Genomic DNA, 56045 nt, shown 5'->3' with positions numbered 1-56045 from the left:
AGACATGCTGGGCACCTTGGATCATTCCGTGCAGAAAATGAAGACCTTGCTGCAGAAACTGGCGCGCGGCGAAGCGCCGGAAGCGCCCGCGCCGCTGCTGCTCGACGGCTTGCTGCGCCAGGCCGTGGCCGCCAAGGCCAGCCTGGCGCCGGCGCCCCGGCTGGAAATCGTCGATGGCGGGCTGACGGTGCTGGCCAACCGCGCGCGCCTGGAACGGGTGCTGGGCCATTTGATCCAGAACGCGATCGAAGCGACAGCCAGCGATGGCAAGGTGGCCGTGCGGCTGCGGCGCGAGCAGCACATGGCCGTCGTCGAGCTCAACGATACGGGGCAGGGCATGAGCGAGCAATTCATCCGCGAGCGCCTGTTCAAACCGTTCGATACGACCAAGACGGCGGGCATGGGCATCGGCGTGTTCGAAAGCCGCGAATACCTGCGCGAAGTGGGCGGCAGCCTGGAAGTGCGCAGCGAGCCGCAGGTGGGCACGACGTTTCGCGTGGTCCTGCCGTTGCACGCGGCCATGGGGTCTGACCCGCCGGGTCATACCCCAGATTTCCGCTGCGCTACCCGCTGACTGGAGTGCATACGTATGGCAAAACAAAAACTGCTGGTCATCGAAGACGATCCCGGCCTGCAAAAGCAGCTGCACTGGAGTTTTGACGGCTATGAAGTCTTGCTGGCGGGCGAGCGCGAGGCGGCGCTGGCGCTCGTGCGGCGCCACCAGCCGGCCGTCGTGACGATGGACCTGGGCTTGCCGCCGGACCCGGACGGCGCCACGGAAGGCCTGGCCACCCTGCGGCAAATCCTCGCGCTGGCGCCGGACACGAAAGTCATCATCCTCTCCGGCAACCAGGAACGTGCGCATGCCTTGAAAGCCATCGCCCTGGGCGCCTACGATTTTCACCAGAAACCGTTCGAGGCCGACATGCTGGGCCTGGTCATCGCCCGCGCGTTTTATCTGCACGCGATGCAGCAGGAAAACCGCCGCATGTTGCAGACCCAGGCGGATTCGCCCCTGGCCGGCATCGTCAGCCGCGACCCGGGCATGTTGAAGCTGTGCCGCAGCGTGGAAAAAGTGGCGCCCTCGTCGGCCAGCGTGATGCTGCTGGGCGACTCGGGCAGCGGCAAGGAACTGATCGCGCGGGGCTTGCACGCGCTGTCGAGTCGCCATGCGCAACGCTTCGTTGCCATCAATTGCGCGGCCATCCCCGAAAACCTGCTCGAGAGCGAGCTGTTCGGCTATGAGCGGGGAGCGTTTACGGGCGCGGCCCGGCAAACCCTGGGCAAGATCGAACTGGCCCACGGCGGCACTTTCTTTCTCGATGAAATCGGCGACATGCCGATGGGGCTGCAGGCGAAACTGCTGCGCTTCCTGCAGGAGCGGGTCATCGAGCGCGTCGGCGGCCGCGCCGAGATCGCCGTCGACGTGCGCATCGTCTGCGCCACGCACCAGGACCTGAAAGTGCTGGCGGAGCAGGGGCGTTTCCGCGAAGACCTGTTCTACCGCCTCAGCGAAATCGTGCTGCGCATTCCGCCGCTGCGCGAGCGGGCCGGCGACGCGGCCTTGCTGGCCCACCATTTCAAGAACAAGTTCTGCGCCAGCGAAGGCCGCAGCAACCTGCATTTCAGCACCGGCGCGCTGCAGCTGATCGAAAGCTACGGCTGGCCCGGCAATGTGCGCGAAGTGGAAAACTGCATCAAGCGGGCCGTCATCATGAGCGACGGGCCGCAGATCGCCGCCGACGACCTGGGCTTGCCCGCCAGCGCCCAAGCTGCGCCCCAGGATGAACCGCTGAACCTGCGCCAGGCCCGCGACGGGGCCGAATACAAGGTCATGGTGCGCGCGCTGGCGCGGGCCGACGGCAATATCGCCAAGGCGGCCGAACTGCTGGGCGTGAGCCGGCCCACCTTGTACGACCTGATGGGTAATCACGGCATCAAGTCGCAGGTGAATAGCTGAGTGTATTAAAAATCAAGATTGTGTAAGGCGTCGCACATACGATGGCGCCGCCATGGCGCATCCTTGCCTCATCTACAACAAGGAGGCGCCATGAACGCGATCAATCTATTGATGCAGGACCATAAGGCCGTGAAGGCCCTGTTTGCCCAATATGAAGGCTTGAGCGACCGCTCATTTGCCACCAAGAAAAAGCTGGCCGACCAGATCTGCCAGGAACTTACCGTGCACACGCAGCTGGAAGAAGAAATCTTCTACCCGGCCGTGCGCCGCCCCATCCACGACGGCGACCTGATGGATGAAGCCCTCGTCGAGCACGCGAGCGCCAAGGAGCTCATCGCGCAAATCGCCGCCATGGACCCGGCCGACGACCTGTACGACGCCAAGGTCAAGGTGCTGTCCGAGCAGATCGAGCACCACGTCAAGGAAGAGGAGGGCGACATGTTTCCCAAGGTGCGCGAGACGGCCGTCGACCTCGACGCGCTGGGCCAGGAAATGGCCGCGCGCAAGGAACAGCTGACGGGCGTGGCCGCCTGAACGGCTTAAAAAAATCAACAACCAAGGGAGTATTCCATGCAAGCTACACAATTGTCCGTGTCGGACCTGAACAATCCGGGCGTCTCCTGGGGCGCCGTGCTGGCGGGCGCGGCCGCTGCGGCCGCCTTGTCCTTCATCCTGCTGATCCTCGGCGTGGGCCTGGGCCTGTCATCCGTGTCGCCATGGTCGTTCAATGCGACGGCCATCGGCGTGTCGACCATCGCCTGGCTGGCCTTCATGCAACTGGCCGCGTCCGGCATCGGCGGCTACATGGCGGGCCGGTTGCGCGTGAAATGGAGTGCCATCCACACGGATGAAGTGCATTTCCGCGATACGGCGCACGGCTTGCTGGCCTGGGCCGTGGCCACCCTGATCACCGTGGCCGTGATGGCCGGCGGCACGCGCGCCGTACTGAGCGGCGCCATCGATGCGGGCAGCGGCGTGGCGGCGGCCGTTGCACCCGCAGCGGCAGCGGGCGCAGGTGCCGCAGGTGCTGCAGGCGCCCAGCAAGGCGAGGGCGGCGGCACCAATCCGCTCGACTATTTCTCGGACATGCTGCTGCGCGCACCTGCCGTGCCTGCTACCACCACCACCGGCACCCTGGCGGTACCTACGGCCAATGCCAGCACGGCCGACCAGCGCATGGAAACCGGCAGGATCTTCGCGACAAGCCTGTCCGCAGGCAGCCTGGCCGCCGATGACCGCGCCTACCTGGGCCAGGTTGTGGCCAGCCGCACGGGCTTGACGCAGGCCGAAGCGGAAGCGCGGGTCGATGCCGTCTACGGCCGCGCAGCCAAGGCCGCCGCCGATGCCAAGGCGCGTGCCCAGCAGGCGGCCGACACGGCCCGCAAGGCCGGTGCCCACACGGCACTGTGGATGTTCGTCGCCTTGCTGCTCGGCGCTTTCGTGGCCAGCCTGGCGGCAACGTTTGGCGGCCGCCAGCGCGACCATGAGCGCGTGCTGCGCCACGTCACCATCTGAACCCCTGTCTCTATAAACTATATAAAATCAAGGAGTCCTCCATGCGTTCCATCCTCTTGCTGCTGCTGGGCATTCCATTGCCCATCGTCATACTGATCGCCCTGTTCGTCCGCTGACAAGGCCAACACAAGAACCGGCGCCCGCTGCAAGGTGGGCGCCGGTTTTTGCGTGAAAGCGGGCGCATGTGTAAGATGGCGCCATCTTTCCACCGAGACCATCCATGAACGTGACCTCCATACGTCCCTTGCTGAAAACCGCCGCCATCACCGCCTTTGCCTGTACTGTGCTGGCCGCGTGTTCCACCCTGATCGGCCCGCGCGACGTGAATGTGTCGCTGAGCAAGATGCAGCAAGGCCTGGAGCGCCGCTTTCCCATCGACAAGCGCGTGCTGTCCGTGCTCGACGTCAAGCTGACCCACCCGCAACTGTCCTTGCAGCCCGAGCGCGAACGGGTGGCTCTCAGCGTGGACGCCAGCGTCCTGCCGCCGTTCATCCGCCAAACCTGGCGCGGCAGCCTGGCCATGTCGGGCCGCCTCGTGCTGGACGCCCAGCGCAACGCCGTCTACCTGAGCGAAGCGAGCGTGGACAAGGTGACCATCGACGGCATGGATGAAGCCCAGCAGCGCCAGTTCGCCAAGGTGGCCAGCCTGGTAGCCGACCAGCTCATGCATGAAACGCCGATCTACACGTTCAAGCCCGACGAACTGCGCTATGCGGGCGTGCAATTCGTGCCGACGCAGCTCAGGACCACCAGCAATGGATTGACGGTGACGTTCGAGCCGGTGAAGTAGGCTAGGCCTCGAATGCAGGCGAGCTGATTTGCGTTGCCGTGTTATTGCGCGGCGTCGCCTCTTCATGGAACAGGTCAGCCAGGTACTCGCACAGCGCATCGGCTTGAATATCGTCGGGAATAATGAAATCGGCGGGCCGGCGCTTGCCTTCCGCACCGAGATAGAATGCGCGCCATGCTCCTGGCATCCCCCGGATGCCAATCAGCGTGCCGAAAACATTGAATCTGAATTCCTGCATCAGTCTGCTCCAACAAAACAAATGGTTTGAATGTGCCGCGACAGGAAGCATTGCGTAAAGCGCCGTGACATAACCCCGATATTTATTGTGCTATAGTAACATTTACTTAACTTGGGGCGGGCGATGATGAATATCAGCACGGTGGGAATCCAGCCTGGGGCATTATCAGTCGCGCAAGGCAACAAGACATCATCGGACAAGACATCGTCGGACCAGGCGCAGGCCACCCGGGCGCCGGCTGGCGCTGGCGCCGTGGCCGACGACGTCGTGATTTCCACCCTGGCCGGGCGCCTGTCGAAGGCCGCGATGGCCACCAGCGCCACCGTCCAGGGCTACGATCATGCGGCGCTGGGTGTGTGGGTGAAGGACAATACGACGGAGATTCTCTATCCGCTGGACGCGGAACACAAGGCGGCCGCCGCCAGGCAGGTGCCGGAACCGAATGACGCGGCCTCGGCAAAGTCGGCCGCTGCCGCCACCGCGTTTGTCGACAGGAAGGGGCCCAATCCCTTTGCCGGCTTGTCGCGCGAGCAATTGTCCACCATTTCGAACGATGACAGCGGGACCTTTACCATCGACGAGCGGCGTGCGGCCTTTACGCAGGCATACGATGAGGAACAGGCCTGGCGCACCCAAGTCGTGGCGCAAGCCATGCAGGAATACAATAGCACCGGCAAGATGACCAATTTCTTCAAGTCGGTGCTGGGGCATTTCAATACATTGCCCCAGCTGGAGCAATCGCAATACCCAGCCAGTTATGCGAGCGACCTGGACGACAAGATCAAGCTCGATTTTAATTATTTCAATCATGCGGCCGGCGATGGCGGGCCAACGCCGGGCTCGCTTGCGGACCTGCTGAAAAATCAGGCTAAAAAGACCGTGGATCTGTTCGATCTCCTGATCCGCTGATAACTGGAATTGTTCAACTGTCATTGTTGCGGGGCAGGCTGGCGGACTATAATCCGGCCTCCCATGCCTGGACAAGCATGTTCCCCAACATGAAGTGAAAACAATTAAAGGAATCTTCGTGAAACGCTCACTTATCAGCGCCGCCTGCTGCGCCTTGCTCGCCTTATCTTCGCCCTCGCTGTACGCCCAAGCCAACAATCCCGCCGCACCCGTCTCCGGCATCGACCTGAAAACCCTGGACCCGGCAGTCAGTCCCAAGGATGATTTCTACGGCTATGTCAACGGCGTGTGGACCCGCAATACGGAAATCCCGGCCGACAAATCCGTCTGGGGCACGTACATCGAATTGCGCGAAATCGCCCAGGGCCAGCTGCGCGGACTGATCGACGCCACCGTGAAAAATCCCGGCAAGCCCGGCAGTGAAGCGCACAAGATCGCCGACCTGTACACGAGCTTCATGAACGAGAAGGCGCGCAATGCGGCCGGCTTCAAGCCCCTGCATGCCGAACTGGCCCGCGTTGCCGCCATCAAGGACAAGAAAGACTTGCCGGCGCTGCTGGCCTATCTGCAGGGTAATGGCGTTGCGACGCCGTTTTCCGCTTATGTGGCGCCCGATGCGCAAGACCCCGAGCAGTACACGGTCAACATCAGCCAGTCCGGCCTGGGCTTGCCCGACCGCGACTACTACCTGAAGGACGACGACGCCAAGCTGCAAGCCGTGCGCGCCAAATACCTCAAGCATATCGAGACCATGCTGGCCATGAGCGGCGACAAGGCCGCTGCTGAACATGCGGCGCAGATCCTCGACATCGAGACGCGCCTGGCGGCAGTGCAGTGGACGCGCGTGCAGATGCGCGACCCCGTCAAATCGTACAACCGCGTCGATTTCGACAAATTCGCGTCGCTGGCGCCAGCCTTCGACTGGAACGCCTACTTTACGGCCGCCGGCCTGGCGCCGAAAGCTTCCTCGGCCGTCGTGCGCCAGCCCAGCTTCATGACAGGCTTTTCCGAGACCGTGGCCGCCGTGCCGCTGGCATCGTGGAAGAGCTATCTGAACTGGCGCATCATCGAAAGCTATGCGTCCTACCTGGACAGCGCGACCGTCAAGGAGCGCTTCGCCTTCGACGGCACGGTGCTGCGCGGCGTGCCGCAAAGCGAACCGCAGTGGCAGCTGGCGCTGCGCTTCACGGATAACGCCATCAGCGACGCCGTCGGCAAGCGCTACGTGGAAATGTATCTGCCGCCGGAAACCCGGCCCCGCGTGATGGCCATGTTCGACAATTTCGTCGCCTCGTTCAAGGATGGCATCGAGCAGCTCGACTGGATGGGCCCGGAAACCAAGAAGGAAGCCCAGCTCAAGCTGGCGGCCCTGAAGCCGAAGATCGCCTACCCGAATACCTGGCGTGACTACAGCAGCATGCAGACGCAGCCGAATGACCTGATCGCCAATGTGCGCGCCGCGCGCGCGTGGAGCCGCCAGCAAAACCTGGCCAAGCTGGGCAAACCGGTCGACCGCGACGAATGGTCGATGACGCCGCAAACCGTCAACGCCAGCTACAGCCCGGCCCTCAACGCCATCACGATCCCGGCCGCCATTTTGCAGCCGCCATTCTTCAACGTGAAGGCGGAAGATGCCGTCAATTACGGCTTGCTGGGCATCACCTTCGGCCATGAAATCAGCCATGCCTTCGACGATTCGGGCAGCCAATATGATGCCAAGGGCCGTCTGCGCAACTGGTGGACGGCGCAAGACCGGGCCGCCTTCAAGGCGCTGGCCGCCGGCCTCGTCAAGCAATACGGTGCCTACAGCCCCGTGCCGGGCTACCACATCAATGGCGAGCTGACCCTGGGCGAAAACATCGGCGACAATTCCGGCCTGTCGATCACCTACAAGGCGTACCAGCGTTCGCTCGGTGGCAAGCCATCGCCCGTCATCGATGGCTTGACGGGCGAACAGCGCCTGTACATCGGTTTTGCGCAGAAATGGCGCGCGAAACTGCGTCCCGAAGCGGCCATCGCCCAGATCAAGAGCGACCCGCATTCGCCGGGCGAATTCCGCGCCAAGGGCACGGTCAAAAACCAGCCCGGCTTCTACGAAGCGTTTGGCATCAAGCCGGGCGATCCGATGTATCTGCCGCCCGAGCAGCGCGTGATCATGTGGTAAATCACGTGGTAAACCCGTAGGGCAGTCGCGCAAGCGCGCCGGGGACTATTCCTTGGCGTGGTTCAGCGTGTACCGGGGCAGCTCGACCGTCAGGTCTTCCTGCGCCAGGCGCGCCTGGCACGACAGGCGCGAGTGGGGCTGCAAGCCCCAGGCCTGGTCCAGCATGTCTTCTTCATTGTCGCCCAGCTCGTTGAGCGAGTCGAAACCCTGCACCACGACCACGTGGCAGGTGGAACAGGCGCCCACCTGGCCGCAGGCGTGTTCAATGTCAATCTGATTGCGCTGCAATGCGTCGCAAATGCTCATGTTTTCCGGCGCGTCGAAGACGGCGCCTTCCGGGGCCAGCTCGGGATGGGGCAGGACGGTGATTTTTGGCATGCGGGATTCTCCTCGTTTATCCTTCAATGCCGCCACTGTGGACCTTCCCGCCTTGGCAAGGTCAAGCCCCTGCGGCATCCTGCGCAACGATGCACTCGTCCAGATGCTCGATCAATTGCAGGAACACGCGTTTATCCGCGTAGTGATTCATCGTGTTACTCAGCAATACATCGCTGGCGGCCGCTGCCACGGCGCTGTGGGCTTGCGCGCAGGCGGCATGCAGTTGTGCCCGATCGAGTTCCAGCAAGGCCGTATTGACGGCTTCGCGTGTGAAATCGTAGGCATCCATGCCGCAGCAGCCGGCGACACAATGGGTTTCCAGCAGGCAGATTAGCGGCCACAGTTCCCCCAGCAAGGGATCGATGTCGATGGCCTGCTCATAGCGGCCATCAAGACTGATGAATTCGATCCATGCATCGTCGCCGATCTGGATATCGTATTGATGGTCGCGTTGCGTCATGTTTCAGCATTCTCCTGGGCAGTGGTATCGCATTATAAAAAAAACCGCCCGAAGGCGGTTTTCTAACGCGGTAATGCAGCGCTTAAATAAAATAGATCAGCGCGATGATGCCCACGACCAGCGCCACGCGGGTGATCTGGTAGGCCGTCTTGTTCCACGCCTTGAAGCGGCGGCGGTACTGGCCCATGGTCCAGGAGATCTGGAACAGCTTGCTCACGCCGCCCACCTGGTCGCCCAGTTCGTTTGGCGAGGCGGCGGCCGTCATCAGGGTGCGGCCCAGCCAGCGGTTCAAGCCCTGCGCCCAGCGGTAGCGCATCGGGCGCTCGATGTCGCAGAACAGGATGATGCGGTCGCTGTCGGCATCGTTGCGGGCCCAGTGGATATACGTTTCATCGAACATCACGGCCTGGCCGTCGCGCCAGCTGTGGCGCTCGCCATCAACGTCGATGAAGCAGCGGTCGTCGTTCGGCGTCTGCAAGCCCAGGTGGTAGCGCAAGGAGCCCGCGAACGGGTCGCGGTGCGGATTGAGCTTGCCGCCTTGCGGCAGTTCCGCGAACATGGCGGCCTTGATCGACGGAATCGATTGCAGCAAGGCATAAGTTTGCGGGCACATCTGCTGCGCCGACGGGTGGTTCGCGTCATACCATTTCAGGTAGAAACGCTTCCAGCCATATTTGAAGAAGGAATTGAAACCGACGTCATTGTTCTTTTCGGCTGCCTTGATCTTTTTCATTTCCTGCATGCGCAGCGCTTCATCGCGGATGATTTGCCAGTTCTGCTGCAGCGGCGCCAGTTCCGGAAATTGATCGACGGCCAAATACGGCGTGGCCGGCACCTTGGAAAAGGTGTGCATGAACAGGTTCAGCGGCGCCATGAACGAGGAGTGATCGAAGATCTGGCGGCGGAACGGCAGGCGCACCTTGCCCCGAAAATGAATATGTAAAACAGAAAACACAAAAATGCCCAGCAAGGCCCACTTCATACACAACCTCGTTTTTTAAGAATGGGGCAATTATAACCAGTTAATGCCATGGCCACCCCGGGCCACGGTGAAGGAAAGATGAAGCGGCACGCGCGGACGCTCTGTCCTACAATGGCCTTTTCTACACACTATCCGAGGTAACAATGGAAATCTGGCACGCACCGCTCGACCTGGCCATCCTCAACGCCGCCAGCGAGGGCACGGCCATGCGCCACCTGGGCATCGAATTTACGGCCTTCGGCCCGGACTGGATCGAAGCGACCATGCCCGTCGACCACCGCACCATGCAGCCGTTCAAGCTGCTGCATGGCGGCGCCTCCGTCCTGCTGGCCGAAACCCTGGGCAGCATGGCCGCGAATGCCTGCCTCGATTCCAGCCGGCACGTGAGCGTGGGCCAGGAAATCAATGCCAACCACCTGCGCGGCGTGCGCGGCGGCCATGTGACGGGGCGTGCCACGCCGATCCACCGGGGCCGCACCAGCCAGGTCTGGGAAATCCGCATCACGGGCGACGACGGCAAGCTGTGCTGCATCTCGCGCATCACCATGGCCGTTATCGACGCTCCGGGCGCGGGCTGATGCGGCAGCTCTTGACTTGCATCAAGGCATGAAAAGCGAGCGCGTGAAATCATAAAAAACGCTGTTCGCTTATAATTCAGTGTGCTGTTGTATGGCGTAGCGGAAAGTCCCGCGCGCCTGCATTGCCCGACATTAGAAGCTGACTGCCCAAAAAACGCCAGTTAGAGACCCATCCTGCAGCATGCGGGAAAGGCACACGACGGCGAGCAGATCGCTGGTTCTAGCGGAACCGGCAACAATCAACTTTATACAGGGCAATAACAACAATGATGTCATTCAATCGTTTGACGATAGGCGCGCGCCTGAGCGCAGGCTTCGGGCTGCTGGTCTTACTCATGCTGGTGCTGGCGGCCTTCGCGCTGCTGCGCATCGGCGCCATCTCCGGCGCCATGGACGCGCAAGAAAAAGTCCAACTGGAAAAACTCGAACCGCTGTATGTGGCGCGCGAAGCGCTCGACCAGACGGGCCTGGCCGCCCGCAACGCGTATATCTTCCACGACCAGGCCGCGGCCGAGAAAGAGCTGGCCATCCTCGACAGCCAGAAGGCCCTGTACCTGGACGCGCTGGCCCGGCTGGCGCCGCAATTTGTTGGTGACGCTCAATTCGAGAAAGTCAGCTCGGGCTTGAAAGCCATGGCGCAGGAATTGCAGCGTCCGCGCCAGTTCCGCGCCGCTGGCCAAATGGAACAGTACGGCACCTTCCTCGTCGAGGAGTGCAGCCCCCTGCGGCGCCAGATCGTCGCCGACATCGATACGGTGCTGAAAAACGTGCAGCGCGAATCGGAGCAGGCCAGCGTGGCCGCGCGCGCCATCTACGGCCAGTCGCTGCGCTGGATCGGCGTGCTGGCCGCGCTCAGCGTGCTCATTTGCATTGCGGTGGCCACCGTCATCACGCGCGGCCTGCTGCGCCAGCTGGGCGGCGAACCGGCGTATGCGGCCGCGATTGCCGGGCGCATCGCGCTGGGGGAGTTGGCCATCGACGTGCACACACGCCATGGCGACGACAGCAGCCTGCTGTTTGCCATCAAGACCATGCGCGACAACCTGGCCGCCATCGTCGGCAAGGTACGCCATGGAACGGAAAGCATCGCCACGGCCTCGACCGAGATTGCCACGGGCAACCGCGATTTGTCGCAGCGCACGGAGCAGCAGGCCGGCTCGCTCGAAGAAGTGGCTTCATCGATGGAAGAACTGATTTCCACCGTGCGCCAGAATGCGGACAACGCGCAGCAGGCGAACCGCCTGGCGCGCGAAGCGTCGAAGGTGTCGGAGCAGGGCGGCAAGGCGGTGGCCGAAGTGGTGCACACCATGGGCCTGATCAATGCGTCGTCGAACAAGATCGTCGACATCATCGGCGTGATCGACAGTATCGCCTTCCAGACCAATATCCTCGCCTTGAACGCGGCCGTGGAAGCGGCGCGCGCCGGTGAGCAGGGACGCGGCTTCGCCGTCGTCGCCACCGAGGTGCGCAGCCTGGCGCAGCGCTCCAGCGCCGCCGCGCGCGAAATCAAGGCCCTGATCGACGATTCCGTCAGCAAGGTCGGCACGGGCACGGTGCTCGTCGAGCAGGCGGGCGCCACCATGCATGACGTGGTGGCCGGCATCGGCAGGGTGACGGGCATCATGGCCGAGATCAGTCACGCCACGCAGGAGCAGGGCGCCGGCATCGAGCAAGTCAACCGCGCCATCGTCGACATGGACAGGGTGACCCAGCAAAACGCGGCCCTGGTCGAGCAGGCGGCCGCCGCCGCGCACGAATTGCAGCAGCAGGCGGCGCAGCTGGAACAGGAAGTGGGCATCTTCAAGCTGGCCCCGCCGGCCAACGGACCGCTGCGCCTGGCGGCCTGAGGCCGATGGCGCTTTGGCGCGGCGCGCGCCAACCGGCATATTCCGCGCTACAATGAGCGCTGGATCACCGCCAGGACGAGTCATGCAAGTGCGCAGCAGCCATGATCTATCCAGCCCGGACGACGACAAACCGGCGCCGCCCGTGCTGCAGCTGGCCCTTGCCGGTCTCGGCTGGGGCTTGCTGACCTGCATGCTGTGCTTTGCCATCCTGTTCGTCACCAAATGGCTGTTGCCGCCCGAATACTGGGGCGCGCACACGGGCCTGTCCAAGTTCAAGCGCGAAATGTCGCTGCCCCTGCTGGTGTTCTGGGTCGTCATCTATTCCCCCATCCTGGAAACTTTCCTCGGCCAGCTGCTGCCGCTGGAAATCCTCCGGCGCCTGGGCGCCAGCCGCCAGCTCAGCGTTTTTATCGGCGCCATCCTGTGGGCCATCGTGCATTTCATCAGTGGCGGCCTGCTGCACGCCATCGTCGCGCTGGGGTCGGGCGCCATGTTCAGCTTTGTCTACCTGCGCTACCGCGGCCCCAGTGTGGCCGTTGCCTATGCGACAACGGCATTTGCGCGCGCCTGCAACAATATCGCCATCCTTATCGCCGTGTTCTACGGTTTGGACGCCTGAGCCCCATCCTTCCTGAGCAAATACGGCACCAGCGCTGCCAGCGCCACGGCCAGCAGCGCCAAGCCGACCAGCAACTGGCGGAAGGCGGCGTCATAGCTGGCGCGCAGCAGCGCTTCCTGGCCGCCCAGCAGCTGTGTTGCCTGCTGGATATCGCCGAGCGCGGCGCGGCTGGCGGCGGCCAGCACGGGCAGTTCGGCCGGCAGTTGCTGTGCCAGGCCCGCACCGATCAGGCCGGCCAACAAAGAGCCCGCCAGCGCCAGCGCCACCCCATCGGCGCTGACGCGCACGGTATTGAAGATGCCCGTCGCCATGCCGGCCCGCTCCGTTTCCACCACGCTCAGGGCCATGCCATCCATCAAGCCCCACGGCAAGCCGATACCCACGCCGATCAGCAGCAGGGGGCCGGCCAGCGCCGCGGTGCCGCCATGACCCAGCACCTGCGCCAGCCAGGCCAGGCCCGCCGCAGCCAGCAGCAGCCCCGCCGCGCACAGGGTGCCCGTCTTGACCCAGCGCGACAGCAGCGCCGCCAGCACGGGCACGAGCAGCAGCGGCGCGGCCAGGGCGATCATCAGGCGGCCAGCGGCCAGCGCGGACATGCTGTCGATACCGATGAAGCGCCCGGGCAGCATGACGATGAGCACGATGAACAGGAAGGCGGGCGAGGCGGCCAGCACTTGCACGGCGACAAAGCGCCGCTGGCGGAACAGCGACAAATCCAGCATGGGCCGCGCCGTCCTGCGCTCGATGGCGACAAAGGCAAGGAAGAGCAGCACGGATGCGGCGAGGGACAGCAGCACGGCGCCGTTGCGCCAGCCGTGTTCGGGCGCCAGCAGCATGCCCAAGGTCAGCAGGCCCAGCGCGGCGCTGAAGCTGATGGCGCCAGGCCAGTCGAGCCGGCCCTGGCCGCGCGCCGGATCGGCCGGCACGCTGACCCATACCAGCAGCATGCCGATGGCGCCCAGTGCGGCCGTGGCATAAAAGATGGCGGGCCAGCGGGCCAGCGCCAGCATGGCGCCGGCCGCCAGCGGACCGAAGGCCAGGCCCAGGCCGAACGTCGTGCCCAGCACGCTCATCACGCGGCTGCGCGCCGCGCCGTGGAACAATGGCGCCAGCGAGGACATGGCGGCGGCGAACGCGGCCGCGCCGCCCAGGCCCTGCACGAAGCGCAGCGCGGCGATCCATGCCACCGATGGCGCGACGGCGATGGCCAGGGTCGCCACGCAAAACAGCGCCAGCCCCGCCAGCCAGACGCGGCGGCGCCCCAGCACGTCCGTCAGGCTGCCGGCCACCATCATGGCGCTGCCATAGCTGAGGATATACGCATTGATGACCCAGTTCAGGGCGGCGGCGCTGCCGTGCAATTCGGCGCCGAGGGCGGGCAGAGCGACGGCCGGACCCGTGAAGCACAGGGGTATCAGCAAGCCCGTCAGGCAGGCGGCCAGCACTTGCAGCGGGAGTGAAAGAGGTGAGGAAGAGGACATGGGTGTCGGATATGAAAGAAAGAGGGGCGAGTATGGCGCGCCCATCATTGAAGAAAAATGGGCTAAACTGATCAACATATCGGACAAGAATGTCTTGAATGGAGTATGAATGGATAGCTTGGGGGGCATCGCCATGTTCGTGCAGGTGGCCGACAGCGGCAGTTTTTCGGCTACGGGCCGGCTGCTGGGCCTGTCGTCGTCGGCCGTCGGGAAAAGCGTGGCGCGCATGGAGGCTCGGCTCGGCGCGCGCCTGTTCCAGCGCAGCACGCGGCATCTGGCGCTGACGGCGGAAGGGGAAAAATTCCTGCAGCGCTGCAAGCGCATCCTGGCCGAGGTGGAAGCGGCCGAGCGCGAACTCGGTGAATCGGGCGGCGCGCCCAGCGGCCGCCTGCGTATCAGCCTGCCACGCTACAGCGGCCTGTTCGAAGCGGCCATCGGTGCGTTCATGCAAGCCTATCCCGCCATCGAACTCGACCTCGATTTCTCCGACGCCATGGTCAACATCGTCAGCGACGGCTTTGACGCGGCCGTGCGCACGGGCGAACTGGCCGATTCAAGCCTGATGCGGCGCAAACTGTGTACGTTCCGCCGCTTGCTGGTGGCGTCGCCCGCCTACCTTGCGCGCCACGGCCGGCCCGCCGATGGCACCGAACTGATGCGGCATCAGCGTCTCGATTACCGCTTTCCCGCCACGGGCCGTTTGGAACAGTGGCCGCTGATGGACGAGGCTGCCCAGCCGGCGCCCGGCATGGTGTGCAACAGCGTGGAAATGCGCGTCTTCCTGGCCGTACAGGGGCAGGGCATCGCCTACCTGCCCGTATTTGCCGTGCAGCGCGAGCTGGCGGCGGGGCAACTGGTCTCGCTGCTGGACGAGCATACGCAGGCGCGCACGGCATTCTGGCTGCTGTGGCCGGCCAGCCGCCACCTGCCGCCGCGCTTGCGCGTCTTCATCGATTTCCTCGTACAGCAATTACAGGATCAAACTTTTGGAGCTATGCCATGACGGTCGATTCTTCCCTGACGCCATTGCAATTGCATGTGGCCGGCGCCACCGTGCGCCATGACCACCCGTTTGCCATGCCGGCGTTGCCGCCGCAGGAACCGCTGACGGCGGCCTTGCGCGATGACTGGGTGCGGCCCCTGTACATGGGCTTGCACCAGCCCCAGGCGCTGGCGTGCGCGCAGCGGCTGGCGCAAGCCGACGCCACCGTCATCGCGCGCCTGCTGGGGCAATTCGACTGGCGCAGCCGCACGGCGGGCGCCTACCTGGCCGCACTGACCGGGCAGTCCGCGTTTACGGATCAGCTGGGCGGCCTGCTGCTGGCCAGCGAGGTCTGCTACGCGGGCAGCGCGTATTGCCTGGCGCTGGCCGTTTTCGACACGCCAGCCAGCCGCGACTACCTGCACCGTTATCTTGCACATTACCTTCGGCAGCCGCAGTTGCACTTTGATCAGGAGCAAGCGATGGCGGCCATTGCCTACCTCGATGGCCAGCATGGCCGGGATGAGGCGGCCCGCCACGCTCCGGCCTGGACCGGTTTCGCCGCCAGCCGCCCGGGCCTGGCGCTGAACGACGCGCTCGCGCAATTTACTTCCCGCATGGCCGCCTTGCGCGCCTTGCAGGCCGCAGCGGCTGGCAAATAAGCGCCATCTTCCCAAACTGTGGCGCCGTACGTATTGTTGGCGGCTACTTCGCGCTTTCCATGGATTCCACTGTGTCGAAAATAGGCGCCAGCGCGCTTTCCATGGCGCCGGCGGTCGCGTCGCCGCTCTGGTTGGTGATGATGAAGACCCCAAGCTCATATTGGGGAACGACGTAAGCGTAGCTTTGCGCACGTGGCACGCCGCCATGGTGCACATAATGCGTGCCCAACTGGCGATTGCTGCCGATATTCCAGAAATAGCCAATGCTGAAGTCATCCTGAAAGCGCACCAGCGGCTTGTGCGATTCGGCAGCCGCGCGATGGGCGCTCAATTGCAGGCGCAGGTACTTCGCCATATCGGGCATGGTCGACTTCAGGTTGCCGGCGGCTCCCCAGGGCAGTTGCGGCATCGGTGTCGTGATGACGGGATTGTCGCTGTGGTAGCCGGGCGCCAGCCGGCCGGCATCCTGAGCTGCGATTTCCAGCCTGGTATCGTGCATGCCGGCTTCGCGCGCGATGAATTGCGTGAGCAGGACTGCATAGGGCATGCCGTAGATTGTTTCGAGTGTGTGCGCAATGAGTTCGGTACCGGCGCTGGAATAGGCGTAGTCCTTGCCAAGCGGACCCTTGATGCTGACTGCATGTAAATCCTGCCAGAATTGCTGTTGCCCGTAGTTGGCGTAGGCTGCATTGAGCTTTGCCGGCGTGGCGTGTGCCGTGAAATCCTGCAATATGGCGTTCACCTGCAATGGCAGCATGCCCGGCATGGTGCTGGTGTGCGTGATCAAGTGGCGCAAGCGCACGGGCTGGCCTTGCCACTGCAGGTTCGGGTAGGCGGCCGGCAGGTAGTTTTGTATGGGATCGTCGAGCGCCGCCTTCCCGTCCAGCACAGCGTTCGCCAGTAGCAGGCCGGCAAAAGTCTTGCTGACTGAGCCGATTTCATACAGCGTTGTATCGTTCGGCGGATTGCCTTTGCCGGCCTCCAGCTCTCCCTGATGCAGGATGAATTCCTTGCCGCGATAAACGACGGCAATCGAGGTCGCGTGCAGCAATGGTGACTGCAGCAGGGTGGTCGCGGCCTGGCGCATGGCCGCAGGAATGTCGTGCGCAGGTGCCGTGGCTGCTGGCTTGCAAGCTGCCAGTGCGAGTGTCATTACAGTGATGCTTGCGGCGAGTTTGGTCATCATGCGCACCATCGAGGGGGGAGGGGCATTCTCGCACAATGGCTATAGCGGTGGCAGAAAAAACTGGGCAAGGTTCCTCTTCTTTCCCCCATGCAGTGTGACATTTGCATGACAAATAACAGTGCCTGTCCCGATTGCGCGTCATTAAGGCGTGCATGCGAGGCGACGCTCAAGCGCTCGCCGTCCATGCGCCAAAAGTGCCGGACCGTTGAAGGTGCACGCTGAATGGCAAGTGGATGCGGCCCGAACTTTTGCCTTGCATGCCGGCCTGCGCCGGCATATTCAATCTTGGTTTTAAGTTTAACGACAGGAAACTGCAACATGACTGAAAACAATGCATCTGGCTCCAGCGTCTCCGCCATCGACGCTTACCTGAACAGTTCGGCAGCCGCCGCACAGCGCTTCACGGGTACGGCGAACGCGGATATCCTCAGCGGCACCACGGGCGCCGACGTGCTCGAAGGCCTGGCTGGCGACGATACGTATTACGTCAACCACAGCGGCGACGTGATCGTCGAACTGGCCAACGGCGGCAGCGATACCGTCTACACCAGCGTCAATTACACGGTGGCCGACAACGTCGAGAACGTGCGCCTGACCGCAGGCGGCCTGACGGTAACGGGCAGCGCCAATACCAATAACGTCTTTTTCGTTGATGCGGCCGGTGGCAACAGGATCGATGGCGGCGGCACGGGCAACACGGTCAACTACGTGGCGTCCAGCACGGGCGTGACGGCGACCTTGTCCGGAGCGAATGGCCCGGTGACGGCGCCGCCCGGCAGCGACGTGCTGCTCAATATCGCCAACATCGCCGGCAGCAAGTTCGATGATGTTCTGACCGGTAACGAGCTCAAAAACGCCCTCGTGGGCGGTTTTGGCAACGATATCCTGCGCGGCGGCAAGGGCGACGATACCCTGGCCGGCATGCAGGGCGACGACACGTATATTTTTGCCCGTGGCGACGGCGCCGACATCATCGTTGACGGGGAAGAGGCGGCCAGCCATAACGTCGTCTCCTTCCTGGCCGGCGTCAGCGCCGACCAGCTGTGGTTCCGCCAGGTGGGCACGGCGCTGGAAGTGAGCACCATCGGCACCGGCGACAAGATCACCATTAACGTCTGGTTTTCCAGTACGGCGCCCCGCATCCAGGAATTCCGCACGGCCGATGGCCGCGTGCTGCTGGGCAGCGACGTGCAAAACCTCGTGCAGGCAATGGCGGGCCTGGCGATGCCGGCCGCTGGCCAGCTGACCTTGCCAGCGGCAACGGCCACCGCCCTGGCGCCGGCGCTGGCGCAGAACTGGCGTACGGAAGGACCGAACCAGCCCGGCAATGGCGTCTTTACCGGCACGGTGAATCCGGACATCATCCAGGGCACGGCGGGCGCCGACGTGATGGCGGGCCTGGCCGGCGACGACACGTATTACGTCAACCACAGCGGCGACGTGGTGGTGGAACAGGCTGGCGGCGGCCGCGATACCGTCTATGCCAGCGCGAACTACACGCTGGCCGCCAACGTCGAAGAGGTGCATGTGAGCGCCGCCGGCCTGACGGTGACGGGCAACGGCAATGACAACGTGTTCCACGTCGATGTCGCCGGCGGCAACGTGCTGCGCGGCACCGGCACGAACAGTACGGCCACCTATGCGGGTTCCAAGGCGGGCGCGACGGCCAGCATCGTTTCCATCAACGAATCCCATGCGGCCCGCCCCGGCAGCGATGTGCTGGTCAATATTTCCAGCGTGACCGGCAGCGGCTATGACGACGTACTGTCCGGCAACGAGCTGGCCAATACCCTGGCCGGCGGTCTCGGCAACGATACCTTGCAAGGCGGCAAAGGCAGCGACGTGCTCACCGGCGGCCTCGGCGACGACACCTATGTCTTTGTGCGCGGCGACGGCGCCGATGTCATTACCGAATCGTCCGCCGATGCCAATTACGACACCATCGCCTTCCTGGCCGGCGTCAACATCGACCAGCTGTGGTTCCGCCAGGTGGGCAATGACCTGGAGGTGAGCACCATCGGCACCACGGACAAGATCACCATCCGCGCCTGGAACGCGGCTGTGCCGAACATCGAGGAATTCCGCACGGCCGCCGGCCACGTCATGCGCGGCGCCGACGTGCAACTGCTGGTGCGGGCGATGGCGAACCTGGCGCCGCCGCCGCTGGGCCAGCTAACCCTGCCTGCCGCCACGGCCGCCGCCCTGGCGCCCGCGCTGGCCCAGGCCTGGCATTTCAACGGTCCCACGCAACCGACGGGGCAAACATTCGTCGGCACGGCGGGCGCCGACGTCATCAGTGGGAGCACGGGCGCCGACCTGCTGCAAGGCCTCGGTGGCGACGACACGTATTACGTCAACCACAGCGGCGACTTCATCGATGAACGTGGCAATGGCGGCAACGACACCGTGTACACCAGTGTCAACTACACGGTGGCCGACAACGTCGAGTACGTGCGCCTCAGCGGCCCCGGCCTGACGGTGACGGGCAGCGCCTATACCAACAACGTCTTCCATGTCGGCACCGCCGGCGGCAACGTGCTCGACGGTGGCGGGGCGGGCAATTCGCTGACCTACGCCACTTCCACTACGGGCGTGACGGCCGCCTTCGCACCCGTTGGCGGACCGATGACGGCGCGTGCAGGCAGCGACGTGCTGGCCAATTTCAACGCCGTCTTCGGCAGCAAGTTCGACGACGTGCTGACGGGCAATGAACTGAAGAACATCCTGGTGGGCGGCCTTGGCAACGATACCTTGCAAGGCGGCAAGGGCGACGACGCGCTGGCCGGTACGCTGGGCAACGACACCTATGTTTTCGCCCGCGGCGACGGCATCGACATTATTTCCGAGGCGAACGAGGCGGGCAGCCGCGACGTGGTGTCCTTCCTGGCCGGCGTCAGTGCCGAGCAGCTGTGGTTCCGCCAAGTGGGCACCAACCTCGAAGTGAGCACCATCGGCACCAATGACAAGATCACCGTCAATGGCTGGTATGCGGCAGCGGGGGCGAGCATCGAGCAATTCCGCATGGCCGATGGCCGGGTCTTGCTGGGCAGCCAGGTGCAAAACCTCGTGCAGGCGATGGCAGGCCTGACGCCGCCAGCGGCTGGCCAGCTGACCTTGCCTGCAGGCACGGCGGCTATCCTGGCGCCGGTGCTGGCGCAAAACTGGCGTGCCGCGCAGCAATTCAGTGCCGTCAGCCAGGACGGAATCGGCGGCTGGCAGGCGGATTCCGCGCAGCTGGTGCAAGCGATGGCTGGCTTTGCCGTGCCGGCGGCCGCATCGGCGCCATGGTCAGGCCACGGCAATCCGTCGACGCAGATCCAGCTGGCGGCAGTCCATTAATCAGTTGACATAGCCAGATCCACCCTCACGCAGCCGGGCCGGGGCGACCTGCCACGGCCTGGCTGCGCCATTGAATCTCTGATATTGCCCGATGACAGTCCTCTCCCACCGCAACGATACGCCGTCCATAGAAAAAACTGCGCCCGACACGGGCTTGCTGTCGCTGCTGCTGATGGCCAGCCTGCACGGCATCGCTGCCGATGGCGCCCAGCTCAAGCACGCTTTCGGACAGGCCGTGTTCACGCGGCAAACCGTGCTGCTGGCCGCCAGGCAACTTGGCTTGACGGCCAAACTGGTGCGCCAGGCGCCCGAAAGGCTGGCACAAGCGCCGCTGCCGGCCATCGCCATCGATACGGATGGCCGTTTCTTTATCCTTGGCAAGGTCGAGACGGACGCTGACGGCGTGAGCAAGGTGCTGGTCCAGCATCCGGGCCAGCCGCCGCAAATCCTCGGTCGCGAAGCTTTTCTTGCCGCTTGGACGGGCGAGCTGATCTTTTTCACGAGCAAGGCCAGCTATGCGGGCGAGACGGCCCGTTTCGATTTCAGCTGGTTCATTCCCGCCGTCGTCAAATACCGCAGGCTGCTGGGCGAAGTGCTGCTGATCTCCTTCGTGCTGCAGCTGATCGGCCTGGCCACGCCCCTGTTTTTCCAGGTGGTGATGGACAAGGTGCTGGTCAACCACGCGATGAAAACCCTGCACGTGGTGGCCATCGGCCTCGTGTGCGCCATCGTCTTCGAAGCCGTGCTTGGCCTCATCCGCACCTATGTTTTCGCGCGCACCAGCAGCAAGATCGACGTGGAACTGGGCGCGCGCCTGTTCCGCCATTTGCTGGCCTTGCCGATCGCGTATTTCCAGGCGCGCCGCGTGGGCGATTCCGTGGCGCGCATCCATGAACTGGAAAATATCCGGTCTTTTCTCACCGGCAACGCCATGACCCTGGTGCTGGACCTGCTGTTTTCCTTCATCTTCATTGCCGCCATGCTGTGGTACAGCGCGGCGCTCAGCATCGTCGTGCTGGCCTCGATTCCCGTCTACGCGGCCCTGTCGATGCTGCTCACGCCCGTGCTGCGTGGCAGATTGAACGATAAATTCAACCGTAGCGCGGAAAACCAGTCCTTTCTGGTTGAAACCATCAGCGGCGTCGATACGCTCAAGGCCATGGCCGTCGAGCCGCGCTGGCAGCAGCAGTGGGAAAAGCAGCTGGCCGGCTATGTGTCGGCGGGCTTGTCGGCAAACAACATCGGCATGCTGGCCAGCGGCGGCGTGACGCTCGTCAGCAAGCTGGTGACGGCGGCCATCATGTGGTGGGGCGCCACCCTCGTCATCGACGGCAAGATGACGGTGGGCGAACTGGTCGCGTTCAATATGCTGGCCGGGCAGGTGGCGTCGCCCATCCTGCGCCTGGCCCAACTGTGGAACGATTTCCAGCAGGTGGGCATCTCGATGAGCCGGCTCGGCGACATCCTCAACGCGCGCGTGGAAGCGGGCAGCCAGAAGGCGCGCCTGCCGCGCATTGCGGGCGCCATCGACTTCCAGCAAGTGGGTTTCCGCTACCGGCCCGATGCGGCCGAAGTGTTGCGCAATGTATCGATTTCCATCGCGCCCGGCGAAGTGATCGGCATCGTCGGGCGTTCCGGCTCGGGCAAGAGCACCTTGACGCGGCTGGCGCAGCGCTTGTACATTCCCGAACGGGGCAAGGTGCTGATCGACGGGCAGGATATCGCCGTCATCGACACGGCTTCGCTGCGGCGCCAGATTGGCGTCGTGCTGCAGGAAAACATCCTGTTCAACCGCTCCGTGCGCGACAACATCGCGCTGAGCGACCCGGCGCTACCGATGGAAACCGTCATCGCCGTGGCGAAACTGGCCGGTGCCCACGATTTCATTTGCGAGTTGCCCGAAGGCTACGACACCATGGTGGGCGAGCATGGCACGGGCTTGTCGGGCGGCCAGCGCCAGCGCATCGCCATCGCCCGCGCCCTGATCGGTGATCCGCGCATCCTGATTTTCGACGAGGCGACGAGCGCGCTCGACTATGAATCGGAAAAGATCATCCAGGACAATATGCGCGGCATTTGTGCGGGGCGCACCGTGCTGATCATCGCCCACCGCCTGTCGGCCGTGCGTGAAGCACACCGCATCGTGGTCATGGAGCGGGGGCAGGTGGCCGAACTGGGCACGCACGACGCGCTGCTGGCGCAGCCGGGCGGCATCTACGCCCATCTGTACAGCCTGCAGCAGGGCACGAGCGGGAGCGCAACAGGGGACGCAACATGAGCACCGGCCACCGCCTGGCCGCGTATGGCGAGCTGTTGCAACGCTACGGCCAGGTGCTGCGGCACAGCTGGCGCCAGCGCGCGGCCTTGAGCGGCCCCGTGCTCAGCGAAGACGAGGCGGCCTTCTTGCCGGCCGCGCTGGCGCTGCAGGAGCGGCCCGTATCGCCGTCGCTGCGCCTGACGGCCAGGGTGCTGATGCTGCTGGTCGGCTGCATCGTGCTGTGGGCGGTCTTCGGCCAGGTCGACATCATCGTCAACGCGGCCGGCAAGATCATTCCGTCCGGCAACACCAAGACCATCGCCTCGGTCGACGTGGCGGCCGTGCGCGCCCTGCACGTGCGCGAGGGGCAGGCCGTGAAGGCGGGCCAGCTGCTGGTGGAACTCGACAGCCGCGGCCCGGACGCCGAACGCGACAAGGCCGCCGGCGACGCCGTGGCGGCCGCGCTGCAGATGGCCCGCTCGCGCGCGCTGATCGCCGCCATCGACAGCTTGACGCTGCCCAAGCTGGCGGCGCCCGATGGCGCTTCCGCCGCCCAGCGCGAGGAAGCGCAGGGCCACCTCGATGGCCAGTACGCGAATTTCCGCGCCAGGCTCGCGCATCTCGATGGAGAAATCGCCCGCTATGCCCAGGCGTTGCCGCTGGCCACGCAGCGCGCCGGCGACTACAAGGCGCTGCTGGCGACGCGCGACGTGGCCGAACACGCGTGGCTGGAAAAGGAACAGGCGCGCATCGACCTGGCCGGCCAACTGGCGTCGGCCCGCAGCGAGCGCGCGGCCCTGGTGGCGCAGACGCGCAAGGACGCCTACGACGCGCTGACGGAAGGGGCCAGAGTGGCGGCGGCCAGCGGCCAGGACGCGCGCCGCGCCGGCGCGCGCGGCAGCCTGCTGCGTTTGACGGCGCCCGTCGATGGCACGGTGCAGCAGCTGAAGCTGCATACGGTGGGCGGCGTGGTGCCGGCCGCGCAGGCGCTGATGCAGATCGTGCCGCGCCAGGGCAAGCTGGAAATCGACGCCGTGCTGGAAAACCGCGACGTCGGCTTCGTGCAGGTCGGGCAGGCGGTGGCCATCAAGGTCGACGCCTTCGATTACACCAAGTATGGCACCGTGCCCGCCGTCGTCAGCAGCGTCTCGCGCGACGCCGTCGAGGATGAAAAGAAGGGCCCCGTGTATGCCGTCAGGATCACGCTGCGGCAGCCGTCCATCGTCATCGACGGCAAGACGGTGCCCTTGACGGCCGGCATGGCCGTGCGCGCGGAAATCCGCACGGGGACGAGAAGGGTGATCGAATACGTGCTCTCGCCGCTGGTGCAGCACCAGAAGGAGGCGCTGCATGAACGCTAGATGCCGCGCCATGGCCGCCATCGCCATCGTCGCCAGCTTGCTGCTGGCCCGTGTTGCGGCGCACGCGGGCGAGCTCGAGGCCGCGCCATGCCCGTCCGCGTACGAGGAGGGCGTGCCATTGACCCTGCCGGCGGCCGTCGACCTGGCCCTGTGCCACAACGCGCAGGTGCACGGCGCCTGGGCCGGCATCCGGCTGCAGGCGGCCGGCGTGGGCGAGGCCAGGGCCGCCTTTCTGCCGACCCTGAATGCAGGCGTGAGCCGGGTGCACGACCGCACGGCCTATCCGGGCGCCAGCACGCCTTCCGGCAGCTTGAACAGCAATACGGGTTCGCTCAATCTGTCCTGGCGTCTGTTCGACTTCGGCGGGCGCGCGGCGGGACAGCGTTCGGCGCAAGCCTTGCTCGACGCGGCCCTGGCCAACCGCGACGCCGTGCTGCAAAAGACCCTGGCGGCCACCGTCAGCGCGTATTTCGACGCGCAGACGGCGCGGGCCAACGTGCGGATGCGGCAGGAATACCAGGCGCTGGCCGAGGAAACAGTGCTGGCCACGCAGCGCCGCGCCCAGCGTGGACTCGGCTCGCACAGCGACACCCTGCAGGCGGCGAGCGCGCTGGCCAAGGCGGCCCTGGGCGCCAGCCGCGCCGATGGCGAATTCCAGAAGGCGCGCGCCGTGCTCGTGTATACGCTGGGCTTGCCGGCCGATGCGGGCGTGGTGCTGGACGACGATGCGGCCGAACCTGCGGCTGGCCTGCGTGAAGATTTGCACACCTGGCTGGCGCTGGCCCAGGCGCGGCACCCGGCCATCGTGGCCGCGCAGGCGCAGCTGGCGGCCGCGCGCGAACGGGTGGCCGTGAGCGAGTCGGAAGGCCGTCCCAGCATCGACCTGACGGCCAATATCTACCAGAACGGCCGCCCCAACCAGGGCTTGTCCGCCGCGTCCACGCGCGAAACCCTGGTGGGCATCTCATTGAACATTCCCCTGTTCGACGGTTTTGCGCGCCACTACAAGGTGCGCGGCGCGCTGGCGCAGGCCGGACAAAGGGAAGCCGAGGCGCAAGACGTAAAGCAGCAGACTCTGATGGAACTGGTGAAAACGCATGCGGAGGCGAGTACGGCGCTGGCCAACCTGGCTGCCTCGCAAGCGTGGCTGGACGCGGCGCGCGATGCCCAGGCCAGCGTGCAGCGCAAGTTCGGCCGGGGCGCGGCCGATATCCTGGAAATGCTGAACACCCAGTCGGCGCTGCTCGAGGCGCAGCAGGAGCGCATCCGTTGCCAGGCGGAATGGCGCTCGGCCCGGCTGCGTCTGCTGGCCAGCGCCGGCGTGCTGGGACGGGAGGCCATTGCAGGGCGCTAATCGGCGCATTCCGCGCGCCATGCCGGCGCATTTGTGACTATATTAGCGTTGCTAATCCACACACCGGACTAGGGAGACATCATGCACAGCATACAAAAGATTACCCCGTGTTTATGGTTCAACGGGCACGCCGAGGCGGCGGCCCTGTTTTATACGGGGATCTTCCCCAATTCGAAGATCGGCCAGATCCTGCGCTATGGCGAGGAGGGCAAGGAAATCCACGGCCAGGAACCGGGCAGCGTGCTGACTGTCGCGTTTGAACTCGACGGCCAGACGTTCACGGGCTTGAATGGCGGACCCTTGTTCCAGTTTTCCGAAGCGATCTCGTTCCAGGTCAATTGCGAAACCCAGGACGAGGTCGACCACTACTGGAACCAATTGTCCGAAGGCGGGGCGCCGGAAGCGCAGCAGTGCGGCTGGCTCAAGGACCAGTTTGGCGTGTCCTGGCAAATCGTGCCCACCATCATGGTCAAGCTGCTGGGCGATCCCGATCCCGTCAAGGCCCAGCGCGTGATGAAAGCCATGATGGGCATGAAAAAGATCGACATCGACGAGATCAAGCGGGCTTACGCGGGCTAGCCTGGTCCGTCAGGCAGCGGTGCACCCTGTCCAAGATGGCCGGCATTTGCTATAGTCCCAGCCATCTTTCCACCGCCTACAGATCCTGCCATGACCACTAGCACCAGCAGCACCATCGCGCCCCGTACCTTCGGCACGCCCCTGTCTTCCACCGCCATCAAAGTCATGCTGCTGGGTTCGGGTGAATTGGGCAAGGAAGTGATCATGTCGCTGCAGCGCCTGGGCGTGGAAGTGATCGCCGTCGACCGCTATCCGAACGCGCCGGGCCACCCGGTGGCGCACCGCTCGCACGTGATCGACATGAGCGACGGCGTGGCCCTGGCCGCCCTGATCGAACTGGAAAAGCCGGACCTGATCGTGCCCGAAATCGAAGCCATCGCCACCGACACCCTGGCGGCGCTGGAAGCGGCCGGGCAAATCACGTGCATCCCGAACGCGCGCGCGGCCGTGCTGACGATGAACCGCGAAGGCATCCGCACCCTGGCGGCGGAAACCCTGGGCGTGGCCACGTCGCCATACCGCTTCGCCAGCAGCCTGCGGGAGTTGCAGCTGGCATGCCAGGAGATCGGCTTTCCGTGCGTCGTGAAACCCGTGATGTCGTCGTCGGGCAAGGGGCAGTCCAAACTCGATGGCGCCGCGGACGTGGACGCGGCGTGGGCGTATGCGGCCAGCGGCAGCCGTGTCGATACGGGCCGGGTCATCGTCGAGGGTTTCATCGACTTCGACTACGAAATCACCTTGCTGACCGTACGTGCCGTCGGCGCTTCGGGACAGATCGAGACGCAGTTCTGCGAGCCGATCGGCCACTTGCAGGTGCATGGCGACTACGTGGAATCGTGGCAGCCGGCCCGCATGTCGCCGCTGGCCCTCGAGCGCTCGCGCGACATCGCGCGCAAGGTGACGGACAACCTGGGCGGCCTGGGCCTGTTCGGCGTGGAGCTGTTCGTCAAGGACGACATGGTATGGTTCTCGGAAGTGAGCCCCCGTCCGCACGATACGGGCATGGTCACCATGGCCAGCCAGGTGCAGAGCGAATTCGAGCTGCACGCGAAAGCCATCCTCGGTCTGCCCGTCAACGTGGCGCTGCGTTCGCCCGGTGCATCGGCCGTCATCTACGGCCAGCTGGAAGCGAAAGGCATCGCCTTCGAAGGCGTGGCCGACGCCCTGAGCGTGCCGGGCGCGGACTTGCGCCTGTTCGGCAAGCCGGAATCGTTCGCCCGCCGCCGCATGGGCGTGGCGCTGGCCACGGCCGGCGATATCGACACGGCCCGCGCGCGCGCCGTGCTGGCCGCATCGAAAGTCAAGCCGGTGGCAAAATAAGCCTGTCTGCAAATACAACATCATCAACATGGAAGCCGGAGCATGACGGAACTCGATACGTATCTCGCGCAGCACTATCTGGACGAGACCCAGCTGGCGGCGGCCGCCGCCATGACCATGGCGGACATCGACGCCCTGATCCAGGCCCGCCTCGTTCCCGCGCCTGCGTACGTGGTCGATGACGGCGGCAATCTGTGCTCTTTCGTCTTTGGCGCCATGGCGGCGCCCGGGGCCAGGGCCGGCCGCTATTTTCCGCCGTCGCAGCTGGCCTGGATCGCCGTTGCGCGGCACGCGCTCGCCGAAGGGGCGGATACGGCGCCAGCGCGCCTGCAGGCGCAATTTGCTGTCCGCTATGGCGCCGCGCTGGCGGCCTTGAACCTGACGACCTGGCGCCTGCGCGACAGCTTCGGCGACAGCGGCGCGCCGATCGCGGAGGGCTTGCGCGCCCGCACCGACAGCGCCTGGACGTATTTTTTGAACGGCACGTTTTCCCTGTGCGTGGCCAATCCCATGTCCGAGGCGCACATCGCCTGGAAGGAAGTGCTGCAGGAAAAGCTCGCGCAGCAAAGCGCGAACGGCAGCAAGACGCTGTTGCCGCCAGCGCAGGCGCAGCAGATGCATGCGCTGATCGATGCCTATGCGGCGGCCGCCATGCCGTTTTCACCCATCGAATATGCCTTGAGCAGCCGCAAGCGGCTGGTCGAGGACCTGCGGGCGAATATCCGCGTGAGCGATGAAGAAGGGACGCCCGCATGACGGCATCGGCCACGCACAGCCTGCCGCAGGCCGATGCCGGCGGCGACGACATCAAGCGCAAGCTGCGCGGCCACATCGCGCGGCGCAACCTGGCCGGCGCCGCCAACGATTGCAAGTGGAACGAACTGCTGGCCTTTATGCGCGGACGCACCGACTGGGCGCCGTCGTACCGTTACGGCTCCGTCACCGGCTATGTGTCGCGCTGGGATACGGAATGGGATTACCACCCGCCGTTCCCGTTCATGGGCGTGGAATGGTTCGATATCAGCCTGTACTCGGAAGAACACGTGGCCATGCTGCTGCCCAAGAAAATCATCGACCACGGCGTGTGGATCGTGCCGGCGCTCGAACGCATCGGCTTCGATTTCGAAGTGCGGGACAGGGTGGCGCGCATCTGGGGCTATTTGCCCCGCAATTATCACGACTTCCCAACCGCCGACTAATTCAAAGACTCTCTCATGCCTGAAAACCTTATTCCCCAGGTGCCGCAACCGGACGACGCCGTCGTCGGCAAGGAAGCGGGCGCGCAGATGCTGGCCACGGCGTGCGCCGCGCGCGACGCCTTCTATGCCACATTGGGCGCCGTTGACGCCGACGTGCTGGCGCCGCTGGTCAACCCCGCTTTCATGGGGGGGCCGCGCTGGCCATCGTTGCGCCAGGCCTGGCGGGTGATACGCCGCAATGATTCCATCCTGATTGCCAGCGATGGCTTGAGCGACCCGTTCGAGGATGACGACGACGTGTTTGTCCCGCGCGGCCACCTGCTGGAAGTGTGCATCGAGGCGCCGCTGTCCGTTTTCAACGGCGATCCGCTGCAGGCATCGTGGCTGTTCGATCTGATTTACCAGGTCAGCCAGAACGTGGCCGACCATGGCTCCATCGATTTGCTGGTGCAGCGCCACGGCAGCGTGTCGATGGCGCTGGACTTGCAGGACGCGCCCAAGGGCCTCGAAGACGAGAACGAACAGGTGGGCGTGCTGCTGGCCCAGGGTGCGGGCACCATTCCCCCTTCGTTCGGCACACCGTTCGGCGACGTGATGCTGCTGACGCTCACAGTGCTGCAGCCGGCCGAACTGGCATACATCAGCGAGGCGGAAGACAAGGCCCAAGCGCGGCGCGACCTGGCCGCCGCGCTGGCCGCGTCGCCGGCCGGGCATTGGAGCGTGGCCCAGCGGCCGGCCGTCATTCCCCGCTAGGTTCTTCGACCGGCGGCATTGCCGGTTCTTCCGCTTTCGGCGCTTCCTTCGCCTCCACGACGACGGCCGGCGGCGGCTCGCGCCATTTGCCCGCCGCCTTCAGCTTGTTCTTCAGCCCCGGCAAGGGAAAACCCAGCGCATAGGCTTTTTGCGCGTGCGCGCTGGCTTTCTCGTATTCCTTCTTCTTTGCATACATCAGGCCCAGGTTGTACTGGATGGTGGCCTGATCCGGCGCCAGGCGGCTGGCAGCGTCCAGCTGTTCCAGCGCCATCGCATCCTGGCCCGTGGACAGCAAATAGCTGCCATACACCATGCGCGCCGTCACGTCGTGCGGCGCGAAGGCGATCGCCCGTTCGAAGTAGCAGCTGACTGTGTAGCGGGCGCCCACCGGCTGCGCGCTTTTCAGGCGCAATCCCAGCTTGGCCATCGATGCCAGCGCCCGGTGGTGGTTCGGGAAGTGTTCGAGCGTGTAGCTGATGTCGGCGCCCAGGCTGCCCGTCATGCCTTGCGTGAGCGTTTCCACGGCGCGCGAAAAATGGAATTTTTCGACCACGGACAGACCGTCGCGGTCTTCCGCGCTCGTGTAGTCGCCGCCCGGCGTGCGCTTGACGTAGGGCGGGCACTCGGCGGCAGTAGCGCTGGCGCAGCAGGCGGCGAGGGTGCAGGCTAACAAGCAATGCTTCATGTCGGACTCCTGTGGCTGACCTGGTCGAGCAAATCGGCCAGGGCGTTGCTGCGGGCTTGCCGCGATTGCAGGGCGATGGCGGTGGGGCTGGCCAGCGGGGCGCGGCCCTGGCGCGCCAGTTCCAAAAAACGCAGCAGCGCGCGTGCGCAGTCGCCGCTGGACGCCAGCTGGCCGATGGTGTCGATGCCGCAGTGGCGCAGCTTGGCCGCGCTGTCGCCGGCCAGGTCGGTCAGCGCGAGGATGGGCCGTCGGCAACGCAGGTATTCATACAGCTTGGCGGGAATCTGTCCGTTGCAGTTGGCCGCCTGTAGCAGCAGCAAGCCGTCGGCGGCCAGCATTTCGCGCAGCGCATCCTCGTGCGGCTGCAAGGGTTCCAGGCTCACCAGATCCAGGATGCCGTATTTCGCCAGCAATCCCGCCAGCCACGCATCGTGGCCCGTGGCGCGCAGCACCAGCTGGAAATTGCGGGCGTGCAGCACGCCGTCGTGGCGCAGCCGGGCCAGCGCTTCGAACAGCGGCTGGGGATCGCGCTCGGACGGGTAGATCACGCCGCTATGCAGCAGAAGAAAGCGGCTGCGGTGGCCGCGCGGCCCGGCCAGCGGCGCGGCGTCCTCGTCATCGTCGTGGCCATTTTCGATCAGGCAGAAGCGCTCGCGCCCCACTTGCGCCAGGCGCCGCTGGTGCGCCGCGATGGCGCCAGGCGTGGTGCAGACGATGGCCGCGCTGCGCGCCGCGATGCGCTGTTCGATCCACGCATGCATGCGGTGCAGGCGCGGCTCGGGCGGATACGGCGCCAGCGGGTCGCTGTCGTCGAGCATGGGGTCGCGCTGGTCGGCGATCCATGGCAGGCCGCTGAGTTTTTGCAAGGTCATCGCGATCAGGTGCGCCGTGGCGATCGGGTACGTCGACCAGATGGCGTCGGGGCGGTATTCGCGGATCATGCGCAGGCCGGCCGGCACGGCGCTCAGCCACCAGGAACTCCAGCGGTCGGGCAGCGCCAGGCAGCGCGGATAGCGCCCGGCGATGGACAAATGGCGCGCCGCGTCCAGCGCCAGGGTGCGCCGCACGGTCGCTTGCGCGCCGACCTGCGCCAGTTGCGTATTGCCCCGCTGCGCATACGCGAGCGGCGAGGGGCTGAGCACGAGCGGCTGCCAGCCGCAGTCGGGCAAGTGGCGGGCAAAACCCAGCGTGCGCAGGATGCCGCTGCCGCCGGCAAACGGCGGGAAATGGTAGGCGACCATCAGTACCCGTTTTGGTGAGGTCATTACCATGACTGCAGCCACCGTGCGCACAGCTGTTCGACCTCGCCACGCCTGGCGGCGCTGGCGAACGTGTGGTTGGCGCCAGCGACCTGCGCCTGCGTCCATTGCGGGCGGGCGGCCACGGCGCGCCAGGCTGTGTCGCCATCGAGCAGGGCTTGCCACTCGTGCGCACCCAAGTCGTCGCCGCTGAGGATCAGCAAGACCTTGCCCTGGAATTGCGCCAGCGCCCGCAGCAGGGCCGGCGCGGGCGCATCGTCTTCCTGCGTTGACGGTTCTTGCGTGGCGGCCGCCACCTGCCGCAGCGACGCCAGGCTGGCGCCCAGCTGCAGTCCACCGCTGGCCAGCTTGCGCCAGAAACCGCCTTGCAGCAGGCGTGGCAAATAATAGTGGCGCAGGGTGGCGCGCGCCAGGCCGACGCTGCTGCGCACCCACGGGTTGAGCAGGATCAGGGCTTTGACGCGCGCGTCGTGCGGCGCATGGCAGGCCGCTGCCGTGGCGCCGTCGCACAAGCCCCACAGCGCCACTTCGCGCAAGGCCGGCACGGCGTCGAAGAATTGCGCCAGCGCGCCGGCGATGTCGGGACCGGCCGCGCGGTAGTCGCGCGCGCTACCCTCGCTGTCGCCCATGCCGCGCAAGTCGAAACGCAGCACGGGCCAGCCTTGCGCGGCCAGGGCGCGTGCCAGCAAGACGAACTGGCGGTGGCTGCCGATCCGGTACTGCGGCCCGCCCGTGACGATCAATACGCCGCGCGGACCCGGTGCGTCGGGCAGGCTGAGGATGCCGATCATGCGCGCCTGCGCCTCGCCGTCGTCCGCTGCGCTGCGAAAGCGCAGGGCCAGTTCGCGCACGGCGGGTGCCGCGAGGTGCTGCTGGCCGCTGTCGCGCTTCATGGCGGCGTCCTTTCCTCGGCGAGCCAGTCGCGGCACAGCGTGCGCGTGGCGTCCAGCAGTTGCGGACACGCGAGCAGCTCGCCGCTATGCCAGAACGGGCCGTCGCCAAAGCTGGCAACGTGGACGGCGGCGCCCTGGTCCCGCCATTGCCGCGCCAGCGGCGGCAAGGGCGCGGCTGCCTGCTCCGGCCCCCGGTAATCGAGCCAGTAGACAGGAACGGCAGGCTGCAGCGCGGACGCGCTGACGTCATCGATGGCGTGCGCCAGCGCTGGCGCCAGCAGGTAGCCGGCCACTTCCACTGGCTCACTTTCCGCCAGTGCGGCGCGCGCATGGCCGGGCGCTTCCTGCCCGCCGCCGGCCAGCATGCCGGCCGCCAGGCGCAGGCGCAGGAAACGGTCGATGACGCGCCGTCCGTCGAGTTCCGGTTGCCACAGCAGCAAACGGGCCAGGGGCAGCGGCGGGTTGCTGGCGAAATCGAGGGCCAGCAGGGCGCCCAGGCGCAAGCCCCACACGGTCAAGGGGCCGTTGACCCGCTGCGCCAGCCACGCGCACGCCAGGTGCAGGTCGTTGTGCCAGATGTCCCAGCGCGCTTCGCCAAAGTCGCCGCTGCTGTCGCCGCAGCCGAACAGGTCGATCTGCAGCACGCTGTAGCCGGCCGCGGCAAAGGCGCGCGCCTGCGCGGCCGCCACGTGGCGGCTTTTATTCAATTCTTCCGCGAACGGATGCACGTAGAGGATGCCGCCGCGCGCGGCCTGGCCCGGTGGCGGCAGGTGCAGCAAACAATAGCGCTGGCCGCCGCTGGCGGGCAGGAAGAAGGGCAGCAGCGGCAGCGCGTCGGTGAGGGCGCGGTTCATGGTCGCAGCTTTGCAAACACGAAATCGTGCAGGGTGCCCACGGTGGCAAAGTGGCGCGCGTGGATGTCGTCGTCGGCGACGATGATGCCGAAATGGTCTTCCAGTGCGGCGATCACGCCGATCACGGCCATCGAGTCGAGTTCCGGCACGCTGCCCAGGAGCGGCGTGTGGGCTTCCAGCGCGCGCCCGTTCAAGCCCAGGGTGGTGTCGAGGATGTGCTTTACTGCTTCAAGATGCGGCATGTCAGCTCCAGGGAAGGGTAGTGCGGCAGGGACGACGTATCGAAGGCCAGGCAGGGTATGTCGTCGGGACGGCGCGACAGGTGTACATAGGGCGGCAGGCTGGAGGCCATCCATTGCCAGCGCCCGCAGCGAATGAAGGTGGCCGTGCCCAGCGCGTGCGTGCCCAGGCGCGCGTGGGCGCCCAGCGAGGCACGGTTGAAACGCGAGATGCGGCTGCACGACCAGCGCACGCCCTGGGCGTACAGCACGGCGTTGGCTTCTTCCCACAGGCGCGCGAAGACGAGGCCACCGCGCTGTTCGGGCTGCACCCACACGTCGAGGTCCCACGATGACTGGTTTGAAGCCAGCGCATAGCGGGCGCGCACCTCGTCTTCCTGGCAGCCGTGGCGCAGCAGCCAGATCCAGCCAACCATGCCGGACTTGTCTTGCGCCAACAGGCATTGCGCACCCTGGCGGTAGCGTTCGCGCAGTGCGCCGGGCCGGCGCTCGGGACCTGGCGGCAAGTCCGCTTCCGCCACGCAGGGAGTGACGGCAATCGACTGGCCGCGCCCGCGGCACAGCGAGCCTGGCGCCACGGCTTGCGCCACGAACTGGTAGCGGTACAGCGCGCAGCGTCCGCCCGGCACCGTTGCCAGCAGCCGGGCCACGGCCAGCCAGGCGCTGTCGCGCCAGCCCAGCTGGGCGACGCTGGCGGCCAGCCGTTGCAGCAAGGGAAATTGCGGGGACAGGGCCATGGTAGTAACGGACGGGGCGGCTATGCAGCCAACGCTGTCCATTAGAGCGCAGCGGCCAGTGGCCGATGTTGCGCGGCCTCAAGCATTGCGCCAGATAGGCCACCGTCCGTGGGGAGAGGTGCTTGCTTGATAAAAATCAACACTGCCGCGCCCGTTTGTCCCAATCATAGGGGGATGCATGGCAATCATGGCAACCCTGGGGCGACACGATGGCAACACTGATACACGATCTGATCTTTGAAACGGCGCAGCGCGCCCCCCACGCGCCGGCCCTGTCGTGGCAGGGCGAGGAGCTGAGCTATGCCGCGTTGGCGCAGTCCGTGCGCGAGGCGGCCGCGACCCTGCTGACCCTGGGCTTGCAAGGTGGCGCGCGTGTGGCCGTGTACCTGGAAAAACGCCCGGAAAACGTCAGCGCCATGTTTGGCGCGGCGGCGGCCGGCGGCGTGTTCGTGCCCGTCAATCCGCTGCTCAAGCCTGACCAGGTGGCGTATATCCTGGCCGACTGCAACGTGGCCATCCTCGTCACGTCGCGCGAACGCCTGGCGCAGCTGGGCCCCGCGCTGGCCGCCTGCCCGGACTTGCGGACGGTGCTGCTGACGGGCGAAGGGGAGGCGGAGTCCAGCCTGGGCAAGCTGCGCGTGCTGCCGTGGACCGCGGTGCCCACCAATGTGCCCGCCGCTGGCGTGCCGCAGCCGCATGCGGCGATCGACATGGACATGGCCGCCATTTTATATACCTCGGGCAGCACGGGGCGACCGAAAGGCGTGGTGCTGTCGCACCGCAACATGCTGGCGGGCGCGCTCAGCGTGTCGGGCTATCTGCGCAACACGCCGCAGGACCGCATCCTGTGCGTCTTGCCGCTCAGTTTTGATTATGGCCTGAGCCAGCTGACAACGGCGTTTGCCAGCGGCGCCTGTGCCGTACTGATGAATTATCTGCTGCTGCGCGATATCGTCGAAACCGTCGAGCAGGAAGCCATCACGGGCCTGGCCGCCGTGCCGCCGCTGTGGGTGCAGCTGTCCCAGCTGAGCTGGCCCTTGTCCACGCCCTTGCGCTACATCACCAATTCGGGCGGCGTGATGCAGCGTTCCACGCTCGACCGGCTGCGCCAGTCGTTGCCGCGCACGCAGGTCTACCTGATGTATGGCTTGACGGAAGCGTTCCGCTCGACCTATTTGGCGCCGGAGCAGCTGGAGCGGCGCCCCGATTCCATCGGGCAAGCGATCCCGAACGCGGAAGTGCTGGTGCTGCGTCCCGACGGCAGCGTGTGCGACGCCGACGAACCGGGCGAGCTCGTGCACCGTGGCGCGCTGGTGGCGCTCGGCTACTGGAACGACGCGGCGCGCACGGCCGAACGCTTCAAGCCGCTGCCGCCGCAGGCAAGCGGCCTGGTGCTGCCGGAGCTGGCCGTCTGGTCGGGCGACACGGTGCGCCGCGATGCGGATGGCTATCTGTATTTCGTCGGGCGCAGCGATGACATGATCAAGACGTCGGGCTACCGGGTCAGCCCGGCCGAGATCGAGGAAGTTGCGTATGCGAGCGGGCTGGTGGGCGATGCCGCTGCGCTGGGCCTGCCCCATGCCGTGCTGGGCCAGGCCATCGCCTTGCTCGTCACGCCCGCGCCCGGTGTGGAATTGCAGCGCGACAGCGTGCTGGCAGCCTGCCGCGCACGCCTGCCCAGCTATATGGTGCCGCTGTGGGTGGAGATCCGCGACGGCGTGCTGCCGCGCAATCCGAACGGCAAGATTGACCGCCCCTTGCTGGCCCGGGAACTGGCGCGCGCGTATGCGGTCCAAACAGGAGACGCGGCATGAAGGACTTGATCCGCTCGAACAGTACGGAATTGCCCTTGCACTCGGCCTTGGGCCAGCAGTTTGCCATGGATGGCGACATGCTGCAGGTCGGCGGTATTTCTTTGCGCCGACTGGCCCAGAGGGTGGGCAGCACGCCGTTCTACGCGTATGACCGCGCGCACATCACGCGCCGCGTGGCGCAATTGCGCGCCGCCTTGCCCGCCGGCGTGCATGTGCATTACGCGATGAAGGCCAACCCCATGCCGGCCGTGGTGCAATGGCTGGCGGGCCTGGTCGACGGCATCGACGTGGCCTCGGGCGGCGAACTGGCCACGGCGCTCGATACGCCCATGGCGCCGGAACGCATCAGCTTTGCGGGCCCGGGCAAGAGCGATGGCGAACTGGCGCGGGCCGTGGCCGCTGGCGTATTGATCAACGTGGAGTCGGGCGCCCAGCTGGAAAGGGTGGCGCTGGCCAGCGAACGGTTGGGCATGACGTCCAGGGTCGCCGTACGCGTGAATCCCGATTTCGCCTTGCGCCGCACGGGCATGCGCATGGGCGGCGGCGCGCAGCCGTTTGGCGTCGATGCGGCCCTCGTGCCGGCGCTGCTGGGCCGCATTGGCCAGCTGGGGCTGGATTTTTATGGTTTTCACCTGTATGCAGGCTCGCAAAGCCTGTCGGCGGTGGCCCTGGCTGAAGCACAAGCCCTGAGCGTGCAACTGGCCCTGCAACTGGCCGACAGCGCGCCGTCGCCCTTGCGCACCCTGAATATCGGCGGCGGCTTCGGCGTGCCGTATTTTCCCGGCGACCAGGCGCTGGACCTGGCGCCTGTGGCGGACGGCTTGCAGCGGCAGCTCGCTATCCTGGATCAGGCGGCGCCGGGCGCGCGCCTGAACCTGGAGCTGGGCCGCTATCTGGTGGCCGAGGCCGGTATTTATGTATGCAAAGTACTCGAACGCAAGGTGTCGCATGGACAAGTATTTCTCGTCACCGATGGCGGCTTGCACCACCACTTGGCGGCCTCGGGCAATTTCGGCCAGCTGATCCGCAAGAATTATCCGGTTGCCATCGGCAACCGGCTGCACGGCGGGGCGCGTGAAGTGGCGTCCGTCGTGGGGCCGTTGTGCACGCCGCTGGACTTGCTGGCCGACCAGATGGAGATGGCGCGCGCCGAGGAGGGCGATCTGGTGGTCGTGTTCCAGTCGGGCGCGTATGGCTTGACGGCCAGCCCGACGGCGTTTCTTGGCCATCCGCTGCCGGCCGAGGTGCTCGTATGAGCGGCCTGTGCGGCTGGCTGGCGGCGCCTGGCGGGGCAGCGGGCTCTGTCGCCGCCGATGCCGATGCCAGTGGCGCCGCGCTGGCCGGCATGGCCGCGCCTCTGTCGCGTTTCGATAGCGCCCCCCTGATTGCCTGCGTGAGCGAAGTGGGTGGCGTGGCCGTGGCCGCCATCGACGGCAGCCGCCATGTGTATCAGCAGGATGGCTTGCAAGTGGCCATCTGGGGCCGGCCCATGCTTGACGGTTCGGCCGACGACGTGGCAAGCCGCATCGCGTCCCTGTGGCTGAGCCGGGGAGTGGCGGCCTGCGCCAGCCTGTCCGGGCCATTCTCGCTGGCCATCCTCGACGCCTTTTCCGGTTCGGCCCTGCTGGCCGTGGACCGCACCGGAATCCACCCCCTCAGCTATGCGGGCAATGCGCAAGGCCTGTTCTTTGCCTCCTCGCATGACGCCTTGCTGGCCCATCCGTCCGTGCGAGGCGCGCTCGATCCGCAGGCGCTGTATCACTACCTTTTTTTCCACATGGTGCCCGGCCCGGCCACGGCTTATCTTGGCCAGCAGCGCTTGCTGCCCGGCGAATACCTGCATGTGCGCGGCGGCAAGCAATGCAAGGGCAGCTACTGGCAACTGGCCTTCCACGAGCCGGGCGCGGCGCGCACGCGGGCCAGCTTTGCCAGCAACAAGCAGGAATTCCTGCGCCTGCTGCGCCAGGCCGTGGAAAGCAGCTTGGGTGCGGATGGGGCGGACACGGGCGCGTTTCTCAGCGGCGGCACGGACAGTTCCACCGTGGCCGCCATCATGGGGCAAGTGACGGGCCGGCCCGCGCGCACGTATTCCATCGGTTTTGACGCACCAGGCTATGACGAAATGGCGTATGCGCGCCTGGCCGCCAGCCACGCTGGCAGCATCCACCACGAGCGCTACGTGACGCCGGCCGATGTGCTGGCCGCCATTCCCGCCATGGCGGCCATCTTCGACCAGCCTTTCGGTAACGCCTCGGCCATTCCCGCCTTTTACTGCGCGCAGATGGCGCGCGAGGATGGCGTAACGCGCCTCTTGGGTGGCGACGGCGGCGATGAACTGTTTGGCGGCAATGAGCGCTATGCGCACCAGGCCTTGCTGTCGCAGTACGAGCGCTTGCCCGCCATGTTGCGCCAGGCCATCATCGAACCGCTGCTGTTCCGCGCACGCACGGGCAAACCGTGGCGGCTGGGCGACAAGGCGCGCCGCTATATCGAACTGTCGAGCCTGCCGCTGCCGGCCCGGCTCGACAGCTACAACCTGCTGCTGCGCCATGGCCACCGCACGGTGCTGGAAGCGGGTTTCATCGATACCATCGATCCGGGCATGGCGCCCGGCTGCGTGAATGGCGCGTATTGGGAGCGCCAAGGCCAGGGCTTGAGCCAGATCAATGAGCTGCTGGCCCTCGACATGCGTTTTACTTTGGCCGACAACGACCTGTTCAAGGTGCGCAAGGCCTGCGAGCTGGCTGGCGTAGAAGCGGCGTTTCCCTTCCTGCATGATGCGATGGTGGCGTTTGCCGCGCGACTGGCGCCGCGCGACAAGCTCGACGGTATGCGGCTGCGGCCTTTCTTCAAGCGGGCGCTGGCGGAAATCCTGCCACCGGCCATCGTGCGCAAGAAAAAGCACGGCTTCGGCCTGCCTTTCGGCCTGTGGCTGCACAGCCACCCGCCGCTGCGCGAGTTTGCATTCGACAACCTCACGCAGCTGCGCGGGCGCGGCATCGTGCGGCCCGCCTTCATCGACGATCTGCAAGGGCGCTTGCTGGCGGAACACCCGGCCTATCACGGCACCATGGTCTGGCTGCTGCTGATGCTGGAACAGTGGCTCAGCCAGCATCCGGGCGCGCTGGGTGCGTTTGCCGGCGGTTTTGCCGCATGCGCCACAGAAACGCCAGGCGTCCTCGATCCCACGGCGTAAAGCGGGGCAGCTGCAGCAAGTCGAGCTCCGCGCCGGGGCGCGCCACGCCCCAGTCCGTGGCCACGGCCGCCTTGAAACCGAGGCTTTTGACCATCGCCACGTGCGGCGCGCCATAGTCGCGCCCGGCCTTGCCGTTCGGATATGCAAACAGGGTGACGGGCGCCTGGAGCAAACTTTCCAGCTGGCGCTTGCCGTCGGCGATGTTTTGCCGCGCCGCGTGGTCCGGCAAGGTGGACAAAATCGGATGGCTGTCCGTGTGCGCGCCCACCTCCATGCCGGCCGCATGCAACTGGCGCAGCTGCGCCGTGCTCAGCATGGCGGGCGGACCTGCCAGGACGCCCGCCTGGCGGCGTATCCGCATGGCCAGCTGCTGGCGCCGGGCGAACGGCAGGTACTTGAGCTGCCCCAGCAGCGTGGCGATGGCAGCTTGCCGCTGCGCCAGGCTGGCGACGGGGAACGTCCCCAGCTCGTGTTTGCGCAAGTCCAGCACGGGCCCGGCCGCCTGGCGCACGGCGTCGATCACCGTGTCGTTCCACATCTGCCCGCCGTCCAGGTAGCCCGTGGCGATGAAAAACGTGGCGTGCATGCCATGGCGCTGCAGCAGCGGCAGGGCGACGTGCGCATTGTCCGCATAGCCGTCGTCGAAGGTGATGCAGGCGGCGCGCTGCGGCAGGTTGCCATTCTGCAAGCGCTGCACGGCATCGCTGAGCGATAGCGGCGTATAGAAACATTTCAACAAGCGCAGCTGGCGTTCGAACAGCACGGCGTCCACTTCGCCGGGAAACAGCGGGTCGGGCCGCGCCAGCACGCGGTGGTAGATCAGGATGGACAAGGTGGCTGTCATGGCTGCTCCACGATGGCGGCCCGGGGCCTGGCCTGGCGGGAAGTAGAGGTGAGGGTGGGCACCTGCCGCTCGACGATGATGCGCGTGGCGATCAGGGCGGCCATCAGGTAATACGGCATGTCGAAATACAGCAGGCTGAGGAAGGCGCCGCCCACGGCAAAGCCGATCAGGCTGGCCTGGCTCATGGTGGCCAGGCCATGCGCCCAACGCAGTTCCGGCTTGCCCCGCGTGCGGCGGATGATGGCGGCGGCCGTGCGCCAGGTGGCGATGCCCAGCGCCAGGTAAATCAACAAGCCGACAAAGCCGTGTTCGCCCAGCGCCTGGAAGTAAATGCTGTGCGCCGCATGCACATCCATGGGGTTGGGCGCATAGCGGGCAAAGATGGCCGCGTCGGAAACGTCGAAGCCGCCGCCTGGAAAACGGTCGCGCGCCAGGTTCCAGGCCATGCGCCAGGCGTTCAGGCGGCCCATGGCGGAGACGTCGTCCTGATAGGTGTTGATGGTGTCCATGCGTTCGGCCCAGCGCTCGGGCATGAAGGCCAGCAGCAGCGGCGCGACGGCGCCGAGCAGCGCGCCCAGCACCATCTTGCGGTCGCTTTTCAGCCACATGAACAGGCCCATGGCGGCAATGGCCAGCAGCCCGCCGCGCGAATACGAGCCCAGCGCCGCCAGGGCCGACAACAGCATCGCCGCAGACAAGCCATGGCGCACCCAGCGTTTGTCCGTGTTTTGCTGCAGATAATACATGAGGGGGATGGTGATGATCAGGGCCAGGGCCAGCGCATTGTTATCCCCGATAAACGTTTCTTCCGGTCCCCAGACCCGGTCCGTGCCGCCGCTGCGGATGGTGAAGATGCCGCCTTTCACGCCGTAATAGCCGATCGACCCCACCAGCACCCAGACCAAGTGCACGATGTCGCGCCGCGTGCGTATCACCATCATGATGACAAAGCTCATCAGCATGATCTTCATCACCTTGTTCCACTGTACCCATGACGATTCCGGAATCAGGGCGAACGGAGCCGTGACATTCATCCACATGACGAACAACAGCAGCAGCACGCTGACCGGCGTGAGCGGCAGGTTTTTCGGCTCGCGCGTCATCACGAGGCTGATCAGGGTGGCAATGGCGATGATGAAGGCGAACGGCATGTGCGTGGCAAAGCCCCAGCCCTGCGTGTGCGGGTTCATCACGCTGACCCAGACCCACATCAGGCCGCCGGTGGCCGGTGTCTTCAGGATGAAGGGCAGGGAGCCCAGGATGATGATGGTAATCAGTATGTCGCGCATGAAGGGGGACGCTCCTGGTTGTGCCCGGGTTGGCAAGGTCTTGATGCCTGTCAACGGGCTGGCGGGCAGGCTCAGTACACTGGATCAACACTGCTTGAGTACATAGTTTTGTCATGGTAAGACCAAGGAGGCATGTCCTTGTTGACCGTTCTCATGGCGACCTACAATGGCGCCGGCACCTTGCCCCAGGTATTGCGCGCCTACATGGGGTTGCGAGCACCCGTGGGCGGCTGGCGCCTGATCATCGCCGACAATGGCAGCACGGACGACACGGCCCAGGTGATCGCCGCCTTTCGCGGCCGCTTGCCCTTGCGTTCCGTCTACGTGGCGCGGCGCGGCCGCAGTCCCGCCCTGAACGGGGCCGTCGAACACGCCTTGCGTTCAAGCGGCGATGGCGGCGAGCTGTTCGTGTTTGGCGACGACGATGCCATGCCCGCATCGGACTGGCTGTGCCGCTTGCAGGACAGCGCGCGCGCTCACCCCGGCTACGCCCTGTTCGGCGGCGCCATCGTGCCCGCCTGGCGCGAGCAACCGCAAGACTGGCTGCTGCGCCTGACCCCCGTTGGCTTGACGTGGGGCATCACCAGCCCCGATTTGCGCGACGCACCCATCTATCCGGGCCTGGTCTGGGGCGCCAACATGGCGATACGCCGCCGCATCTTCGAGGCGGGCGCCCGCTATGACGAAAGCATCGGCCCGCAGGGCGCCAACTACGCCATGGGCAGCGAAACCCGGCTCAACCTGGAGATGCATGCGGCCGGCAATCCTTCCTGGTTCTGTCCGCAAGCGAGGGTGGCGCACATCATCCGCGTCCCGCAAGTGCAGCGCGCCTGGATACTGCGCCGCGCCATGCTGTTTGGCCGCGGCCAATGCCGTCTGGCCACATTCGCACCGAGCGCGGAGTTGCTCGGCGTACCGCGCTGGATGCTGGGCAGATACGTGCGCGACTCCCTCGGCGCCGTGCGGGCCTGGCTGCGGCGCGACCACGCCGACCTGTTCCTGCGCCAGTGGGAACGGGCCTGGCTGCGCGGCTTTTTCCATGAAGCGTGGCGCGGACGGCGCAAACGCTTGCCGCGCATCGTCATCAGCAGTTATTCAGGCGAGCTGGGCGGCATGGAGCTGCGCATGGCGCAAGAGGCGAAAGTGCTGGGTGCGAGCGGCTATGACAGCGTGCTGGCCCTGCGGCGCTTTCCCGGTTTTACTGCCTGGGTGCAAGGTTTGCGCGCGCAGCATCTGCAAGTGCGCGTGTACGAGCCACCCTTGTTTCTCGAACACTGGGCCTGGCGGCGCTGGAACTGGCTGCGCGCCAAGGTCACGGGGGCGTGGCGGCTGCGGCGGCTGCGGCCCGACCTCGTCCACGTGGCGTTTTGCTGGACCAGTTATGGCGCTTCCATCCTGTGGCTGGCGCGGCAATGCCGGCTGCCGGCCGTGATCAGTGTGCACAATGCGTTTCCTCTGGAAGCGTTCAGCGACTGGCAGCGGCCCCGGCTGCAGGAAGCGTTCCGCACCGTCAAAGGCGTGTATGCCGTGTCGCCGTCGGCCATGCGGCATTTCCTCGACCTGTACCGTGGCATGCTGCGCCCGGAAACACGGCTGGCCGTGATACCGAACGGCGTCGATACGGACACTTTTATCGCCTCTCCCGAACGGCGGATACTGGCGCGCAAGCAGCTGGGGCTGCCGCCGGACGCGCTCGTGCTCGGCTGCGTGGCCCGGCTCTCCGCGCAAAAGCGCCCGCAGGCGCTGCTGGCCCTGTTCGCCAGGCTGGCCGCGCAATTTCCCAATCTATATTTAGTGCTGGTGGGCACGGGGCCGCTGGAAGCCATGCTGCGGCTGCAGGCGCAGCAATCGGGCTTGCAGGACAGGATCGTGTTTGCCGGCTTCCAGCAGCATGTCGAGCTGCTGATGCCGGCCTTCGACCTGCATGTGCTGTTGAGTAAAAACGAAGGCTTTGGTATCGCCACGATCGAGGCCATGGCTTGCGGCGTGCCGGCCGTGGGCACGGACGTGCCTGGCACCCACGATATCCTGCACGATAGCGAAGGCGGGCTGCTGCTGCCGCTCGAGGACGAGCACGCCGCCTGCGCGGCCGTGGCGCAGCTCTTGCTGGATGCGCCCCGGCGCGCCCGCATGGGACGGCTGGCGCGTGAGGAAACCGTGCAGCGCTATTCGATGCCGCGCCTGGAACGCCAGTTGCGCGCGTTTTACGCCGGCCTCGTGTAGGCGCGGGCGGCCCGCATGAGCGCCACCCGCCACTCGTTTTTCTTTTCGTTCGCCGAAAAATACACGGTACTGCTGCTGGGCATTGTCGCCACCATGGTGCTGTCGCGTTTGCTGACGCCGGCCGAAGTGGGCGTGTATTCGCTGGGCGCCGTGCTGGTGGCGCTGGCGCAAGTGGTGCGCGACTTTGGCGTGGGGCAATACCTGATCCAGGAAAAGCAGCTCGATACCGTGAAATTACGCGCGGCGCTGGCCACCAGCCTGCTCGTCGCCTGGCTGCTGGCCGGTTTGGTGCTGCTGGCCAGCGCGCCGCTCGCGCATTTCTATGGCGAACCCCGGCTGACTCTCGTGCTGCGCCTGCTGGCGATCAATTTCCTGCTGATACCGTTCAGCGCATTAACGTTACCGATGTTGCGCCGGCAACTGCGCTTTCGCGCCATCTACGCCATCAATGCGGCCAATAGCGTCGTCAACCTGCTGGTGGCCGTGCTGCTGGCGCTGCAGGGCTACAGCTACATGAGCATGGTGTGGGCGGCGCTGGCCGGTTCCTGCGCGTCGCTGCTGGTGAGCCTGCTGGTGCGGCCCAGGGAGCTGCCGTGGCTGCCGGGGCGGCGCGGCATGGGCGATATCGCCCGCTTTGGTGCGTATGCGACGGGGGGCGGCCTCGTTGACGAGGCGGGCGTGGCGGCGCCGGACCTCATCATCGGCAAGCTGATCGGCATTGAAAGCCTGGCCCTGTTCGGCAAGGCGCAAAGCGTGCTCAATATCTTTAACCAGGCCATCACCAGCGCGATTTCTCCCGTCGTGTTTCCCCTGTTCGCGGCCCGCGCACGGGGTGATGGGGGGCAGGGCGGGGCGGAGCTCGTGTATTTGCGCACGATCAGCTACATGACGGCGCTGGCCTGGCCGTTTTTTCTCTTTCTCTCCTGCATGGCTTTGCCCTTGGTCAAGGTGTTGTATGGCACGCAATGGCTAGGCTGTGTGCCCTTGATACGCATCATGTGCCTGTCCTCGGCCGTGTATAGCATGTTCAGCATGGCCCGCTACCTGTTCGTGGCGACGGGCCAGCTGCATGCGCAGGTGCGGCTCGATGCCTGCGCTGGCGTCATCAAAGTGGCGCTGCTGCTGGCCGCGGCGCCGTTCGGCCTGGTGGCCGTGGCCTGGGCCGTGGTGCTCAGCAATGTGCTGCGCAGCTGGCTGAACTACCGCTGCCTGCGGCGCTTGAGCGCACTGGACTGGCGCATCCTGGCGCGGGCACTGCGCAAGAGTCTGCTGCTTTGCGTTGTCAGCGCCGTCGCGCCCGTCGCTTCGCTGCTGTGGCTGCCAACGGACACCCCGGCGCTGCTGGCGCTGATGGGCACGGCGCTGGCTACCTTGCTGTGCTGGCTGGCCGGTCTGTTCCTGTTGAAACATGAGCTCGCTGGCGAGTTTCTGTTGTTGCAACGCAAGCTCGCTGGCCGATGGCTGGCAGTCAAATGCACGAAAGGATGACCATGCGTGTCGGTATCTTGTCCTACCCGATGCTGTTCCAGCGCGACGGCGGCTTGCAGATCCAGGTACGCGAAACCATTGCCGCGCTGAACCGGCTGCCCCAGCAGCCGGCGCGTCCGCTGGAGGTGGAACTGGTCGACGCCAACCATCAGCGGCTGGCCGATTTCGACATGCTGCACGTGTTTTCAGCGAGCAATGGCACCTACCGCATCATGGAAATGGCCAGCGAGCAAGGCGTGCCCGTCGTGCTGTCGCCGCTGCTGTCGCCTGGCTGGGGCCGCGCCAGCGCCTGGCGCGCACGGCTGGCCGACCGGCTGGCGGGGCGCCTGACGGAATGGATGGTGCAAACGAGCTATGCGCAAACCCGGCGCGCCCTGCAGCTGGCCGACGTGGTGATCGCCTTGGGCGAGGCCGAGCGCGACGCCATCGTGCAAGGTTTCGGCATGCCACCCGACGCCATCCGCGTCTTGCCAAATGGCATCAACCCGCATTTCTTCACGGCCAATGGCGACCTGTTCCTGCGCGAAACGGGCATCGCCGGGCCCTTCGTGCTGATGGTGGGCAGTATTTCGCCGTATAAAAACCAGCTGGGACTGGCGCAGGCGCTGGCGGGCGCCGGCTTGCCCCTGGTGCTGATCGGCGCCGCGCCGCGCGAACAGCAGGCGTATCTGCAACTGCTGCTGGACTTGCCGCACGTCAGCTGGCTGGGCGCGCTCGACCATGCCGACCCGCTGCTGGCCAGCGCCTACCATGCCGCGGCCGTGGCGGCCTTGCCCAGCCAGGGCGAGGTGTTTCCCCTGAGCGTGCTCGAAGCGCTGGCGGCCGGTACGCCCGTCGTCATGACGGCACAAAGCGCGCTGGACTTGCCCGATTCCGCGTTTGCGCTGCGCAAGGTGCGCTGGGACGACGGCACCGCGCAGCGCCAGGCCATCCTCGAACTGCTGGCGCTGCCGCCCGAACGCTCGCGCGTGCAAGCCCTCGTGGAACGCTTTACGTGGGAACGGGTGGCGGCCCAGATTGCCGATTGTTACTACCAGGCGCAGTCGCAGCCTGCCAGGAGGCAACATGCTGTTTAACTCCTTCGCCTTCCTGTTCGGCTATCTGCCCATCGTGCTGGCAGGCTATTTTCTGCTGGACCGCCTGGCACCTGGCGCCGGCACGTCCACCAGCTGGCGCCGCCTGGCCCCCGCGACGTGGCTGGCGCTTGCCTCGCTGTTCTTCTACGCCTGGTGGGACGCGCGCTACCTGCCGCTGCTGCTGGCGTCCATCTGCGTCAATTACGGCGCGGGGCGGCTGATTGGCGCGCGCGCGGGCGCAGCCCGCAAGCGGGCGCTGGTCGTGGCGCTGGTGCTGAACCTGGGGCTGCTCGCCTACTACAAGTATGCGAATTTCTTCATCGACAGCGTCAATGCCGTCGCCGTGACCGCTGGTGCTGGCGCTGACAGCCTGCCGTGGCACGGCCTCGACATCATCCTGCCGATCGGCATCTCTTTCTTTACCTTCACGCAGATCGCCTTCCTCGTCGATTGCTACCGGGGCGAGGTGCGCGAATACCGCTTCATCCATTACGTGCTGTTCGTCAGCTATTTCCCCCACCTGATCGCCGGCCCCGTGCTGCACCACCGCGACATGATGCCGCAGTTCGCCGACCCCGCCAACGCCCATCCGCGCGCCGCCAATTTCGCCATCGGCCTGTCGATTTTCACGATAGGCCTGGCAAAAAAAGTGCTGATCGCCGACAACCTGTCGCCGCTGGCCATCCCCATCTTCGTGGCAGGGGCCGAGCCGACCCTGATCGAGGCGTGGATCGGCGTGCTGGCCTATACTTTCCAGCTGTATTTCGACTTTTCCGGCTATTCGGACATGGCCATCGGCCTGTCGCGCCTGTTTGGCGTGAAATTGCCGCTGAACTTCAACTCGCCCTACAAGGCGGCCAATATCGCCGACTTCTGGCGCCGCTGGCACATGACCTTGTCGCGTTTCCTGCGCGACTATTTATATATCCCGCTGGGCGGCAGCCGGCGCGGCGAAGCCATGCGCTACCGCAACCTGATGCTGACCATGCTGCTGGGCGGCCTGTGGCATGGGGCCGGCTGGACGTTTGTCATCTGGGGCGGCTTGCACGGCCTGTACCTGGTGCTGCAGCAGGGCTGGCAACGGGTGTTTGGCGCGGCGCCGGGCTACTGCTGGCTGCGCTGGTGGCCCGGCGTCCTGACCTTTCTTGCCGTCATGCTGGCCTGGGTCTTCTTCCGCGCGCCCGACGTGGCCACGGCCTGGGATATCACGGGTGCGCTGGTGGGGGCGAACGGCGTGAGCCTGCCGCGCGGCCTGGCCAGCCAGGCATCGAGCCTGGCGCAGTGGGGCCTGCATCCCGTGTTCGACGGCATCCGCTGGATCGAACTGGCAGGGCCAGGCTTGCCCGTGCTGCTGGCGGCGATGCTGCTGGCCTTCAAGGTGCCCAATACGCAAGAAATATTCTTTCTCTATGAGCCTGCGATTGAAAGAATCTTTCAGCCCGCAGGGCGCTGGTCCTTCAGCTGGCGGCCCACCTCGCGCTGGAGCGTGGGCTTGGCCGCGCTGTTCGTCGCCTGCATCTTCGGCATGAACCGGGTCACCGAATTTCTTTACTTCCAGTTCTGACCATGGATACGTCCGGCCGCCGCTATCTTGTCTGCTTTCTCGCTTGCGTCTTTCTGGTGCTGGGCGGCATCTCGTTGCTGAACTACCAGGTCGATCCCTATTTGCTGCACCAGTGGGACAGTCCCTTGGTGCAGCGCCCGCGCCAATTGAATGAAAAGCTGGGCGCCTGGGCCAAGACCTATGCCGTGGCGCGCTACCGGCCGGCCATCATTTACATCGGCAATTCGCGCACGGAACTGGGCTTGCCGACGGGCGTGCGTGCCTTGTTCGACGGCAAGAGCATCTTCAACAGCGCCGTGTCCGGCGCCTCGATCGGCGACGCCATCCGCCTGGCCGAGCATGCGGCCAGGGTCAGCCGCGTCGAGACCATGGTGTGGGGCATCGATGCGCCCACGTTTTCCCTGGACATGGGTGCGGCGCGGGTGGAAGACAGCCTGACGGGCGCCCGGCACGGCTTTTTCGCCCAGCGCGCCCTCGTCAACCTGAAGCGTGGCCTGACCCTGGACATGACGGAGGACAGCGTGCGCATCCTCACCGGCAATGCGGGTGATGTCTGCCGTTCCAACCTGGCCCGGTATGGGCAGCGCGACGAGACCTGCACCCTGAAAGGCATACGGCACTGGCTGGGAACGAAGGACGCCATTCCCGTGCGGCTGCAGGAGTTTGGCGATGGCCAGGGCCCGACGCCGCCCTCGATACCCGCGTTTGATGCCAGCATAGCCAAGCTGTGCAGTAGCGGCGTGCGTCTGCGCATGTACATCAACCCCACGCACGCGCTGACCCTGTACGCGCTGCACTGGCGCGGCAAGTGGGATGCCATGCAGACCTGGCAGCGCGGCCTGGTGCAGATCACCGAGCGCCACCGCCAGCAGGGCTGCGACGTGCGCTTGTATGATTTTTCCGGCTTTAACAGCATCACGACGGAAGCGACCCCGCTCGTCAGCGGCAAGCCCGACATGCATTATTACTGGGAAGTGTCGCACTACCGCGACAATGTGGGCCGCTTGATCCTGGCGCGCCTGTTTGGCGGCGACACGCCGCCGCCGGCCGATTTCGGCGTGGAACTGACGCAGGCCAACATCGACGACCACCACGCGGCCACACGCGCGGCGCGCGACCGCTATCGCCTGGAACACGCGCGCGAAGCGGCTTATACGGAGCGGGTGCTGGACGGGCCGCTGATCCGGCGTTGATGCAAGACGCCGCAATGCCATTTCTCTACTTCCAATGCCGACCATGGATACCAACGCCCGCCGCTACCTCGCCATCTTCCTTGCCTGCGCGCTGGCTGCGCTGGCCCTCGTTTCCGCCGTCAATTACCACGTCGATCCCTATTTGCTGCACCAGTGGGACAGCCCGCTGCTGCAGCGCTTGCGGCCGACGACCGAAAAACTCAGCGTGTGGAGCAAGACGTATGCGGTGGCGCGCTACCGGCCCGCCATCGTCTATATCGGCAATTCGCGCACGGAAATGGGCTTGCCTACGAGCAGCATGCGTACCCTGTTCGATGGCAAGAGCGTCTTCAACAGCGCCGTCTCGGGCGCCTCGATCGGCGAGGCCATCCGCCTGGCAGAACACGCGGCCACGGTCAGCCATGTCGACACCATGGTGTGGGGCATCGACGCGCCCTCGTTCTCGCTGGAACTGGGCTCGGCCGGCGTGGAGCCGGGCTTGACGGATCCCGCTCCCGCGTTTTTCGCGCGGCGCGCCTTGCTCAACATCAAGCGCGGCCTGACCGTGGACATGACACAAGATAGCTGGCGCATCCTCAACGGCACCTATGACGGCGTCTGTCTGTCAAGCCTGGCCCTGTACGGCCAGCGCGACGAGTCCTGCCTCACCAGCCGCAACCGCGTCTGGGTCGGCACGGCGCGCGCCTTCAAGCCGCGCCTGCAGGAATTCGGCGACGGCCTGGGCCCGACCGCACCCGCGCTGCAAGCCTTCGATGCCAGCGTCGGCAAGCTGTGCCGTGGCGGCACGCGCTTGCGTCTGTACATCAATCCCACGCACGCGCTCACGCTCGACGCCCTATACTGGCGCGGCAAGTGGGACGCCATGGAAGCCTGGCAGCGCGACCTGGCGCAGATGGCCGGACGCTACCGGCGCCTGGGTTGCGACGTGCGCCTGGTTGATTTTTCTGGCTTCAACAGCGTCACCAGCGAGCCTATCCCGCAGGTGACGGGCGCGGGCGCGATGCGCTATTACTGGGAAGCGTCGCACTACCGCGACAATGTGGGCCGCTTCATCCTGGCGCGCCTGTTCGGCGGCCCCGAGCAGCCGCCGGCGGACTTCGGCGTCGAGCTGACGGAAAGCGGCATCGCGGCCCACCAGGCGGCCATGCGCGTTGCGCGCGAGCGTTATCATGCGCAGCACGCCGAGGAAACGGCGTATCTGCGCCACGTGCTGACCTTGCCCCGCGAACCCCAATAGGCGGCCAAGAGAGCCAGGCGTACACCGTGAGGCAGGGCGCTTGCGCTATGATGGTGTTTTGCCATCCAGCAAGTTCCAGGACGCCCCATGAAAATCGCCTTCTTTGCCAGCCAGCCCTACGACCGCCGTTTCTTCGATGAAGCCTTGCCGTCCCAACCCGACGCCGCCGGCATCGAACTGGTCTACCACAGCGCCTTGCTGAGCCAGGAAACCGTGGTCCTGGCGCAAGGCGCGGACGCCGTCTGCGTTTTCGTCAACGACGTGCTCGACGCGCCCGTGCTCGAATCCCTGCACGGCTACGGCGTGCGCGCCATCCTGCTGCGCTGCGCCGGCTACAACAACCTCGACCTCGAAGCGGCCAAACGCCTGGGCCTGTTCGTCGCCCGCGTACCCGCGTATTCTCCGGAAGCCGTGGCCGAATACACGCTGGCCCTCGTGCAAACGCTGAACCGCCACACGCACCGCGCCTATGCCCGCGTGCGCGAAGGCAATTTCTCGCTCGATGGCTTGCTGGGCGCCACTTTGTTCGGCAAGACGGTGGGTATCGTCGGCACGGGCAAGATCGGCCTGGCCACGGCGCGCATTTTCAAGGGGTTCGGTTGCACGGTGCTGGGCCACGACCCGTATCCGGCGCCCGCGTTCACCGAGCTGGGCACGATGGTGGAACTGCCGCGGCTGCTGGCCGAGTCCGACATCGTCTCGCTGCATTGCCCTTTGATGGAAAGCACGCGCCACATGATCAGCGAAGAAACCTTGCCGCTGATGAAGAAGGGCGCCATGCTGGTGAACACCTCGCGCGGCGGCCTGATCGACACGGGCGCCGTCATCGAGGCATTGAAATCGCGCCAGCTGGGCTCTCTGGCCATCGATGTGTACGAGCAGGAAAGCAATCTGTTCTTCCAGGACCGCTCGTCCGACATCATCGACGACGACATCTTCCAGCGATTGATGACGTTCCCGAACGTGCTGGTCACGGGCCACCAGGGCTTTTTCACCAGCGAAGCGCTGCGCGAAATCGCCGCCATCACGTATCACAACCTGCAATGCTTCCGCCAGGGCAAGCAATGCGAAAACAGCGTACTAGCTGGCTGACGCCTGTTTTTTGGGCTTGGGTGGCGGCTTGGGTTTCGGCATCGGCAAGGCGTCCGCCGTGCGCCGCGCCAGTTGACTCAGCCAGTCGCGCTCATCCCACAGCCCGCCATCGATGAGGAAATACGGCTTGGCTTGCGGGTAGGGCGGCGCTTCCTGCAGCGTGCCTTGCGCGCTGATCCAGGCGCGGCCCGCGTCCGTCGGCTTGATGAAGAGCTGGTCGTCGGCGACGATGGCGAACATCTTGCCGTCGCAATACAAGCCATACTCGCCAAACATTTTTTTCGCGCTGATGCTGCCCGCGCCCGCCATCTGGTCGAGCAAAAAATCCACCGTGCCTTGCTGTGATGCCATGTCGTCCTCCGTGTGAACGATCAGTGTAACGCACTGGCCAGGATGGTCGGGCGAGGCTACACTATGGCCATTGATTTTCTTGCACGATTTCACCCCATGACACCCCAGCATATCATTCACCGCGGCATCACCATCACCACCCTGACGGCCGGCCAGTCCATCGACACCCATTGCGCACCGGGCCACACGGCCATCCGCGAGCAGGACGACGGCTGGTGGCTGTATTTTGTCGATGAAGACGGCAAGGTCGATGGCTACGACACCCCGTTCGCCAGCCACGCCGAAGCGCTGTGGGCGGCCAAGGCCGCAGCCGAGTTCAGCGCGCAATGAAGGCCAGCCCCTGGGCCTTCCTGGGCTTGCCGCAAGCGCCCGTGCCGGAAGCGGAAAGCGTGGACTACGGCGCCTGCCGTGCCGAACTGGACGGCAAGCGCCTGGTCTTGCGCGTGGCCAAAACCACGCCGACGAAGACCGGCCAGTTCGTCACCGTCTGGAAGCGCCCCCATCCCGACGCCGAGATCGCCCCGCTCGATGAAGCGGACCCCGTCGACGTCGTCATCATCGCCGTGGCCGACGATGACGGCGACGACGGCGCGCAGCACGGCTTTTTCATTTTTCCGCGCAAGGTGCTGCTGGAACGGGGCGTGATGTCGCGCGCCGGCCACGGCGGCAAGCGAGCGCTGCGTGTGTATCCGCCGTGGTGTGCGCCGGAATCAGGCCAGGCGCAGCGCACGCAGCGCTGGCAGGGGGCGTGCTTTGTGGCGCCAGGGGATCAGCAAAGGCTGGGACAGCTGTTCGGGGAATGAAGCGTGCGTTTTTTCAGCGGACGGCCCGCTGACTCTGCGGCCTGTATCGCCGCTGTAGCAGTCGTTCGACTGATACAGCATGTGCTTGCATGCGGCGCCTTGTGCCTTGTCCCTGCCGTGCCGCGCTTCTAGACTGGGGCCTTCTCCACGCTGCGACTGCCTGCCATGACCGAACTCCTGCCCCTGATGAGCTATTGCTTTGTGATGTCCGCCACGCCCGGACCGAACAACGTCATGCTGGCCACCACCGGCGCCAACTTCGGCTGTCGCGGTGCGCTGCCGGTGATCCTCGGCATCCAGGCCGGCATCTTCGTGCAGACCATGCTCATGTGCGTGGGTCTGGGCAGCGTGTTCGTTGCGTACCCGATGGCGCAGCAGGTGCTGCGGATCGCGGGCGCGCTGTACCTGATGTTCTTGGCCTGGAAGCTTGCCGGCGCGTCGGTGGCGGGAACCGGCGCACCGCAGGCCGTGTCGTTTGCGCAGGCGGCGCTGTTCCAGGCGCTGAATCCCAAGAGCTGGCTCAAGGCGGTCACCATGGCGTCCGTCTTCATGCCTGCGCAGGGCAATATGCTCGCCAGCGCGATGCTGGTGTCCGTGACCGGCACCGTGGTGGGCATGCCGTGCAACGCCATGTGGGCGCTGTTCGGCGTCTCGATCCGCAGCGTGCTGAAGGCACCCCGCAACCAGCGCATATTCAATCTGGCGATGGGGGCCATCCTGCTGGTCCTCGCCGTGACGTTTTTACGCTAGACTGCCACCCATGTTCGCCATCGACCGCTCCTCGCCCATTGCCCTGTTCAAGCAGATCGAAGCCGCATTGCGTCAGCAGATCGCGCAACGCGTCCTGCCTGGCGGGACCAGGCTGCCGTCGATTCGCCAGCTCGCCACGCAACTTGCGGTCAGCACCAATACCGTGGTGGTGGCGTATGACAGGCTGGTGGCCGCAGGCGTCATCGATACGCACGGCACGGCGGGCTTCTTCGTCTGCGCGCCCACCGACGCCAGCCGCGCCGTCCCCGACGAGGTGGCGCTGGAAGCGGGCCAGGAGCAGGAGCCGGTGTGGCTGAGCCAGCAAGTGAACGACCAGCGGCCGGGCGTGCTGCTGGCCAGCAGCGGCGCCTTGCCGCCCACGTGGCTGCAGGATGCGCTGCCGGCCGCCGCCGTGCAACGTGGCCTGGCGCGCAGCACGGCCGGCATGGCCTCGCGCTGTCCGCCGCAAGGGCTGGCCGAACTGCGCGAGCAGATCGCGCTGCTGTTGCGCGGCATCGGCATCGCTGCGGACGCCAGCCACATCCTCACCACCTTCGGCGGCACCCATGCCATCGATCTGATCTGCCGCACGTTTCTGCAGCCCGGCGATACGGTGCTGGTGGAAGACCCCGGATACTTCCTGATGTTCGGCAGGCTGCGCCAGGACGGCGTGCGCCTGGTGCCCATCAAGCGCCGCCCCGATGGCCTCGACCTGGACGAACTGGAAGCGGCCTGCCGCATGCACCGTCCGCGCCTGCTGTTCATGCAGACGGCTTTGCACAATCCCACCGGCTGGAGCAGCAGCGCCGCCAACCTGCACAAGGTGCTGATCATGGCGCAGCAGTATGGCTTCCTGATCGCCGAAGACGACGTGCACGGCCATTTCCAGCACGGCCACAGCACGCGGCTCGCATCGCTGTCCGGACTGGACGGCGTGATCTACTACTCGAGCCTGTGCAAGGCGCTGAGCCCGGCCCTGCGCATGGGCTACCTGGCCGCGGCGCCCAACCTGCTCAAGCTGCTGATGCGCACCAAGATCCATTCCATCATGACCTTGCCTGCGCTGAATGAATACGTGCTGCTGGAAGTGCTCAAGGCCGGCAACCTGCGCAAGCACCTGGAGCGGCTGCAACGCAAGATCATGGTGGCGCGCAACGCCAGCACGCGGCAATTGCAGGCGGCCGGCGTGCTGTTCGAGCAGCCGGGCGATGCAGGCATTTTCCTGTGGGGCACGATGCCCGAAGGGCTGGACGTGGACTTGCTGGTGCAGGACGCCTACCGCAACAAGATCCTGCTGATGCGCGGCTCAGCGTTCTCGGCCAACGACACGCCCGACCAGCACATCCGCTTCAACGTCGCTTTCAGCCAGCATCCGCGCGTGAGCGCCTACCTTGAAGAACGCCTGCGCGCGGTGGCTGGCGCGCGCTCAAGCCTGGCCCGCGCCAGCGGCGCCGCCAAAAGCGGTTTTTCAACGCTTTAACCGTTGAATAGGGTGAACTGCCGGCCAGGTCATCGTAGGCAGCCTGCCTACGCCACCTTGCTCACCACATAGCGGTACTTCCCCGACGCCTCCGCCGCGATCTCGTCGACTTCCTCGACGGCGATGTCGACCTGCGCGCCCAGCCTGGCCTGGAAGCCGGTGACGATGGTGGCGCGCGTGGTGTCGTCCAGGCTTGGCAGGCAGACAAGCAGCACGCGCGTGCGCAGCAGGCTTTCCTGGATGATTTTAAAACTGCGCACTTGCGGCAGTTCGCGCACGATGTAGACGAGGGCCAGGCCGTGCATGACGGTGCCATCGACCGCCGTAAGGAAATCCGTGCTGCGGCCTTCGATTTTCTGCAGCAGGGGCAGACCGCGGCCGCAGGCGCATGGTTCGGTGCCCAGCGCGCCCACGTCGCCCGTGGCGTAGCGGATGAACGGGTAGTCTTGCGTGGCCAGATGCGTGACGACGATTTCGCCCGTGGCCCCTGGGGGCAATGGCTTGCCCTGGCCATCGACGATTTCCACGATGATGTCTTCGGCCGTGATGTGCATGCCGCCTTCCGGGCACTCGTGGGCGATGAAACCCGCGTCGCGCCCGCCGTAGCCATTGGCCACGGGGCAGGCGAAGGCGGTGGCGATCTGTGCGCGTTGTTCGTCGTACAGGCGCTCGGCCGTGACGAACGCCACTTTCACGCCCAAGCCGTCGAGCGGCAGGTCGCGTGCCGCGGCATGGCTGGCGATGCGGCACAGGGCCGACGGGTAGCCGAACAGCATGCGCGGGCGCCAGCGGCGCAATTGCTGCACGTAGCCGTCCAGGCGCGCGGGCGACATGGCGAACGCGGGCAGCAGGGTGGTGCGCAGCAGCGCGTCGCGCAGGCGGCGCACGCGGTCTTGCGCATGCAGCTCGATGGGCGAGCCCCACAGCACGGCTTCGCGGTCGCCGATGTCGACGCCCCACCAGCGCGTGGCGCGCCACTTGGCGGCGATGTCGTGGCTGATCCTGCGCCGGCCGAGGAAAAACTGCAGCGGCTCGCCGCTGGAGCCGCCCGTGGCGAACGGGCGCAGGCCCACGGCGCGGGTGGACTTGAAGCTGTCGCGCGCGGCGGCGATGTCGCGCTTCCTCAGCAGCGGCAAGCGGGACAAGTCGGCCAGTTGCCTGACTTGCTCGGGGTCGAAACCGCTGCGCTCGAACAGGGCGCGGTAGTAGGGCACGTGATAGGCCGCATGGCGCAGCAGCGCGCGCAGGCTTGCCAGCTGCCACTGTTGCAGTTGCTCGGTGCTCCACCATTGCGAGCGTTCCATCCGGCGCAGCAGGCGCGCGCTGTGGTGACCCTTGCAGCATTCATGCAGGGGAAACAGCCAGTGGGCGACGAGGCGCGTGTAGGCGCCGGGGCGCGGCGCGGCGCGGATGCGGCGGTAATGGGCGGCCAGCCTGGGCGCGATGTCGGGCCAGCCGAAGGTGGCGGCGTGCGCCAGGCCCGCCTGCACTTGCTGCCGCGTGCGCGCCGGGTCGCGTAGCAGCGCCAGGATGGCGTGCGCCATGGCGGCAGGGCCGCCGGGCGGCACCAGCAGCGCCGTCACGCCGTCCTGCAGCAGGGCGGGGATGCCGCCCACGTTGGTACTGACGACCGGCACGCCGCAGGCCAGCGCTTCGAGCACGGAATTGGGCATGTTGTCGGCCAGGCTGGGATTGAGGACGATGTCGCTGGCCTGGTACAGGGCCGGCATGGCGGCGTTGTCGACGGGGCCGGTAAAACGCACGGCGTCGGTCACGCCAAGGGACCTGGCCAGGCGCGCCAGCGCCGCGCGCTCGGGCCCGCCGCCGGCCAGCACCAGGCGCGCTGCGGGAAACGCCTCTCGCACGATGGCGAAGGCGCGCACGGCGCTGGCGTTGTCGTACAGGCTTTCCAGGTGCCGCGCCACGAGTATGCACGGGGCGTCTGCGGCTGCTGTGCGTGGCGTGGCCGGCCTGAATCGCTGCAAGTCGACCATGTTCGGCACGATGTGGGCCGTATGGCCGTACTGCTCGAAGACGCCGGCCAGATAGGCCGACGGCACGACGA

General features: G+C 65.8%; 51 protein-coding genes (2 of these 51 only partly in view). 35 read left to right on the top strand and 16 right to left on the bottom strand.

All coding sequences use genetic code 11. The annotated features are described in order from the left end of the window. The 5 genes from prsK to MRBLMS1_RS25895 all read left to right on the top strand — a co-directional run. On the top strand, positions 1-574 hold the 3' portion of the coding sequence (gene prsK, locus MRBLMS1_RS25915) for an XrtA/PEP-CTERM system histidine kinase PrsK (RefSeq protein ID WP_485883054.1). 1529 nt of this gene lie to the left of the window's left edge; 574 of the gene's 2103 nt are visible here — the last part of the coding sequence; its start codon lies beyond the left edge, outside the window; it ends in the stop codon at positions 572-574. Between the two features lie 15 nt (positions 575-589). Beyond that, positions 590-1960: a PEP-CTERM-box response regulator transcription factor gene (gene prsR, locus MRBLMS1_RS25910; protein ID WP_485883052.1), complete on the top strand. Its 1371-nt coding sequence runs from the start codon at positions 590-592 to the stop codon at positions 1958-1960. A 90-nt stretch (positions 1961-2050) separates the two neighbouring features. Beyond that, entirely contained in the window at positions 2051-2494 is a 444-nt protein-coding gene (locus MRBLMS1_RS25905; protein WP_034748516.1) for a hemerythrin domain-containing protein, read from the top strand. Between the two features lie 36 nt (positions 2495-2530). Continuing rightward, positions 2531-3475 carry a hypothetical protein gene (locus MRBLMS1_RS25900; protein WP_485883049.1) on the top strand — a complete coding sequence of 315 codons (945 nt, stop codon included), beginning with the start codon at positions 2531-2533 and terminating at the stop codon, positions 3473-3475. Between the two features lie 220 nt (positions 3476-3695). Further along, positions 3696-4265 (top strand): DUF1439 domain-containing protein, encoded by a 570-nt coding sequence (locus tag MRBLMS1_RS25895; RefSeq protein WP_485883047.1) that lies wholly within the window; start codon positions 3696-3698, stop codon positions 4263-4265. Between the two features lies 1 nt (position 4266). Here MRBLMS1_RS25895 and MRBLMS1_RS25890 read toward each other — a convergent pair whose 3' ends face one another. Beyond that, positions 4267-4503 carry a DUF7661 family protein gene (locus MRBLMS1_RS25890; RefSeq protein WP_139088887.1) on the bottom strand — a complete coding sequence of 79 codons (237 nt, stop codon included), beginning with the start codon at positions 4501-4503 and terminating at the stop codon, positions 4267-4269. A 123-nt stretch (positions 4504-4626) separates the two neighbouring features. Here MRBLMS1_RS25890 and MRBLMS1_RS25885 point away from each other — a divergent pair, with 123 nt between their 5' ends. After that, positions 4627-5412 (top strand): hypothetical protein, encoded by a 786-nt coding sequence (locus MRBLMS1_RS25885; RefSeq protein WP_485883045.1) that lies wholly within the window; start codon positions 4627-4629, stop codon positions 5410-5412. Between the two features lie 118 nt (positions 5413-5530). Continuing rightward, complete coding sequence (locus MRBLMS1_RS25880; RefSeq protein ID WP_485883043.1) at positions 5531-7576, top strand: M13 family metallopeptidase; 2046 nt, start codon at positions 5531-5533, stop codon at positions 7574-7576. A 45-nt stretch (positions 7577-7621) separates the two neighbouring features. On the opposite strand, the gene fdx is transcribed toward MRBLMS1_RS25880, so the two are convergent. From fdx to lpxO, 3 genes are all read right to left on the bottom strand, one after another. Further along, positions 7622-7954 carry an ISC system 2Fe-2S type ferredoxin gene (gene fdx, locus MRBLMS1_RS25875; RefSeq protein ID WP_072453711.1) on the bottom strand — a complete coding sequence of 111 codons (333 nt, stop codon included), beginning with the start codon at positions 7952-7954 and terminating at the stop codon, positions 7622-7624. A 61-nt stretch (positions 7955-8015) separates the two neighbouring features. After that, entirely contained in the window at positions 8016-8414 is a 399-nt protein-coding gene (locus MRBLMS1_RS25870) for a DUF6331 family protein (protein ID WP_485883041.1), read from the bottom strand. An 82-nt stretch (positions 8415-8496) separates the two neighbouring features. Beyond that, positions 8497-9396, bottom strand: coding sequence for a lipid A hydroxylase LpxO (lpxO, locus tag MRBLMS1_RS25865; protein WP_034748499.1), 900 nt, complete (start codon positions 9394-9396; stop codon positions 8497-8499). A 143-nt stretch (positions 9397-9539) separates the two neighbouring features. On the opposite strand from lpxO, the gene MRBLMS1_RS25860 reads away from it, so the two are divergent. The 3 genes from MRBLMS1_RS25860 to MRBLMS1_RS25850 all read left to right on the top strand — a co-directional run bounded on the left by MRBLMS1_RS25860 (position 9540) and on the right by MRBLMS1_RS25850 (position 12440). Further along, the gene (locus tag MRBLMS1_RS25860) at positions 9540-9974 is read left to right on the top strand and encodes a hotdog fold thioesterase (RefSeq protein ID WP_072453709.1); all 435 of its coding nucleotides are present in this window, start codon (positions 9540-9542) and stop codon (positions 9972-9974) included. Between the two features lie 266 nt (positions 9975-10240). After that, positions 10241-11821 (top strand): methyl-accepting chemotaxis protein, encoded by a 1581-nt coding sequence (locus MRBLMS1_RS25855; RefSeq protein ID WP_128141587.1) that lies wholly within the window; start codon positions 10241-10243, stop codon positions 11819-11821. A gap of 82 nt (positions 11822-11903) precedes the next feature. Then, a complete protein-coding gene (locus MRBLMS1_RS25850; protein WP_058049555.1) occupies positions 11904-12440 on the top strand; it encodes a CPBP family intramembrane metalloprotease in 537 nt (178 codons plus the stop codon). Here MRBLMS1_RS25850 and MRBLMS1_RS25845 read toward each other — a convergent pair. Beyond that, the gene (locus MRBLMS1_RS25845) at positions 12422-13921 is read right to left on the bottom strand and encodes an MFS transporter (protein ID WP_485883037.1); all 1500 of its coding nucleotides are present in this window, start codon (positions 13919-13921) and stop codon (positions 12422-12424) included. The genes MRBLMS1_RS25850 and MRBLMS1_RS25845 overlap by 19 nt on opposite strands. A gap of 109 nt (positions 13922-14030) precedes the next feature. Between MRBLMS1_RS25845 and MRBLMS1_RS25840 the strand changes: the two genes are divergently transcribed. Then, positions 14031-14924 carry a LysR family transcriptional regulator gene (locus MRBLMS1_RS25840; protein ID WP_485883035.1) on the top strand — a complete coding sequence of 298 codons (894 nt, stop codon included), beginning with the start codon at positions 14031-14033 and terminating at the stop codon, positions 14922-14924. After that, the gene (locus MRBLMS1_RS25835) at positions 14921-15565 is read left to right on the top strand and encodes a DUF6000 family protein (RefSeq protein WP_128141584.1); all 645 of its coding nucleotides are present in this window, start codon (positions 14921-14923) and stop codon (positions 15563-15565) included. The genes MRBLMS1_RS25840 and MRBLMS1_RS25835 overlap by 4 nt, the downstream gene beginning before the upstream one ends. Before the next feature lie 43 nt (positions 15566-15608). Here MRBLMS1_RS25835 and MRBLMS1_RS25830 read toward each other — a convergent pair whose 3' ends face one another. Continuing rightward, positions 15609-16718 carry a serine hydrolase domain-containing protein gene (locus MRBLMS1_RS25830; RefSeq protein WP_485883032.1) on the bottom strand — a complete coding sequence of 370 codons (1110 nt, stop codon included), beginning with the start codon at positions 16716-16718 and terminating at the stop codon, positions 15609-15611. Positions 16719-17069: 351 nt separating this feature from the next. On the opposite strand from MRBLMS1_RS25830, the gene MRBLMS1_RS25825 reads away from it, so the two are divergent. The 9 genes from MRBLMS1_RS25825 to MRBLMS1_RS25785 all read left to right on the top strand — a co-directional run bounded on the left by MRBLMS1_RS25825 (position 17070) and on the right by MRBLMS1_RS25785 (position 28913). After that, positions 17070-20090, top strand: a complete 3021-nt coding sequence (locus MRBLMS1_RS25825) for a calcium-binding protein (RefSeq protein WP_485883030.1) — start codon at positions 17070-17072, stop codon at positions 20088-20090. 91 nt (positions 20091-20181) lie between these two features. After that, positions 20182-22368 carry a type I secretion system permease/ATPase gene (locus MRBLMS1_RS25820; RefSeq protein ID WP_485883028.1) on the top strand — a complete coding sequence of 729 codons (2187 nt, stop codon included), beginning with the start codon at positions 20182-20184 and terminating at the stop codon, positions 22366-22368. Next, positions 22365-23708 (top strand): HlyD family type I secretion periplasmic adaptor subunit, encoded by a 1344-nt coding sequence (locus MRBLMS1_RS25815; protein ID WP_485883026.1) that lies wholly within the window; start codon positions 22365-22367, stop codon positions 23706-23708. The genes MRBLMS1_RS25820 and MRBLMS1_RS25815 overlap by 4 nt, the downstream gene beginning before the upstream one ends. Continuing rightward, positions 23698-25062 carry a TolC family protein gene (locus MRBLMS1_RS25810; protein WP_485883024.1) on the top strand — a complete coding sequence of 455 codons (1365 nt, stop codon included), beginning with the start codon at positions 23698-23700 and terminating at the stop codon, positions 25060-25062. The genes MRBLMS1_RS25815 and MRBLMS1_RS25810 overlap by 11 nt, the downstream gene beginning before the upstream one ends. 81 nt (positions 25063-25143) lie before the next feature. Continuing rightward, complete coding sequence (locus MRBLMS1_RS25805; protein ID WP_485883022.1) at positions 25144-25641, top strand: VOC family protein; 498 nt, start codon at positions 25144-25146, stop codon at positions 25639-25641. A gap of 90 nt (positions 25642-25731) precedes the next feature. Further along, positions 25732-26961, top strand: a complete 1230-nt coding sequence (purT, locus tag MRBLMS1_RS25800) for a formate-dependent phosphoribosylglycinamide formyltransferase (protein ID WP_139088899.1) — start codon at positions 25732-25734, stop codon at positions 26959-26961. Positions 26962-27003: 42 nt separating this feature from the next. Continuing rightward, positions 27004-27717, top strand: a complete 714-nt coding sequence (locus tag MRBLMS1_RS25795; RefSeq protein ID WP_128141577.1) for a DUF6058 family natural product biosynthesis protein — start codon at positions 27004-27006, stop codon at positions 27715-27717. Beyond that, the gene (locus tag MRBLMS1_RS25790; protein ID WP_485883019.1) at positions 27714-28160 is read left to right on the top strand and encodes a DUF6678 family protein; all 447 of its coding nucleotides are present in this window, start codon (positions 27714-27716) and stop codon (positions 28158-28160) included. Before MRBLMS1_RS25795 ends, MRBLMS1_RS25790 begins: the two co-directional genes overlap by 4 nt. Before the next feature lie 15 nt (positions 28161-28175). Next, a complete protein-coding gene (locus tag MRBLMS1_RS25785; protein ID WP_485883017.1) occupies positions 28176-28913 on the top strand; it encodes a hypothetical protein in 738 nt (245 codons plus the stop codon). On the opposite strand, the gene MRBLMS1_RS25780 is transcribed toward MRBLMS1_RS25785, so the two are convergent. Genes MRBLMS1_RS25780 through MRBLMS1_RS25755 form a run of 6 tightly spaced genes read right to left on the bottom strand, consistent with a single transcriptional unit; the run spans position 28900 to position 33580 of the window. Beyond that, positions 28900-29598, bottom strand: a complete 699-nt coding sequence (locus MRBLMS1_RS25780) for an ABC transporter permease (RefSeq protein ID WP_485883015.1) — start codon at positions 29596-29598, stop codon at positions 28900-28902. The genes MRBLMS1_RS25785 and MRBLMS1_RS25780 overlap by 14 nt on opposite strands. Then, on the bottom strand, positions 29595-30863 hold the full coding sequence (locus MRBLMS1_RS25775) for a glycosyltransferase (protein WP_485883013.1): 1269 nt from the start codon (positions 30861-30863) through the stop codon (positions 29595-29597). Before MRBLMS1_RS25775 ends, MRBLMS1_RS25780 begins: the two co-directional genes overlap by 4 nt. After that, positions 30863-31750: a hydrolase 1, exosortase A system-associated gene (locus tag MRBLMS1_RS25770; RefSeq protein WP_485883011.1), complete on the bottom strand. Its 888-nt coding sequence runs from the start codon at positions 31748-31750 to the stop codon at positions 30863-30865. The genes MRBLMS1_RS25775 and MRBLMS1_RS25770 overlap by 1 nt, the downstream gene beginning before the upstream one ends. Continuing rightward, positions 31747-32604, bottom strand: coding sequence for a hydrolase 2, exosortase A system-associated (locus MRBLMS1_RS25765; protein ID WP_139088904.1), 858 nt, complete (start codon positions 32602-32604; stop codon positions 31747-31749). Before MRBLMS1_RS25765 ends, MRBLMS1_RS25770 begins: the two co-directional genes overlap by 4 nt. Beyond that, positions 32601-32846 carry an acyl carrier protein gene (locus MRBLMS1_RS25760; RefSeq protein ID WP_128141571.1) on the bottom strand — a complete coding sequence of 82 codons (246 nt, stop codon included), beginning with the start codon at positions 32844-32846 and terminating at the stop codon, positions 32601-32603. The genes MRBLMS1_RS25765 and MRBLMS1_RS25760 overlap by 4 nt, the downstream gene beginning before the upstream one ends. Further along, positions 32825-33580, bottom strand: coding sequence for a GNAT family N-acetyltransferase (locus MRBLMS1_RS25755; protein WP_485883008.1), 756 nt, complete (start codon positions 33578-33580; stop codon positions 32825-32827). The genes MRBLMS1_RS25760 and MRBLMS1_RS25755 overlap by 22 nt, the downstream gene beginning before the upstream one ends. A gap of 209 nt (positions 33581-33789) precedes the next feature. On the opposite strand from MRBLMS1_RS25755, the gene MRBLMS1_RS25750 reads away from it, so the two are divergent. The 3 genes from MRBLMS1_RS25750 to MRBLMS1_RS25740 are packed head-to-tail and all read left to right on the top strand — an operon-like array spanning position 33790 to position 38590. Continuing rightward, positions 33790-35394 (top strand): acyl-CoA ligase (AMP-forming), exosortase A system-associated, encoded by a 1605-nt coding sequence (locus MRBLMS1_RS25750; protein WP_485883006.1) that lies wholly within the window; start codon positions 33790-33792, stop codon positions 35392-35394. Next, the gene (locus MRBLMS1_RS25745) at positions 35391-36650 is read left to right on the top strand and encodes a pyridoxal-dependent decarboxylase, exosortase A system-associated (protein WP_485883004.1); all 1260 of its coding nucleotides are present in this window, start codon (positions 35391-35393) and stop codon (positions 36648-36650) included. The genes MRBLMS1_RS25750 and MRBLMS1_RS25745 overlap by 4 nt, the downstream gene beginning before the upstream one ends. Next, the gene (locus MRBLMS1_RS25740; RefSeq protein ID WP_485883002.1) at positions 36647-38590 is read left to right on the top strand and encodes an asparagine synthetase B family protein; all 1944 of its coding nucleotides are present in this window, start codon (positions 36647-36649) and stop codon (positions 38588-38590) included. The genes MRBLMS1_RS25745 and MRBLMS1_RS25740 overlap by 4 nt, the downstream gene beginning before the upstream one ends. Here MRBLMS1_RS25740 and MRBLMS1_RS25735 read toward each other — a convergent pair. Continuing rightward, positions 38499-39434, bottom strand: coding sequence for a polysaccharide deacetylase family protein (locus MRBLMS1_RS25735; protein ID WP_485883000.1), 936 nt, complete (start codon positions 39432-39434; stop codon positions 38499-38501). The genes MRBLMS1_RS25740 and MRBLMS1_RS25735 overlap by 92 nt on opposite strands. After that, a complete protein-coding gene (locus MRBLMS1_RS25730; RefSeq protein ID WP_128141566.1) occupies positions 39431-40723 on the bottom strand; it encodes a putative O-glycosylation ligase, exosortase A system-associated in 1293 nt (430 codons plus the stop codon). Before MRBLMS1_RS25730 ends, MRBLMS1_RS25735 begins: the two co-directional genes overlap by 4 nt. Before the next feature lie 138 nt (positions 40724-40861). Here MRBLMS1_RS25730 and MRBLMS1_RS25725 point away from each other — a divergent pair, with 138 nt between their 5' ends. The 7 genes from MRBLMS1_RS25725 to MRBLMS1_RS25695 all read left to right on the top strand — a co-directional run bounded on the left by MRBLMS1_RS25725 (position 40862) and on the right by MRBLMS1_RS25695 (position 50596). Beyond that, positions 40862-42946 carry a glycosyltransferase gene (locus tag MRBLMS1_RS25725; protein ID WP_485882998.1) on the top strand — a complete coding sequence of 695 codons (2085 nt, stop codon included), beginning with the start codon at positions 40862-40864 and terminating at the stop codon, positions 42944-42946. A 15-nt stretch (positions 42947-42961) separates the two neighbouring features. Next, the gene (locus MRBLMS1_RS25720) at positions 42962-44434 is read left to right on the top strand and encodes a lipopolysaccharide biosynthesis protein (RefSeq protein ID WP_485882996.1); all 1473 of its coding nucleotides are present in this window, start codon (positions 42962-42964) and stop codon (positions 44432-44434) included. Between the two features lie 2 nt (positions 44435-44436). After that, complete coding sequence (locus MRBLMS1_RS25715; protein WP_485882994.1) at positions 44437-45510, top strand: glycosyltransferase family 4 protein; 1074 nt, start codon at positions 44437-44439, stop codon at positions 45508-45510. Beyond that, positions 45500-47074, top strand: coding sequence for an MBOAT family O-acyltransferase (locus MRBLMS1_RS25710; protein WP_485882992.1), 1575 nt, complete (start codon positions 45500-45502; stop codon positions 47072-47074). The genes MRBLMS1_RS25715 and MRBLMS1_RS25710 overlap by 11 nt, the downstream gene beginning before the upstream one ends. A 2-nt stretch (positions 47075-47076) precedes the next feature. Next, positions 47077-48267 carry a hypothetical protein gene (locus MRBLMS1_RS25705; RefSeq protein ID WP_485882990.1) on the top strand — a complete coding sequence of 397 codons (1191 nt, stop codon included), beginning with the start codon at positions 47077-47079 and terminating at the stop codon, positions 48265-48267. Positions 48268-48310: 43 nt separating this feature from the next. Next, entirely contained in the window at positions 48311-49504 is a 1194-nt protein-coding gene (locus tag MRBLMS1_RS25700; protein ID WP_485882988.1) for a hypothetical protein, read from the top strand. 87 nt (positions 49505-49591) lie between these two features. Beyond that, positions 49592-50596: a 2-hydroxyacid dehydrogenase gene (locus MRBLMS1_RS25695; RefSeq protein WP_485882986.1), complete on the top strand. Its 1005-nt coding sequence runs from the start codon at positions 49592-49594 to the stop codon at positions 50594-50596. On the opposite strand, the gene MRBLMS1_RS25690 is transcribed toward MRBLMS1_RS25695, so the two are convergent. Beyond that, a complete protein-coding gene (locus MRBLMS1_RS25690; RefSeq protein ID WP_485882984.1) occupies positions 50585-50947 on the bottom strand; it encodes a TfoX/Sxy family protein in 363 nt (120 codons plus the stop codon). The genes MRBLMS1_RS25695 and MRBLMS1_RS25690 overlap by 12 nt on opposite strands. A gap of 96 nt (positions 50948-51043) precedes the next feature. Here MRBLMS1_RS25690 and MRBLMS1_RS25685 point away from each other — a divergent pair, with 96 nt between their 5' ends. From MRBLMS1_RS25685 to MRBLMS1_RS25670, 4 genes are all read left to right on the top strand, one after another. Next, the gene (locus MRBLMS1_RS25685) at positions 51044-51277 is read left to right on the top strand and encodes a hypothetical protein (protein WP_485882982.1); all 234 of its coding nucleotides are present in this window, start codon (positions 51044-51046) and stop codon (positions 51275-51277) included. Further along, a complete protein-coding gene (locus tag MRBLMS1_RS25680) occupies positions 51274-51750 on the top strand; it encodes a MepB family protein (RefSeq protein ID WP_485882980.1) in 477 nt (158 codons plus the stop codon). Before MRBLMS1_RS25685 ends, MRBLMS1_RS25680 begins: the two co-directional genes overlap by 4 nt. Positions 51751-51915: 165 nt before the next feature. Continuing rightward, positions 51916-52500 carry a LysE family translocator gene (locus MRBLMS1_RS25675; protein WP_485882978.1) on the top strand — a complete coding sequence of 195 codons (585 nt, stop codon included), beginning with the start codon at positions 51916-51918 and terminating at the stop codon, positions 52498-52500. A gap of 10 nt (positions 52501-52510) precedes the next feature. Next, positions 52511-53980 (top strand): aminotransferase-like domain-containing protein, encoded by a 1470-nt coding sequence (locus MRBLMS1_RS25670; protein ID WP_485882976.1) that lies wholly within the window; start codon positions 52511-52513, stop codon positions 53978-53980. 47 nt (positions 53981-54027) lie between these two features. Here MRBLMS1_RS25670 and MRBLMS1_RS25665 read toward each other — a convergent pair whose 3' ends face one another. Further along, positions 54028-56045: the 3' portion of a glycosyltransferase gene (locus MRBLMS1_RS25665; RefSeq protein WP_485882974.1), read on the bottom strand. Its footprint extends 418 nt past the window's final position; the window shows 2018 of its 2436 coding nt (coding positions 419-2436); its start codon lies beyond the right edge, outside the window; the stop codon is at positions 54028-54030.

This window comes from Massilia sp. LMS1-1-1.1, from assembly GCF_040815535.1.
GTDB lineage: Bacteria > Pseudomonadota > Gammaproteobacteria > Burkholderiales > Burkholderiaceae_D > Janthinobacterium > Janthinobacterium aestuarii.
This window is presented reverse-complemented; position numbering and strand designations above follow the sequence as displayed.

Coding starts and splice junctions, on each gene's coding strand:
- MRBLMS1_RS25790 (WP_485883019.1), top strand. CDS start 27,714: ATGACGGCATCGGCCACGCACAGCCTGCCGCAGGCCGATGCCGGCGGC.
- MRBLMS1_RS25715 (WP_485882994.1), top strand. CDS start 44,437: ATGCGTGTCGGTATCTTGTCCTACCCGATGCTGTTCCAGCGCGACGGC.
- MRBLMS1_RS25710 (WP_485882992.1), top strand. CDS start 45,500: ATGCTGTTTAACTCCTTCGCCTTCCTGTTCGGCTATCTGCCCATCGTG.
- MRBLMS1_RS25830 (WP_485883032.1), bottom strand. CDS start 16,718: ATGACACTCGCACTGGCAGCTTGCAAGCCAGCAGCCACGGCACCTGCG.
- MRBLMS1_RS25810 (WP_485883024.1), top strand. CDS start 23,698: ATGAACGCTAGATGCCGCGCCATGGCCGCCATCGCCATCGTCGCCAGC.
- MRBLMS1_RS25860 (WP_072453709.1), top strand. CDS start 9,540: ATGGAAATCTGGCACGCACCGCTCGACCTGGCCATCCTCAACGCCGCC.
- MRBLMS1_RS25745 (WP_485883004.1), top strand. CDS start 35,391: ATGAAGGACTTGATCCGCTCGAACAGTACGGAATTGCCCTTGCACTCG.
- MRBLMS1_RS25840 (WP_485883035.1), top strand. CDS start 14,031: ATGGATAGCTTGGGGGGCATCGCCATGTTCGTGCAGGTGGCCGACAGC.
- MRBLMS1_RS25785 (WP_485883017.1), top strand. CDS start 28,176: ATGCCTGAAAACCTTATTCCCCAGGTGCCGCAACCGGACGACGCCGTC.
- MRBLMS1_RS25780 (WP_485883015.1), bottom strand. CDS start 29,598: ATGAAGCATTGCTTGTTAGCCTGCACCCTCGCCGCCTGCTGCGCCAGC.
- MRBLMS1_RS25905 (WP_034748516.1), top strand. CDS start 2,051: ATGAACGCGATCAATCTATTGATGCAGGACCATAAGGCCGTGAAGGCC.
- MRBLMS1_RS25770 (WP_485883011.1), bottom strand. CDS start 31,750: ATGAAGCGCGACAGCGGCCAGCAGCACCTCGCGGCACCCGCCGTGCGC.
- MRBLMS1_RS25705 (WP_485882990.1), top strand. CDS start 47,077: ATGGATACGTCCGGCCGCCGCTATCTTGTCTGCTTTCTCGCTTGCGTC.
- MRBLMS1_RS25895 (WP_485883047.1), top strand. CDS start 3,696: ATGAACGTGACCTCCATACGTCCCTTGCTGAAAACCGCCGCCATCACC.
- MRBLMS1_RS25720 (WP_485882996.1), top strand. CDS start 42,962: ATGAGCGCCACCCGCCACTCGTTTTTCTTTTCGTTCGCCGAAAAATAC.
- MRBLMS1_RS25730 (WP_128141566.1), bottom strand. CDS start 40,723: ATGCGCGACATACTGATTACCATCATCATCCTGGGCTCCCTGCCCTTC.
- MRBLMS1_RS25735 (WP_485883000.1), bottom strand. CDS start 39,434: ATGACAGCCACCTTGTCCATCCTGATCTACCACCGCGTGCTGGCGCGG.
- MRBLMS1_RS25690 (WP_485882984.1), bottom strand. CDS start 50,947: ATGGCATCACAGCAAGGCACGGTGGATTTTTTGCTCGACCAGATGGCG.
- MRBLMS1_RS25740 (WP_485883002.1), top strand. CDS start 36,647: ATGAGCGGCCTGTGCGGCTGGCTGGCGGCGCCTGGCGGGGCAGCGGGC.
- MRBLMS1_RS25685 (WP_485882982.1), top strand. CDS start 51,044: ATGACACCCCAGCATATCATTCACCGCGGCATCACCATCACCACCCTG.
- MRBLMS1_RS25855 (WP_128141587.1), top strand. CDS start 10,241: ATGATGTCATTCAATCGTTTGACGATAGGCGCGCGCCTGAGCGCAGGC.
- MRBLMS1_RS25835 (WP_128141584.1), top strand. CDS start 14,921: ATGACGGTCGATTCTTCCCTGACGCCATTGCAATTGCATGTGGCCGGC.
- MRBLMS1_RS25775 (WP_485883013.1), bottom strand. CDS start 30,863: ATGACCTCACCAAAACGGGTACTGATGGTCGCCTACCATTTCCCGCCG.
- MRBLMS1_RS25675 (WP_485882978.1), top strand. CDS start 51,916: ATGACCGAACTCCTGCCCCTGATGAGCTATTGCTTTGTGATGTCCGCC.
- MRBLMS1_RS25900 (WP_485883049.1), top strand. CDS start 2,531: ATGCAAGCTACACAATTGTCCGTGTCGGACCTGAACAATCCGGGCGTC.
- MRBLMS1_RS25805 (WP_485883022.1), top strand. CDS start 25,144: ATGCACAGCATACAAAAGATTACCCCGTGTTTATGGTTCAACGGGCAC.
- MRBLMS1_RS25870 (WP_485883041.1), bottom strand. CDS start 8,414: ATGACGCAACGCGACCATCAATACGATATCCAGATCGGCGACGATGCA.
- MRBLMS1_RS25815 (WP_485883026.1), top strand. CDS start 22,365: ATGAGCACCGGCCACCGCCTGGCCGCGTATGGCGAGCTGTTGCAACGC.
- MRBLMS1_RS25765 (WP_139088904.1), bottom strand. CDS start 32,604: ATGAACCGCGCCCTCACCGACGCGCTGCCGCTGCTGCCCTTCTTCCTG.
- lpxO (WP_034748499.1), bottom strand. CDS start 9,396: ATGAAGTGGGCCTTGCTGGGCATTTTTGTGTTTTCTGTTTTACATATT.
- MRBLMS1_RS25845 (WP_485883037.1), bottom strand. CDS start 13,921: ATGTCCTCTTCCTCACCTCTTTCACTCCCGCTGCAAGTGCTGGCCGCC.
- MRBLMS1_RS25680 (WP_485882980.1), top strand. CDS start 51,274: ATGAAGGCCAGCCCCTGGGCCTTCCTGGGCTTGCCGCAAGCGCCCGTG.
- MRBLMS1_RS25820 (WP_485883028.1), top strand. CDS start 20,182: ATGACAGTCCTCTCCCACCGCAACGATACGCCGTCCATAGAAAAAACT.
- prsR (WP_485883052.1), top strand. CDS start 590: ATGGCAAAACAAAAACTGCTGGTCATCGAAGACGATCCCGGCCTGCAA.
- MRBLMS1_RS25695 (WP_485882986.1), top strand. CDS start 49,592: ATGAAAATCGCCTTCTTTGCCAGCCAGCCCTACGACCGCCGTTTCTTC.
- MRBLMS1_RS25755 (WP_485883008.1), bottom strand. CDS start 33,580: ATGGCCCTGTCCCCGCAATTTCCCTTGCTGCAACGGCTGGCCGCCAGC.
- MRBLMS1_RS25795 (WP_128141577.1), top strand. CDS start 27,004: ATGACGGAACTCGATACGTATCTCGCGCAGCACTATCTGGACGAGACC.
- MRBLMS1_RS25885 (WP_485883045.1), top strand. CDS start 4,627: ATGATGAATATCAGCACGGTGGGAATCCAGCCTGGGGCATTATCAGTC.
- MRBLMS1_RS25890 (WP_139088887.1), bottom strand. CDS start 4,503: ATGCAGGAATTCAGATTCAATGTTTTCGGCACGCTGATTGGCATCCGG.
- MRBLMS1_RS25700 (WP_485882988.1), top strand. CDS start 48,311: ATGGATACCAACGCCCGCCGCTACCTCGCCATCTTCCTTGCCTGCGCG.
- MRBLMS1_RS25760 (WP_128141571.1), bottom strand. CDS start 32,846: ATGCCGCATCTTGAAGCAGTAAAGCACATCCTCGACACCACCCTGGGC.
- MRBLMS1_RS25825 (WP_485883030.1), top strand. CDS start 17,070: ATGACTGAAAACAATGCATCTGGCTCCAGCGTCTCCGCCATCGACGCT.
- MRBLMS1_RS25850 (WP_058049555.1), top strand. CDS start 11,904: ATGCAAGTGCGCAGCAGCCATGATCTATCCAGCCCGGACGACGACAAA.
- purT (WP_139088899.1), top strand. CDS start 25,732: ATGACCACTAGCACCAGCAGCACCATCGCGCCCCGTACCTTCGGCACG.
- MRBLMS1_RS25750 (WP_485883006.1), top strand. CDS start 33,790: ATGGCAACACTGATACACGATCTGATCTTTGAAACGGCGCAGCGCGCC.
- fdx (WP_072453711.1), bottom strand. CDS start 7,954: ATGCCAAAAATCACCGTCCTGCCCCATCCCGAGCTGGCCCCGGAAGGC.
- MRBLMS1_RS25670 (WP_485882976.1), top strand. CDS start 52,511: ATGTTCGCCATCGACCGCTCCTCGCCCATTGCCCTGTTCAAGCAGATC.